The sequence below is a fragment of the Rhodococcus sp. NPDC006774 genome (genome assembly GCF_040636045.1).
GTDB lineage: Bacteria > Actinomycetota > Actinomycetes > Mycobacteriales > Mycobacteriaceae > Rhodococcoides.
Genome location: NZ_JBEYIW010000007.1, coordinates 55700 through 113370 on the forward strand (window position 1 = coordinate 55700; position 57671 = coordinate 113370).

At 65.6% G+C, this 57671-nt stretch carries 53 protein-coding genes and 1 tRNA gene (2 of these 54 running past the window's edge); 21 read left to right on the forward strand and 33 right to left on the reverse strand.

Going from position 1 to position 57671, the window contains the following annotated elements:
* From ABZ677_RS12815 to ABZ677_RS12835, 5 genes are all read right to left on the reverse strand, one after another.
* Positions 1-634 carry the 5' portion of an oxidoreductase gene (locus ABZ677_RS12815; protein WP_358369817.1) on the reverse strand. Its footprint begins 113 nt before the window's first position, so 634 of the gene's 747 nt are visible here — the first part of the coding sequence; the start codon lies at positions 632-634; the stop codon falls past the left edge of the window.
* A gap of 31 nt (positions 635-665) precedes the next feature.
* Positions 666-2339 (reverse strand): ABC transporter ATP-binding protein, encoded by a 1674-nt coding sequence (locus ABZ677_RS12820; RefSeq protein ID WP_358369820.1) that lies wholly within the window; start codon positions 2337-2339, stop codon positions 666-668.
* A gap of 1 nt (position 2340) precedes the next feature.
* Positions 2341-3279 carry an ABC transporter permease gene (locus ABZ677_RS12825; RefSeq protein ID WP_094637965.1) on the reverse strand — a complete coding sequence of 313 codons (939 nt, stop codon included), beginning with the start codon at positions 3277-3279 and terminating at the stop codon, positions 2341-2343.
* Complete coding sequence (locus ABZ677_RS12830; RefSeq protein ID WP_358369823.1) at positions 3272-4195, reverse strand: ABC transporter permease; 924 nt, start codon at positions 4193-4195, stop codon at positions 3272-3274. The genes ABZ677_RS12825 and ABZ677_RS12830 overlap by 8 nt, the downstream gene beginning before the upstream one ends.
* Before the next feature lie 147 nt (positions 4196-4342).
* Positions 4343-5965, reverse strand: a complete 1623-nt coding sequence (locus ABZ677_RS12835; RefSeq protein ID WP_358369826.1) for an ABC transporter substrate-binding protein — start codon at positions 5963-5965, stop codon at positions 4343-4345.
* 445 nt (positions 5966-6410) lie between these two features.
* Between ABZ677_RS12835 and acs the strand changes: the two genes are divergently transcribed.
* Positions 6411-8354, forward strand: a complete 1944-nt coding sequence (gene acs / locus ABZ677_RS12840; protein WP_358369829.1) for an acetate--CoA ligase — start codon at positions 6411-6413, stop codon at positions 8352-8354.
* Between the two features lie 52 nt (positions 8355-8406).
* On the opposite strand, the gene ABZ677_RS12845 is transcribed toward acs, so the two are convergent.
* Both ABZ677_RS12845 and ABZ677_RS12850 read right to left on the reverse strand, forming a co-directional pair.
* Complete coding sequence (locus ABZ677_RS12845) at positions 8407-10221, reverse strand: glycosyltransferase family 39 protein (RefSeq protein WP_358369831.1); 1815 nt, start codon at positions 10219-10221, stop codon at positions 8407-8409.
* A 183-nt stretch (positions 10222-10404) separates the two neighbouring features.
* Positions 10405-11775 carry an MFS transporter gene (locus tag ABZ677_RS12850; RefSeq protein ID WP_179274852.1) on the reverse strand — a complete coding sequence of 457 codons (1371 nt, stop codon included), beginning with the start codon at positions 11773-11775 and terminating at the stop codon, positions 10405-10407.
* 248 nt (positions 11776-12023) lie between these two features.
* On the opposite strand from ABZ677_RS12850, the gene ABZ677_RS12855 reads away from it, so the two are divergent.
* Both ABZ677_RS12855 and ABZ677_RS12860 read left to right on the forward strand, forming a co-directional pair.
* On the forward strand, positions 12024-12518 hold the full coding sequence (locus ABZ677_RS12855; RefSeq protein ID WP_032395253.1) for a phage holin family protein: 495 nt from the start codon (positions 12024-12026) through the stop codon (positions 12516-12518).
* Positions 12519-12539: 21 nt separating this feature from the next.
* Complete coding sequence (locus ABZ677_RS12860; RefSeq protein WP_358369836.1) at positions 12540-13472, forward strand: alpha/beta hydrolase; 933 nt, start codon at positions 12540-12542, stop codon at positions 13470-13472.
* On the opposite strand, the gene marP is transcribed toward ABZ677_RS12860, so the two are convergent.
* Genes marP through nth form a run of 4 tightly spaced genes read right to left on the reverse strand, consistent with a single transcriptional unit; the run spans position 13469 to position 16711 of the window.
* Positions 13469-14659 carry an acid resistance serine protease MarP gene (gene marP / locus ABZ677_RS12865; RefSeq protein ID WP_358369839.1) on the reverse strand — a complete coding sequence of 397 codons (1191 nt, stop codon included), beginning with the start codon at positions 14657-14659 and terminating at the stop codon, positions 13469-13471. The two genes, ABZ677_RS12860 and marP, sit on opposite strands and share 4 nt — an antisense overlap.
* Positions 14656-15342 carry a CoA pyrophosphatase gene (locus ABZ677_RS12870; protein ID WP_358370259.1) on the reverse strand — a complete coding sequence of 229 codons (687 nt, stop codon included), beginning with the start codon at positions 15340-15342 and terminating at the stop codon, positions 14656-14658. The genes marP and ABZ677_RS12870 overlap by 4 nt, the downstream gene beginning before the upstream one ends.
* A gap of 23 nt (positions 15343-15365) precedes the next feature.
* Positions 15366-15974, reverse strand: coding sequence for a TlpA disulfide reductase family protein (locus ABZ677_RS12875; protein WP_358370262.1), 609 nt, complete (start codon positions 15972-15974; stop codon positions 15366-15368).
* 50 nt (positions 15975-16024) lie between these two features.
* Complete coding sequence (nth, locus tag ABZ677_RS12880; protein WP_358370264.1) at positions 16025-16711, reverse strand: endonuclease III; 687 nt, start codon at positions 16709-16711, stop codon at positions 16025-16027.
* Between the two features lie 173 nt (positions 16712-16884).
* Here nth and ABZ677_RS12885 point away from each other — a divergent pair, with 173 nt between their 5' ends.
* Positions 16885-17154, forward strand: coding sequence for a hypothetical protein (locus tag ABZ677_RS12885; RefSeq protein WP_032395258.1), 270 nt, complete (start codon positions 16885-16887; stop codon positions 17152-17154).
* A gap of 267 nt (positions 17155-17421) precedes the next feature.
* Positions 17422-18096: a Crp/Fnr family transcriptional regulator gene (locus ABZ677_RS12890; protein WP_027494494.1), complete on the forward strand. Its 675-nt coding sequence runs from the start codon at positions 17422-17424 to the stop codon at positions 18094-18096.
* Here ABZ677_RS12890 and ABZ677_RS12895 read toward each other — a convergent pair.
* Entirely contained in the window at positions 18093-18884 is a 792-nt protein-coding gene (locus ABZ677_RS12895) for an MBL fold metallo-hydrolase (RefSeq protein WP_037188897.1), read from the reverse strand. The genes ABZ677_RS12890 and ABZ677_RS12895 overlap by 4 nt on opposite strands.
* 58 nt (positions 18885-18942) lie before the next feature.
* On the opposite strand from ABZ677_RS12895, the gene ABZ677_RS12900 reads away from it, so the two are divergent.
* Complete coding sequence (locus ABZ677_RS12900; protein WP_358369844.1) at positions 18943-19797, forward strand: Gfo/Idh/MocA family oxidoreductase; 855 nt, start codon at positions 18943-18945, stop codon at positions 19795-19797.
* 16 nt (positions 19798-19813) lie between these two features.
* Here ABZ677_RS12900 and ABZ677_RS12905 read toward each other — a convergent pair whose 3' ends face one another.
* Positions 19814-20272, reverse strand: a complete 459-nt coding sequence (locus ABZ677_RS12905; RefSeq protein ID WP_037187854.1) for a RidA family protein — start codon at positions 20270-20272, stop codon at positions 19814-19816.
* Positions 20273-20278: 6 nt separating this feature from the next.
* On the reverse strand, positions 20279-20446 hold the full coding sequence (locus ABZ677_RS12910) for a DUF4177 domain-containing protein (RefSeq protein ID WP_094609297.1): 168 nt from the start codon (positions 20444-20446) through the stop codon (positions 20279-20281).
* A 57-nt stretch (positions 20447-20503) separates the two neighbouring features.
* On the opposite strand from ABZ677_RS12910, the gene ABZ677_RS12915 reads away from it, so the two are divergent.
* From ABZ677_RS12915 to ABZ677_RS12925, 3 genes are read left to right on the forward strand one after another with little or no spacing between them, the layout of a single operon-like run.
* Complete coding sequence (locus tag ABZ677_RS12915; RefSeq protein ID WP_358369848.1) at positions 20504-21868, forward strand: wax ester/triacylglycerol synthase domain-containing protein; 1365 nt, start codon at positions 20504-20506, stop codon at positions 21866-21868.
* Between the two features lie 45 nt (positions 21869-21913).
* Positions 21914-22921: an ArsA-related P-loop ATPase gene (locus ABZ677_RS12920; protein ID WP_037187853.1), complete on the forward strand. Its 1008-nt coding sequence runs from the start codon at positions 21914-21916 to the stop codon at positions 22919-22921.
* Positions 22918-24048 carry an ArsA family ATPase gene (locus ABZ677_RS12925; RefSeq protein ID WP_037187851.1) on the forward strand — a complete coding sequence of 377 codons (1131 nt, stop codon included), beginning with the start codon at positions 22918-22920 and terminating at the stop codon, positions 24046-24048. Before ABZ677_RS12920 ends, ABZ677_RS12925 begins: the two co-directional genes overlap by 4 nt.
* A gap of 22 nt (positions 24049-24070) precedes the next feature.
* Here ABZ677_RS12925 and ABZ677_RS12930 read toward each other — a convergent pair whose 3' ends face one another.
* Entirely contained in the window at positions 24071-24394 is a 324-nt protein-coding gene (locus tag ABZ677_RS12930; protein WP_008712729.1) for a WhiB family transcriptional regulator, read from the reverse strand.
* Between the two features lie 293 nt (positions 24395-24687).
* On the opposite strand from ABZ677_RS12930, the gene ABZ677_RS12935 reads away from it, so the two are divergent.
* A complete protein-coding gene (locus ABZ677_RS12935; RefSeq protein ID WP_037187849.1) occupies positions 24688-27036 on the forward strand; it encodes a transglycosylase domain-containing protein in 2349 nt (782 codons plus the stop codon).
* Positions 27037-27102: 66 nt separating this feature from the next.
* Here the strand turns inward: ABZ677_RS12935 and ABZ677_RS12940 are convergent, their stop codons facing one another.
* The gene (locus tag ABZ677_RS12940) at positions 27103-27567 is read right to left on the reverse strand and encodes a GatB/YqeY domain-containing protein (protein WP_037187848.1); all 465 of its coding nucleotides are present in this window, start codon (positions 27565-27567) and stop codon (positions 27103-27105) included.
* A gap of 185 nt (positions 27568-27752) precedes the next feature.
* Between ABZ677_RS12940 and ABZ677_RS12945 the strand changes: the two genes are divergently transcribed.
* From ABZ677_RS12945 to ABZ677_RS12955, 3 genes are all read left to right on the forward strand, one after another.
* Entirely contained in the window at positions 27753-28691 is a 939-nt protein-coding gene (locus ABZ677_RS12945; RefSeq protein WP_358370266.1) for a metallophosphoesterase, read from the forward strand.
* Positions 28692-28708: 17 nt separating this feature from the next.
* A tRNA-Pro gene (locus tag ABZ677_RS12950) sits at positions 28709-28782 on the forward strand.
* A gap of 117 nt (positions 28783-28899) precedes the next feature.
* Entirely contained in the window at positions 28900-29325 is a 426-nt protein-coding gene (locus ABZ677_RS12955) for an SRPBCC family protein (RefSeq protein WP_141217012.1), read from the forward strand.
* A gap of 64 nt (positions 29326-29389) precedes the next feature.
* Here the strand turns inward: ABZ677_RS12955 and ABZ677_RS12960 are convergent, their stop codons facing one another.
* From ABZ677_RS12960 to ABZ677_RS13010, 11 genes are all read right to left on the reverse strand, one after another.
* A complete protein-coding gene (locus ABZ677_RS12960) occupies positions 29390-30361 on the reverse strand; it encodes an LLM class F420-dependent oxidoreductase (RefSeq protein WP_027494506.1) in 972 nt (323 codons plus the stop codon).
* A 9-nt stretch (positions 30362-30370) separates the two neighbouring features.
* Positions 30371-31171 (reverse strand): SDR family oxidoreductase, encoded by an 801-nt coding sequence (locus ABZ677_RS12965; RefSeq protein ID WP_358369855.1) that lies wholly within the window; start codon positions 31169-31171, stop codon positions 30371-30373.
* A gap of 29 nt (positions 31172-31200) precedes the next feature.
* Positions 31201-33000, reverse strand: a complete 1800-nt coding sequence (locus ABZ677_RS12970) for a glycoside hydrolase family 15 protein (RefSeq protein WP_358369858.1) — start codon at positions 32998-33000, stop codon at positions 31201-31203.
* Positions 32997-33686 (reverse strand): HAD family hydrolase, encoded by a 690-nt coding sequence (locus ABZ677_RS12975; protein WP_358369861.1) that lies wholly within the window; start codon positions 33684-33686, stop codon positions 32997-32999. Before ABZ677_RS12975 ends, ABZ677_RS12970 begins: the two co-directional genes overlap by 4 nt.
* A gap of 81 nt (positions 33687-33767) precedes the next feature.
* Complete coding sequence (locus ABZ677_RS12980) at positions 33768-34241, reverse strand: DNA starvation/stationary phase protection protein (RefSeq protein ID WP_037188889.1); 474 nt, start codon at positions 34239-34241, stop codon at positions 33768-33770.
* 144 nt (positions 34242-34385) lie between these two features.
* Positions 34386-35918, reverse strand: coding sequence for a catalase (locus ABZ677_RS12985; protein WP_358369864.1), 1533 nt, complete (start codon positions 35916-35918; stop codon positions 34386-34388).
* Between the two features lie 91 nt (positions 35919-36009).
* Entirely contained in the window at positions 36010-36444 is a 435-nt protein-coding gene (locus ABZ677_RS12990; protein WP_094740852.1) for a Fur family transcriptional regulator, read from the reverse strand.
* Positions 36445-36495: 51 nt separating this feature from the next.
* Positions 36496-37131 (reverse strand): acetoacetate decarboxylase family protein, encoded by a 636-nt coding sequence (locus tag ABZ677_RS12995; protein WP_094632300.1) that lies wholly within the window; start codon positions 37129-37131, stop codon positions 36496-36498.
* Complete coding sequence (locus ABZ677_RS13000; RefSeq protein ID WP_358369868.1) at positions 37131-38822, reverse strand: GMC family oxidoreductase; 1692 nt, start codon at positions 38820-38822, stop codon at positions 37131-37133. Before ABZ677_RS13000 ends, ABZ677_RS12995 begins: the two co-directional genes overlap by 1 nt.
* Positions 38819-40348, reverse strand: a complete 1530-nt coding sequence (locus tag ABZ677_RS13005; protein ID WP_358369871.1) for an NAD(P)/FAD-dependent oxidoreductase — start codon at positions 40346-40348, stop codon at positions 38819-38821. Before ABZ677_RS13005 ends, ABZ677_RS13000 begins: the two co-directional genes overlap by 4 nt.
* Complete coding sequence (locus ABZ677_RS13010) at positions 40345-40941, reverse strand: TetR/AcrR family transcriptional regulator (protein WP_037187841.1); 597 nt, start codon at positions 40939-40941, stop codon at positions 40345-40347. Before ABZ677_RS13010 ends, ABZ677_RS13005 begins: the two co-directional genes overlap by 4 nt.
* A gap of 198 nt (positions 40942-41139) precedes the next feature.
* On the opposite strand from ABZ677_RS13010, the gene ABZ677_RS13015 reads away from it, so the two are divergent.
* The gene (locus ABZ677_RS13015; RefSeq protein ID WP_358369875.1) at positions 41140-42054 is read left to right on the forward strand and encodes a polysaccharide deacetylase family protein; all 915 of its coding nucleotides are present in this window, start codon (positions 41140-41142) and stop codon (positions 42052-42054) included.
* 232 nt (positions 42055-42286) lie between these two features.
* Here the strand turns inward: ABZ677_RS13015 and ABZ677_RS13020 are convergent, their stop codons facing one another.
* From ABZ677_RS13020 to ABZ677_RS13030, 3 genes are all read right to left on the reverse strand, one after another.
* Positions 42287-43900, reverse strand: a complete 1614-nt coding sequence (locus tag ABZ677_RS13020; RefSeq protein ID WP_358369877.1) for a DUF222 domain-containing protein — start codon at positions 43898-43900, stop codon at positions 42287-42289.
* 47 nt (positions 43901-43947) lie between these two features.
* A complete protein-coding gene (locus tag ABZ677_RS13025; protein ID WP_358369880.1) occupies positions 43948-44349 on the reverse strand; it encodes a DUF6855 family protein in 402 nt (133 codons plus the stop codon).
* A 148-nt stretch (positions 44350-44497) separates the two neighbouring features.
* Complete coding sequence (locus tag ABZ677_RS13030; RefSeq protein WP_358369883.1) at positions 44498-46306, reverse strand: multicopper oxidase domain-containing protein; 1809 nt, start codon at positions 46304-46306, stop codon at positions 44498-44500.
* A gap of 117 nt (positions 46307-46423) precedes the next feature.
* Between ABZ677_RS13030 and ugpC the strand changes: the two genes are divergently transcribed.
* Positions 46424-47494, forward strand: coding sequence for a sn-glycerol-3-phosphate ABC transporter ATP-binding protein UgpC (gene ugpC, locus ABZ677_RS13035; protein ID WP_094740845.1), 1071 nt, complete (start codon positions 46424-46426; stop codon positions 47492-47494).
* Positions 47495-47544: 50 nt separating this feature from the next.
* On the opposite strand, the gene ABZ677_RS13040 is transcribed toward ugpC, so the two are convergent.
* A complete protein-coding gene (locus ABZ677_RS13040) occupies positions 47545-48567 on the reverse strand; it encodes an aspartate-semialdehyde dehydrogenase (RefSeq protein ID WP_037187825.1) in 1023 nt (340 codons plus the stop codon).
* Positions 48568-48570: 3 nt separating this feature from the next.
* On the reverse strand, positions 48571-49836 hold the full coding sequence (locus tag ABZ677_RS13045; protein WP_037187823.1) for an aspartate kinase: 1266 nt from the start codon (positions 49834-49836) through the stop codon (positions 48571-48573).
* Between the two features lie 149 nt (positions 49837-49985).
* Here ABZ677_RS13045 and ABZ677_RS13050 point away from each other — a divergent pair, with 149 nt between their 5' ends.
* The 3 genes from ABZ677_RS13050 to ABZ677_RS13060 all read left to right on the forward strand — a co-directional run bounded on the left by ABZ677_RS13050 (position 49986) and on the right by ABZ677_RS13060 (position 54136).
* A complete protein-coding gene (locus tag ABZ677_RS13050; protein WP_358369887.1) occupies positions 49986-51662 on the forward strand; it encodes an FUSC family protein in 1677 nt (558 codons plus the stop codon).
* A 151-nt stretch (positions 51663-51813) separates the two neighbouring features.
* Complete coding sequence (leuA, locus tag ABZ677_RS13055; protein ID WP_037187819.1) at positions 51814-53625, forward strand: 2-isopropylmalate synthase; 1812 nt, start codon at positions 51814-51816, stop codon at positions 53623-53625.
* 133 nt (positions 53626-53758) lie between these two features.
* Positions 53759-54136: an SHOCT domain-containing protein gene (locus tag ABZ677_RS13060; protein ID WP_037188881.1), complete on the forward strand. Its 378-nt coding sequence runs from the start codon at positions 53759-53761 to the stop codon at positions 54134-54136.
* Here ABZ677_RS13060 and ABZ677_RS13065 read toward each other — a convergent pair.
* Positions 54105-55016, reverse strand: a complete 912-nt coding sequence (locus ABZ677_RS13065) for a LysR family transcriptional regulator (protein ID WP_358369891.1) — start codon at positions 55014-55016, stop codon at positions 54105-54107. The two genes, ABZ677_RS13060 and ABZ677_RS13065, sit on opposite strands and share 32 nt — an antisense overlap.
* A gap of 72 nt (positions 55017-55088) precedes the next feature.
* Here ABZ677_RS13065 and ABZ677_RS13070 point away from each other — a divergent pair, with 72 nt between their 5' ends.
* The 3 genes from ABZ677_RS13070 to ABZ677_RS13080 all read left to right on the forward strand — a co-directional run.
* Positions 55089-55985, forward strand: a complete 897-nt coding sequence (locus tag ABZ677_RS13070) for an EamA family transporter (protein ID WP_358369894.1) — start codon at positions 55089-55091, stop codon at positions 55983-55985.
* Positions 55986-56070: 85 nt separating this feature from the next.
* Positions 56071-57333, forward strand: coding sequence for a Mur ligase family protein (locus ABZ677_RS13075; protein ID WP_358369896.1), 1263 nt, complete (start codon positions 56071-56073; stop codon positions 57331-57333).
* A protein-coding gene (locus ABZ677_RS13080) for a glutamine amidotransferase (RefSeq protein WP_037187811.1) crosses the window boundary here: on the forward strand, positions 57326-57671 show its beginning. 359 nt of this gene lie beyond the right edge of the window; the window shows 346 of its 705 coding nt (coding positions 1-346); it begins with the start codon at positions 57326-57328; the stop codon falls past the right edge of the window. The genes ABZ677_RS13075 and ABZ677_RS13080 overlap by 8 nt, the downstream gene beginning before the upstream one ends.

The following is a 57671-nucleotide window of genomic DNA, read 5'->3' on the forward strand; positions in this document are numbered from 1 at the left end:
TCGCGCCGTCTCGGTAGGCATTTGCCCGACGCATCCAGCTCACCTCCGGCACTCCGAGGTTGTGGGGGTCGAATCCCGACGACGCTGCGACCAGTCTCGATGCAGCCCGCGCAACGATGCCGTCGGCCGAGCCGAAAGCTTTGAGCGTCAACAACTCACCGTGTACCACCGCCGCGATCACCGGAGCAGGTGCGGAGGTTCCACCGGTCACCAACTGAGCGAGCAGGTCGAGTCGATCTCCGACACCGGCGTCGCTGCGGGGACGTCCGAGCTCGGAGGCGTCGTCGACGAGGTCTGCTGCGGCCAACAGGTGCAGTCGTGCGAGGGTCTGCAGCGGTGCGCGCTTCCACGTCGAGACCGTGTTCTGCAGCGCATCACCGTCGAGGGCGGCCGCGACTCGCAGCGCACCAGCCAGAATGGGGTCGCCGTCTTCGCCCGCGCGGGGGAAGTCCATCGAACCACCCTCGAGTGTCGACGACGAGCGGGCCGCACGCACCGCGGCCTCGGCGGCGGTGGCCGGCCAGCCACGACGGTTGGCCTTGTGCCGATGCACCGCGCCCAGAGCGTCGCGCGCACGTTCGGCGGAGTCGAGAACTCCGGGCAGTTCCAGTAGCGGGGCGAGGGGGTCCGTCACGACAGACGACGGTACCCCCTCCCCTCACTCCCTACTTCGCTCCGGCCGCCAACAGCTCGGCACGCGCCTGACGACGCTTGGCCTGTTCGGCCGGGTCCGGCACTGGAACGGCCGCGAGCAACCGCTTGGTGTACTCGTTGGTCGGACGACGCAGAATCTGATCCGTCGTACCGAACTCGGCCAGCTTGCCCTTGTTCAACACCGCGATGCGCTTGGCCAGCACCTCCACGACAGCGAGGTCGTGACTGATGAACAGGCACGCGAACCCGTACTCGTGCTGGAGTTCCTTGAACAGCTCGAGCACCTTGGCCTGCACCGACACGTCGAGTGCGGACGTCGGCTCGTCGGCCACCAGCAGCGTCGGCTCCAGGGCGAGTGCCCGAGCGATACCGACGCGCTGACGCTGCCCACCCGACAACTGGTGGGGGTAGCGGTTGCGCATGGTCCGCGACAGGTGGACCCGGTCGAGCAGTTCCTCGACCTTTCGATTTCGATCTGCAGCGCTGTGCTCGGTGTGCAGCAGCATCGGCTCGGCAATCGACTGCCCGATCGGCCAGCGTGGGTTCAGCGACGAACCCGGATCCTGGAACACGATGCCGACCTTGCTGCGCACCGACCGCAGTTCGCGATTCGACAGGTTGGTGATGTCGACCCCTGCGATCGACAACGACCCGCCGGTGAGCTTGTTCAGCCCCACAACGGCCTTGCCGATCGTGGACTTACCCGAGCCGGATTCACCGACGAGGCCGACGACCTCACCCATCTCGATATCGAGGCTGACCCCGTCGACGGCTCGGAACACGGTACGGCCCGGGTACTCGATGACACCGTCGACGATGCTCAGTGCTCGGGTCTCCTCGACGGCACTGGGCTCGGCGATCTTCCCGGCGGTCACGGCCTCGATGCTGCTGCCCAGGTGCGGAACCGAGGCGAGCAACTGCTGCGTGTACGGATGCGACGCGTTCTTGAATATGGTTCGCGCAGCGTCCGTTTCGACGATGACGCCGTCCTTCATCACCGCGATGCGGTCCGCCATGTCTGCCACCACACCCATGTCGTGGGTGATCAGCACGATCGAGGCGTCGATGCGGTTACGCAGATCGCGCATCAGGTCGAGAATCTCCGCCTGCACCGTCACGTCGAGGGCCGTGGTCGGCTCGTCCGCGATCAGCAGCGACGGATCCGAGGACAGCGCCTGGGCGATCATGGCGCGCTGACGCTGACCACCGGAGAGTTGGTGCGGGTAGAAGTTCACCCGCGTCTCCGGATCCGGCATCTCGACGAGCTTCAGGAGCTCGACGGCCCGCGCCTTCGCTTCCTTCTTGGACAGCGAGGTGTGCGCACGGATGGCCTCGGTGATCTGCCAGCCGATCGAGTACACCGGATTGAGCGCCGTCATGGGCTCCTGGAAAATCACTGCGACGTTCTTGCCGCGGATGGGTGCGAGCTGCTTCTCCGGCAGCCCGACCAGTTCTTTCTCGCCCAGCTTGATGCTGCCCGACACCCGCGAATTATCGGCCAGCAGGCCGGGGACGGCCATGGCCGTCGTCGATTTGCCGGATCCGGATTCACCGACGATGGCCAGCACCTCGCCCGAGGCGACCGTGAACGAGACCGTGTCGACGGCCTTGCGCCATACCTTCTCGACCTCGAACTCGACCGTCAGATCGGTGACGATCAGAACCGTGTCCTTCTGAATACTCATGTCAGTTCCGTTTCGGATCGAGTGCGTCACGGAGCGCGTCGCCGAGCATGATGAACGCCAGCACCGTGACGGAGAGGAACGCGGCCGGGAACAGCACCAGGTGCGGTGCCGTCAGGAACACGTTCTGACCGAGGTTGATCTGCAGGCCCCAGGAGATCTCGGGAGCCTGCAATCCGATTCCGAGGAAGGTCAGCGTCGCCTCGGCCGCGATGAACGTACCCACCGAGATGGTCGCGTAGATGATCACCGGAGCCAGAGCGTTGGGCAGGATGTGTCGCACCAATATGCGGTAGGTCGACGCCCCCAATGCCTGTGCAGCCTGGACGTATTCACTGTTCTTGATCGAGATCACCGATGATCGAACCAGTCGCATCGCCGTCATCCAGCCGAAGGCCACCAGGGCGAGCGAGACGGTGAAGATGGTGCGCTGGGCGGTGACGGTGAGCAGGATCAGGGCACCGAGCAGCAGCGGGATTCCGAAGAACACGTCGGTGAAGCGAGCCAGGATGCTGTCGGTGATTCCGCCGAAGTACCCGGCGAGAGCACCGATCAGGACGCCGATGATGAGCACACCGATGACCGAGAGCACACCGATCGACAGCGAGATCCGCGCACCGTAGATGACGTTGGCGTAGTAGTCGCAGCCCTGGACGTCGGTGCCGAACCAGTGTGCAGCGCTGGGACTCTGACGGGAATCGGACAGCGAGCACACGCGCGGATCGATGCCGCGGGCGAACAGCTGCGGGAACACCGCCATCACCAACAGCACCAACAGCAGGAACGTGCCGATGATGAAGAACGGGCTCTTCCGCAGGAACTTCCACGCATTGCCCCACAGGCTGGCCTGACCGACCAACTCGACGGCCTCGCCGGTGATGACGTTGCCGGGCAGGCCCTCGTCTGCGGCGTGCTGAGCTGCGCTCGAATCTTCTTTATTCATAGCGAATCCTTGGATCGAGAACCGCGTAGAGAACGTCCACCACGAGGTTGAAGAAGATGTAGAAGAACACGAAGAGCGTGACGATGCCGACGACGACGGCACCTTCCTGACGGGCGAGACCGTCGTAGATCGCGCGGCCGAGACCTGGCAGGTTGAACACCGTCTCGGTCACGATGGCACCGCCCAGCAGGCCACCGACGTCGGCACCGATGAAGGTGACGACGGGAATCAGCGAGTTGCGCAGGGCGTGCCGAAAGATGATGCGCCGGTTGCTGATTCCCTTCGACTTCGCGGTGCGGATGTAATCCGCGGCCATCGACTCGGCGACCGACGTCCGGGTCAACCGGGCGACGTAGGCCATCGACAGCGATGCGAGCACGAGGCCGGGGAGCAGGAAGCTCGACCAGCCGTCGTTGATGCCCGAGATCGGGAAGAGGCCCAACTTCAGACCGAGGGTGAACTGGGCGATGAAGCCGAGAACGAACACCGGCACCGACACCAGCAGCGTCGTCGAGATGAGCACCAGGTTGTCGAAGAACGATCCGCGCTTGAGGGCGGCGAGCACACCCGCGGCGATACCGATGACGGTTTCGATGACGACGGCCACGATGGTCAGCCGCACTGTGACCGGAAGTGCCCGCTCGATGGTGTCGAGGACGGGACGACCGGAGAAGTCGGTGCCGAAATCGCCCTGGAAGAATCCACTGATGTACTTGAAGTACTGGACGAACAGATTGTCGTCGAGGTTGAACTCGTCTCGCAGTTGGGCGACCACGCCCGGTGCGAGGGGGCGATCTCCAGCGAGGGCGCGAATGGGATCGCCCGGAAGCGCGTAGACCATCGCGAAGATCAAGAACGAGGAGCCGATCAGGACGGGAATCGTCAGCAGTAATCGGCGAGTGATGTAGCGACCCACTGTGTGTCTTCTCCTTGAACAAGGGACGAACCTGCGCCTCGGGTCTTGCCGGCGCAGGTCGGTGTGGGGCAGATGCGACCCACGGATGAACGAAACCCGGTGGGTGGCAACCGATCATGCTCGGCTGCCACCCACCTGGGTGCGTCGTCAGCTGACTACGACGTCCTCGAGAACGATGTTGCCACGGTTGTCGATCTTGACGTCGGAGACGCGATCGGACCACACAGCCTGGTTCAGGCCGTAGAACAGCGGGGTAGCGGGCATCTGGTCGATCAGGATGTCCTCTGCCTTCTGGTAGTCCGCCGTTGCCGCGTCGATATCTGCAGCGTTGTTGCCTTCGGCCAACGCGGCGTCGAATGCCGGGTCGTTGAAGAAGACGTAGTTGCTACCTGCCGGCGGGGTTGCGGCTGCCGAGTACAACGGGGAGAGGAAGTTGTAGATCGACGGGTAGTCCATGATCCAACCCGAGCGGAACGGGCCGGTCATTCCCTTGGCGTCCTGCAGCGGCAGGTACTGCGCGAACTGGAGGTCGCCGCGCAGTGCGTAGTTCACGCCCAGGTTGTCACGCAACTGGTTGCCCACGGCGGTCATCCACGAATCGTGGCCCGCACCGGCGTTGAACCACAGGTCCACCGGCTGGCTGCGGTCGAACCCGGCCTCGTCGAGCAGACGGTTGGCCTCGTCCGGGTTGAGCTCACAGTTCGCACCGCAGGCGTCCTCGCGGTATCCGTCGACGACGGGCGAGGCGAAAGATCCTGCCGGGGTACGGGTATCGGTGAAGATCGCGGTGGCGATGGCCTGACGATCGATGGCCATCGAGAATGCCTTGCGCACCCTCGGATCCTGGAAGCGCGGGTCGTAGGTGGGGAAACCGAGGGACGTGATGTCGGGACGCGCACGCTCGCCGTAGCGGTCACCGAACTGGTCACGAGCCGTGGCCCACGCATCCTCGGGCAGATCGAGCATGACGTCGAGTCCGCCGCCCTGAACATCGTTGTAGCCGGTGTTCAGCTCGGTGTAGACCTTGAAGTTGACGCCTGCGGACTGAGCCGGGTTGTCGCCCTTGTAGTCGTCGTACTTGGTGACGGTGAAGCCCTGTCCCGGAACGAAGTCCGAGTCGGCCTTGAACGGGCCGTTACCGATCGGGCGAGCGCCGTAGGCATCGGGGTCGGCGTAGAACGCCTCGGGCAGCGGGTCGAATGCCGTGTATCCCAGCGTGAGCGGGAAGATGGCGAACGGTCCGGTGAGCTTGACGGTGAAGGTCGTCTCGTCGACGACGTTCAGACCGCTCAGTTCGGTTGCGACGGGCTCGGCGGTGTCGCTACCCTGCAGATCCGCGTAGCCTTCGATGTTCTCGAAGAAGTACGAGGCACCGAATGCGTTGGTGCTCAACGCGTTGTAGCTCCACGCCTTGGTGTAGGACTCGGCCGTGACGGGGGTGCCGTCGTGGAAGGTCCAGCCGTCCTTGAGCTTGACGGTCCAGGTGGTGTTGTCCTCGGACTCGACGGACTCGGCAACGCCGTTGTACTCGACGCTGTTGTCCTCGTCGTTGAACGTGACCAGCGGAGTGAAGAGCGCCTCGAGAACCTGGCTGCCTTCGCTCTCGGTGGTGTTGCCGGGAATCAGCGGGTTCTCGGGCTCGCCGATGTAGATGCTGTAGACACCGTCGGCGCTACCGCCGGAGCCAGAGCCCCCGCCGCCACAGGCGGCGAGCAGGCTCGCACTCATCAGCACAGCCGTGGTGACTACCGCGGCACGTTTGATACGCAAGGAAATCCTCCATCCAGATGTGAACACGGGGTCGTCCGTGCTCAGTTCCTCGGGCGCGACGCCCGGGGGTTTCGTGGGCGACCGCATGGCACGGCAGGTGGGCCGTTCCAACGATCTGATGGGATGGACTTTAGACACATCCTGAAACGAACATGTGAACTCCCCCAGATTTTGCTGACCCGTGAGTAAGCCGGAAACATGATCGAAACGTTTCGGCAAGTCGATTTCTCACACTTCGGACTTCCGCGTCGTCGAGGCGGCTCGGCGAGAACCCCGATTACCGCCCACCGTGCAGAAACTACCGATCACCGCAGATCAGGGGGTTGCAGGCGATTGCAACGGTGCGATTGCCATCACATGTGACTACCCTCACAAGGGGCTCGAGACCGGCACGGAAGTGCAGTTTCATGAGCGAAATGCACCGGACGAAAGTGAGCAATTCGAGATGACGACCAGTACCTCCGGAACCGACGAGACCGCGGTTGCCTCCTACGCACCCTCGGCCGAGTTCTCGGCTCAGGCGAACGCCGGAACCGAGCTCTACGCCGCCGCCGAGGAGGATCGACTCGGCTTCTGGGCCGAACAGGCTCGCCGACTCCACTGGCACACCCCGTTCACCGAAGTTCTCGACTGGTCCGACGCCCCCGTCGCCAAGTGGTTCGCCGACGGCGAGCTCAACGTCGCATACAACTGCGTCGACCGCCACGTGATCGACGGACACGGCGACCAGGTGGCCATCCACTGGGAAGGCGAGCCCGGCGACAGCCGCGACGTCACCTACTCCGATCTGCTCGCCGACGTCAGCCAGGCCGCCAACACCCTGACCGAACTCGGCCTCGTGGCCGGCGATCGAGTCGCGATCTACATGCCCATGATCCCCGAGGCCATCGTCTCGATCCTCGCGTGCGCTCGCCTCGGCCTGACCCACTCGGTCGTCTTCGCCGGCTTCTCCGCCACCGCACTGCGCTCACGCGTCGACGACGCCGAGGCCAAGCTCGTCATCACCACCGACGGTCAGTGGCGACGCGGCAAGCCCGCTCCCATCAAGGACACCGTCGACGAGGCCGTCGACGGGGCGGCATCGATCGAACACGTGCTGGTCGTCAAACGCACCGACTCCGAGGTCTCCTGGACCGAGGGACGCGACCTGTGGTGGCACGAGACCGTCGCCAAGGCGTCGAAAGAGCATGAGGCACAGCCCTTTCCGTCCGAGCACCCACTCTTCATCCTCTACACCTCCGGTACGACGGGTAAGCCCAAGGGCATCATCCACACCTCCGGCGGCTACCTGACGCAGACCTCGTACACCCACCACAACGTCTTCGACCACAAGGCAGGCAAAGACGTCTACTGGTGCACCGCCGACATCGGCTGGGTCACCGGGCACTCCTACATCGTCTACGGTCCGCTCTCGAACCGGGCGACGCAGGTCGTCTACGAGGGAACGCCCAATTCGCCCGACGAGCACCGGCATTGGAACGTCATCGAGAAGTACAAGGTCTCGATCTACTACACCTCCCCCACCCTCGTTCGTACGTTCATGAAGTGGGGCAAGGAGATTCCCGAGGCCCACGACCTGAGCTCGATCCGCTTGCTCGGCAGCGTCGGCGAGCCGATCAACCCCGAGGCGTGGCGCTGGTTCCGCGACGTCGTCGGCGGCGGCACCGCACCGATCGTCGACACCTGGTGGCAGACCGAAACCGGCGCGATCATGATCTCCCCGCTGCCCGGCGTCACCGCCACCAAGCCCGGCTCCGCCATGGCCCCGTTGCCCGGCATCTCCGCCAAGATCGTCGACGACGACGCCAAGCCACTGGGCAACGGTGGCAACGGCTACCTCGTCCTCGACGAGCCGTGGCCGTCGATGCTGCGCGGCATCTGGGGCGACATGGACCGCTACAAGGAAACGTACTGGTCGCGGTACGCCGAGGAGGGTTGGTACTTCGCCGGTGACGGTGCCAAGTACGACGACGACGGCGCACTGTGGGTCCTCGGCCGCGTCGACGACGTCATGAACGTCTCGGGCCACCGCATCTCCACGTCCGAGGTGGAGTCGGCACTGGTCACCCATCACAGTGTCGCCGAAGCCGCGGTGGTCGGTGCCGCCGACGACACCACCGGTCAGGGCATCGTCGCGTTCGTCATCCTGCGGGCAGGCGAGGAGAACACCGGCGACGCGCTGATCGCCGAACTCAAGGCGCAGGTCTCCAAGGAGATTTCGCCGATCGCCAGGCCTCGGGAGATCTCCATCGTGCCGGAGCTGCCGAAGACGCGATCCGGCAAGATCATGCGTCGACTGCTACGCGACGTGGCCGAGGGCCGCGAACTCGGCGACGTCTCCACCCTCGTCGACCCGAAGGTGTTCGAGGCGATCAAGAAGGGCCGCTAGCGGCCAGTGGTGCGGTTGAGTGCCTCAGAGGACACTCAACCGCACCACTGCCTCAGGCACTCAGATCGAACACCGTGTACTCGCCGACGGTGCGCGGCGTGAAGGTCGCGGCCACCCAATCCCCGATCGCCGACGGCCTGGTCTTGCCCGTTCCCTCGATGAAGTAATGGATCTTTCCCGCGGCCACGTCGGCCTCGAATTGGTCGAGCGTGGGCGACGGGTCGGTTCCGGAGAATCCACCCACCGGCATCACCGGGTCGTCGGTCGCGAGCTGTATGCCCGCGGCCGCGTTGGATCCGACGGTCGCCGCCACCCATGTGTAGTTCTGGGCGTCGGATTCGAGTAGGCCGGTCAGCTCTGCGTCCGGTGCGGCTGCGGAGCCGAATTGCGCTGAGCGGCCGACACTTTCCTCATGCGATCCGGTTCCGTAGGCTGCGGTCTCGGACGCAACAGCGGGCCCGGCCGACGGACCTCCTCCACTGTGCGGGGTGACCACGGTATCGGCGACGTAAGCGACGGGGCCGGCCAGAGCGACCGCAATTGCCGCCGCTCCCAGCGTAATCGAGACCGCTCGAGACATCCGGACCACGAGGGCGAGAGCCACAACGATCCCGACTCCCAGCACCACCCATCGGAGCCACGGCACGAACTCGGGTGTACGAGCGAGAAAGACGAACGACGTGGCCGTGGTGACAGCCGAAGCAAGCGCGAGAATCGAACGGCACCAGACGTTCTCGCGTCGCACCCACAGTTCGCGCAGGGCAGCTCCGACGATGGCGGCGATCGCCGGTGCGATCACGATCGTGTAGTAGGAGTGGAAGGTGCCCGACATGAAGCTGAACACCAGCGAGCACCCGACGAGCCACAATCCCCACATCACGTACCAGGCGCGCCGAAAGTCCTGTCGAGGCGCTCTGCCGCGCAACACGATTCCCGCCACCACGAACACGAGCGCAGCCGGTATCAGCCACGAGATCTGACCACCCTGCGCGGCAGCGAACATGCGGGTGATGCCCGTCTGCACCGCATCTCCGGCATGGGATGCCGCACTGCTTCCGTGTTCGTTGCCCGTCAGTCGACCCAGACCGTTGTAGCCGAACGTCAGGTCCAGAATGCTGTCGGTCTTCGACCCGCCGACCCACGGCCGGTCGGCAGCCGGAACCAACTGCACGATCGCCACCCACCACCCGGCCGTCACGAGTACCGCGGCACCGGCCGCCGGCAACTGCAGCATTCGGGTTCCGAACCTCGGTGGACCGAACGCCGCGTACGCCACGGCGAGAGCAGGAACGACGAGGAACGCCTGCAGTTGCTTCGTCAGAAACCCCAGGCCGACAACAGCTCCGGTGACCACCAGCCACCGAGTTCGCCCGTCCTCGAGCGCGCGAAGCATCGCCCACGCTGCTCCCAACAGGGTGAGGGTGAGCAAGGCGTCGGGATTGTCGTAGCGGAACATCAGCGCGAAGGTCGGCGTGGTGGCCAAGACCGCACCCGCGATCAACGCTGCCCCGTAGCCGAATCGACGGGCGACGATCGCGTACATGATTCCCACGCTCAGCACGGCCATCAGCACCTGCGGCAGGAGCAGCGACCAGGAGTTGAGGCCGAAGATTCGTACCGAGAGTTCCATGACCCACAGCGACGCAGGCGGCTTGTCCACCGTGATCGAGTTCGCGGCGTCGGACGAACCGAACAGGAAGGCCTTCCAACTGATCGAGCCGGCCTGAACGGCTGCTGCGTAGAAGGAGTTACCCCAGTGCTCCCGATTCAGGTCCAGGGCGTAGGCCCCGGCTGTTCCGGCGAGAAGGGCGGCGAGAGTGGGCATTGCCCAGCGTGGGCGGGCAATGTCGTGTTCGAGGACGGTCACAGTCGATCACTGTTGCCCTCGATCCTGAGGATGTGCGATCAACTTCCTGACAATCGCCTGTCTATCCAGGGATCACGGAAATGAGCAGACGCAGGTGAGCGGAAACTCGACCCCTGCTACGAAGCTCGGGGGTGGAGCCTGCGGAACGACCGCAGGCTCCACGCTCACGTGCGGCGCAGCCGCTCAGACGCTGTCGAGCGACTGGTCCCGTGTTTCCTTCATGATCAGCAGAGCGATCAGCGTCAACGTTGCAGCGATGGCGAGGTACACGCCCACCCAGCCGACGCCGTAGCTGCTCACCAGCCAGGTCGCGATGAACGGTGCCACTGCGGCACCGAGGATCGACGCGGTGTTGTACGAGATTCCCGATCCGGTGTAGCGCACGTTGGTCGGAAACAGTTCCGGCAGAACGGCACTCATCGGTCCGAAGGTCAGGCCCATGAGGCCGAGGCCGACGCACATGAACACCAGCATCCGCGAGGCGGACGCGGTCTCGGGGTTCGCGAACCAGTGGAAGGAGAGCCCGAACAGCACGATCGCCGACGTGATGACGATGAGCGTGGGACGACGGCCGTACTTGTCGGCCAGCAGCCCGGCCACCGGAATCAGCGCCGCGAAGAACAGCACGGCGATGAGCTGCAGCTCCAGGAAGTCGGTGTAGGAGATCGCCAGCTTCGGACCGTTGACGTCGGACACCTTGCCCGTTCCGTAGCTGACCACCCACGTGGTCATGATGTAGAACAGCGTGTAGGTGGCGAGCATGACGAACGTTCCGATGATCAGCTGACGCCAACTGGTCTTGAACACCTGAGCGAGCGGAGTCTTGACCTTCTGGCCGCGCTCGACGGCGAGCTTGAACACCGGCGTTTCCTCGAGCTTGAGCCGGACGTACAGGCCGATGATGACCATGACGGCGCTGAGCAGGAACGGGATTCGCCAGCCCCACGTCAGAAACGCGTGGTCGGTGCCCGAGTTGACCGAGTCGTAGCCCGTCGCGATGACGATGAGCAGGAAGATGCCGTTGGCGAAGAAGAACCCGATGGGCGCGCCCAGCTGCGGGTACATCGCCGCCCAGGCTCGCTTGCCCGGCTTGGCGGTTTCGGTGGCGAGCAACGCTGCACCGCTCCACTCGCCGCCGAGACCGACGCCCTGGGTGAAGCGCATGATCGCCAGCAGAGCCGGAGCCCACAGCCCCACCGCGGCGTACGTGGGCAACAGTCCGATCGCGAACGTCGCGACACCCATCGTGAGCAGGGACCCGACGAGGGTCGCCTTGCGTCCGATGCGGTCGCCGAAGTGGCCGAACAGAATCGACCCGATGGGTCGCGCGACGAAAGCGAGGCCGAAGGTAGCGAAGGACGCCAGCAGTGCGGTGGTGTCGTTGCCCGCGGGGAAGAACAGACGCGGGAAGACGAGCACTGCGGCGGTGGCATAGATGTAGAAGTCGAAGAACTCGATGGACGTGCCGACCATCGAGGCGATCACGATGCGCGATCGCGGCACCTGAGGTGCGGGAATTGCACCGTCGGCGGCGACGGTGTGTGCTGAACTCACGAATGCTCCTGAAGGGGGAAGTTCCCTGCAAATTACCTGATGAACACCTGAGAATTTCACGACCCGGGCGTGTCCGTTGCCCGATCGCGTAAGTTCCTCGAGTTTGCGGCAGGTGGTACCGAGGTACGCGTCCAAACAAGGGCGAGCGTCGCCCGCCCTCCGCGGAACAGTTAACCTGCTACCGAGGCACTACTGTCGATACGATCTTCCGCACAACACCGAGCAGAGCAATTACAAGGGGTCGAGAGTTGAGCGTCAGCAATGACAAGGGATACGGCAACGGCGTCCCGAACACGATTTCGTCGATACCTCTGACCGATGTCGATGCCCGCACCCCTGGTAGCGCCAGCATCGGAAATCTCGTCAAGGACGCCACCACTCAGGTCTCGACGCTCGTGCGCGCCGAAGTCGCCCTCGCCAAGGCCGAGGTCACCGGCGAGGTCAAGAAGGGTCTGCAGGGCAGCGTCTTCTTCATCATCGCGTTGACGGTGTTGCTGTTCAGCTCGTTCTTCTTTTTCTTCTTCGCCGCTGAACTGCTCGATGTGTGGCTCTACCGCTGGGCCGCATTCCTCATCGTGTTCGCCGTCATGGTGTTGGCCGCGGCGCTGTTCGGTTTCCTCGGCTACCGCCGGGTCAAGAAGCTGCGCAAGCCCGAGAAGACCATCGACTCGCTCAAGCAGGCGTCGACGGTGCTGCCGAACCAGCACGATTCCATCCCCGGAGTTCCCGGCTACAAGAAGTAGTAGCCCGGCGAATCGAGCAGTATGAATCAGCCCGATCCGTCCACGGTCCGGTATCCGGGACAGTGGATCCATCGCGACATCCACGCCAACGGAATTCGGTTCCATATCGTCGAGGTCGGCGAACACGCACCGGACGCACCGCTGGTGGTTCTGCTGCACGGCTTCGCCGACTTCTGGTACTCGTGGCGACACCAACTCGAGGCGCTCGCGCGATCGGGTGTTCGTGCCATCGCCGTCGACCTGCGCGGCTACGGTGATTCCGACAAGCCTCCACGCGGATACGACGGGTGGACTCTGGCCGGCGACATCGTCGGACTCGTTCGCGCTCTGGGCTATCCGAACGCCACGTTCGTCGGCCACGCCGACGGCGGTCTCGTCTGCTGGGCCAGCGTTGCGCTCCACCCCCGCTCGGTGCGTTCGATGGTGCTGATCAACGCCCCGCACCCCATCTCTCTGCGGCGGGCCGTGTTGAAGGACTCGGCACAGCGCGCCGCGCTGCTCCCGCACTTCGTTCGCTACCAGGTTCCGCTCCGCCCCGAGAGACTGCTGACGCGCCGAGGAGGTGCCGCGGTCACCGAGTTGATGAGCAACCGCGCCGGGCCCGAGTGGAAGACCACCGAGGACTACGCGGACACCACGGCCAAGATGAGCTCGGCCATCAGAATTCCCGGTGCTGCACACTGCGCACTCGAATATCAGCGCTGGGCGTTCCGCAGCCAGTTCCGCGCCGAGGGCCGCCGCTTCATGGACGCCGTCGACGTACGGACCTCGATTCCCGTCGCGCAGATCAGCGGCGACCTCGACCCGTACGTGCTGCCCACCACCCTCGACAGAGACCGGCACTGGGCCCCCGGGCTGACGCGTCGAACAGTGCGGGACGTGGGCCACTACGTGCACCAGGAAGCGCCCGACGTGGTGTCCGAGGAGATCCTGCGGGTCGTACGCGAGAGCTAGACGATGCAGTCGCCCGTACCCACCGGCACCGGGGCATCGAAGCTCTGCGTGAGCTCGTCCGCGATCTCCGACGCGGTCAGCACGAATCCGGTGTCGGGATCGTCGACGGCCGCACCGAACACGACGCCGAGTACCTCACCGGACGAGTTGACCAGCGGTCCACCGGAGTTGCCCTGCCGAACCGATCCGCGGACGGTGTACACCTCACGTTGGACGGTTCCGGTGCGGTAGATGTCCGGGCCGCTGAGGTTGATGATCTCGCGGATGCGCGCCGGGCTCGCCGTGTACGGTCCACCGCCGGGGTAGCCGAGCACGATGGCGTCGGTTCCGGATTCGGCCGGCGTCGGCGCAAACGTCAGCACCGGTGCCTCCAGCTGCGGAACACGAAGCACCGCAACGTCTTCTTCCGGATCGAACAGTACGACGTCGGCGTCGAGCGGTCCGTTCGGCGAATCGACCGTCACCTCGGACGTGCCTGCGACGACGTGTGCGTTGGTCATCACCAGATCCGATCCGACGACGAATCCCGAACCCTCGAGCGCCTTCTGGCAACTCGGTGCGATGCCGTTGATCTTGATGACGCTCGATTGCAGTTGCACCGGAATCGGTCCCGCTGCGATACCGGAATCGGGAGCGGCGACCTCGGCGACCGGGGTGCGACCGAACGGGCCGATGACATCCGGTAGACCGGAGGTGTCGAGCAACGCCGAGAATTCCTTGGGTACCTGACGCAGCCAGTCCGGTGCCACTTCGTCGACCTTGCCGAGGACCGTCGATCCACGGACCGCGCTGGCGACCTCGGGCTGAGAGGACGACGTCAGCGGGATGGCGAGCAGCCACGCGGCAGCGAGCACCGCGACGGCCTGCAGCCCGGCACCGATGGTGCTGTCGACCGAACGTGCTGCGCGGGAATGGATTCCGCTACGCAGCGCCCGCCCGAGGACCATGCCGGCAACCTCACCGACGATCACCAGCACCACGATCAACGCGATGCCGACGAACACCCGCATCCGCGAACCGTCGACGTGCTCGAGCACGTGCGGTGCCACGAGAATGCCGGCAACGGCACCGAGCACAACACCGAGAAACGCCAGCGCCGACGCCACCGCCCCCTGCCGCCATCCCGACGTCGCCGCCAGCAGTGCGATGGCAACCACCGCGATATCGACCCACCCTGAACCTGTCACCGATCGAGCCTCGCTCCTACCGCAGTCAAGCTGGCCTCCAGATCGCGTATGTCCCCCGTGTCCCACTCGGGCTCCCAGCCCGATACAGCCAGCAGACCCGCCAGGATACCGCCCGTGAAGCCCCACACCAGCATTCCCTGCACAGCGAACGCGGGGCCCTGGTAACCCGCAGGGTGGCGCACCTGGAATCGGTTGTTCGGATCGAGCAACTCGCGCAACGGAACTCGCACCACTCGCTCGGTCTCGCCGGGATCGACGACGCGCACCGGCGTCGGTCGCTCCCAGTACGAGAGCACCGGAACCACGTCGAAGCGCGACGGCGGAACGTAGATGCCGGGCATCGTCGCCAGCGGCACGACGCCGGCCGGGTCGAGACCGGTCTCTTCCTGAGCCTCCCGCAGCGCAGTTCCGATGGGCCCGTCGTCACCCGGGTCGGTGGCACCGCCGGGGAAGGCGATCTGCCCACTGTGTTCGCGCAAGGTCGACGCGCGCTGGGTCAGCAGTACGTCGGCCTCGGCGGGCAGTCCACCGGGCGCGGTCGGGTCGGCGGCAGCGGGGCCGCCGAACAGCACCAACACGGCCGCCGAACGAATTCGATCGGCGGGCTGCGCCTGTCGTTGCAGAACCGGGTTGATTCCGGTGGTGTCGGTCAGACCGCCCGCCCTGCCTGCGACGTCGAGCATGCGCCCGAGCCACTCGGGTGCGCTCACGACGAGACCCCGAGGTTCTCACGGACTGCGTCGGCGATGTCGTCGACGCTACGAAAGGGTTGAGGTAGCACCTTGGCGACAGTGCCATCCGCAGATATCAAAACGGATACGGGCAGCACGTTCGGCGCTCCCACGGCCGCGGCGACGCGTCCGGCACCGTCCTGAACGCCGGGCAGTGTGACACCGTACTCGGCCAGACGGGTCAGCCCGTTGGACTCGTTGGCGTCGTTGTGGACGGTCAACACGGTGACGGCATCACCCGCCCGCTGCGCGTATTGCTGCATATACGGCAATTCCTCCGCGCACGGTCCGCACCAGTAGGCCCAGATGTTCAGCAGTGCGGGTCGCCCGGCCAGAGCCTGGCCGAGGTCGACGGACGAGCCGTCGCCGATGCATTCGAGGGTGATGCCCGTCAACGGACCCGTCGATGTGCCAGACGGCGTCGGACATGCGGCGAGACCGGCATCCCGACGCAGTGGCGCGAGGGCCTCGGGGGTGTCTGCCGCGCGGCGCTCGTCGGTGGCGGGTGCTCGCTGCCCGAGGCCGGGTGAGTTCGTGGGCTGCGCGGTCTGCACGTCGTCGCGGGGCCACAGCGCGTAGACCATCCCGACCACCAGGATCAGAGCGACGAGAGACCAGCGCAGAGCAGCTTTGTTCACGACAGGATTCCGGCGAGGGCGAGGAGGTGATCGGTTTCCGGGCCCTTCACCAACGCAGCCGCGGCGGCGGGATCGGTCGGACCGGTCCCGAAGGAGGGGCAGTCCTTGGCGAGGACGCACACCCCACATGCGGGGGTACGAGCGTGGCAGACGCGTCGGCCGTGAAAGATGACTCGATGCGAGAGCAGCGTCCACTCCTTGCGTTCGATGAGTGCGCCGACGGCGTGCTCGACCTTGACCGGGTCCTCCTCCTCGGTCCACTGCCAGCGTCGTACGAGCCGTCCGAAGTGGGTGTCGACGGTGATTCCCGGAACATCGAAGGCATTGCCGAGAACCACATTGGCCGTCTTGCGGCCGATCCCGGGAAGCGTGACGAGATCCTTCAACGTCGCGGGCACCTCGCCGTCGAAGTTCTCCAGCAGTTTCTGCCCGAGTCCGATCAGCGAGTTCGCCTTGTTGCGATAGAAGCCCGTGGTGCGGATGTACTCCTCGAGCTCGACACGGTCGGCCTCGGCGTAGTCGCGGGCTGTGCGGTATTTCACGAACAGTGCGGGAGTGACCATGTTGACGCGCTTGTCGGTGCACTGCGCGGACAGGATGGTCGCAACGGCGAGTTCGAGGGGCGTGGTGAAGTCCAGTTCGCAGTACACGTGCGGAAAGGCAGTGTTCAACGTCCGGTTCATCCGCCGAGCTCGGCGGACGAGCCCGAGGTGAGTCTCCTCGCGTTTGCGCACGTCGGGGCGTTTCGGGGCTGTCGAATCCACTCCACAACTGTACGGACAAGAATGCGTAACGTTCCTCGCGGCAGGAGTGGGCTGTGTTTGTATCGAGACCTTTTCGGTGTTAACTGGCCGGTATGCAAGGACTCGCCGTGGTGCTCTTTCCGGTACTACTCATGCTCTTCGCACTCGCGATGGAACGCGTCGAGTTCCGGCTCAGCAAGCTCGGCGTCCGGGAGCAGGAAGTCCAGGAGTTCCTCGATCAGGCGAGCACGTCCGAGGTCGCCACTCTGGCGAACGAGGGCTTCCCACACGCATTGGCCCGATTCAACACCCGCAAGCGCCGCCAGACCCCTCCGCGGACCGTCGACACGCGCGACGGCATGGTCGACCAACGGGCCAGCTGAGCGCACGTTTTGTCCCATTGGTCGTAATTTCGATGAATTTCGGGTGAACGGGAACACACGCCCGAGTCCTCTGGCAACCTGTGGTGGCGTCGATCACTCGGTTTCCACCGACTCGAAGTAGACTCCCCTGAGGTAATTGTTGTGTTTGATCATCGGATCGGCGTCGACGCCTGAACTGCACCGCAGTTCGGTGCATGGCACGAACTGTGTACAAACGCTTTCGGTGGTGCGGGTTGCCGCGTCACCGACATCCCAAAAGGAGCGCAAGTGGACGACGTCCTGGCACGGGCCGGCATCTTCCAAGGAGTCGAGCCCTCAGCGGTTGCGGCACTGACGAAGCAGCTGCAGCCTGTCGATTTCCCCCGGGGACACGTGGTGTTCAACGAGGGTGAGCCCGGAGACCGGCTCTACATCATCGTTTCCGGCAAGATCAAGCTCGGGCGACGCTCCCCCGACGGCCGCGAGAACCTGCTGACGATCATGGGACCGTCGGACATGTTCGGTGAGCTGTCGATCTTCGATCCCGGTCCCCGTACGTCCTCGGCCACCACGGTCACCGAGGTGCGCGCGGTCAGCATGGACCGAGCTGCACTCAAGGACTGGATCGACCAGCGCCCGGAGATCGCCGAGCAGCTGCTGCGCGTACTGGCCCGCCGGTTGCGTCGCACCAACAACAACCTGGCCGACCTCATCTTCACCGACGTTCCCGGACGTGTCGCGAAGGCGCTGCTCCAGCTGGCACAGCGATTCGGCACCCAGGAAGCGGGCTCGCTGCGCGTCACCCACGACCTGACGCAGGAAGAGATCGCTCAGCTCGTCGGTGCCTCTCGCGAAACCGTCAACAAGGCTCTGGCCGACTTCGCACACCGCGGATGGCTGCGCCTCGAAGGCAAGTCCGTACTGATCTCGGACTCCGAGCGTCTGGCACGCCGAGCTCGCTAGCTCTCCCGGAGGTAGGCCAGCTGCGTTTTGACCGACATCCGCGCAGCCGGCCACAACTTCTTGTCCACGTCCGAATAGACGTGGCGAACCACCTGCATCGGTTTCGCGTCCTCGCCGAGCTCCGCGAGCGCCGAACGAACCTGATCCAGCCGCTGCCGACGGTGGGCGCGATACGCTCGCGCCACCTCGGCGGTGTCCGGTAGCTCCGGCCCGTGACCGGGAAGCACGCTCTTCCCCGCACCGGCCGCTTCGAGCCGATCCAACGACTGCAGATAATCCGCGAGCGAGCCGTCCTTCGGGTCCAGCACCGTGGTGCCGCGGCCCAAGACGGTATCTCCCGTCAGGATCGCGTCGTCCAGCACGAAACTCACCGAATCCGCAGTGTGACCGGGCGTGTGCAGAACCTCGATCCGAAGCCCCGCCGCCTCGATGATCTCGCCGTCGACCAGGCTCACGCCGTCCCCGTGCAGGAACTTCTCCCCGACCGCGCGCACCGGAGCCGCCGTCTTTCGATGAAAACGCTTCAGCCCACCGGTGTGATCGGCGTGGCGATGGGTCACCAGGGTCAGAACCACCGTGCCCGACGCGGCGACGGCGTCGAGATGGGCCCGGTCCTTCGGCCCCGGATCGACCACGATGCACTCGTCCGACCCCGGTCCCTGCAGAATCCAGGTGTTCGTCCCGTCGAGCGTCATCTTGCCCGGGTTGTCGGCGAGCAGAACCGACGCGGTTGGCGTCACCTGCCGGAGTAGTCCGTACGCGGGATGCTGGGGGTTCGAGACGGCCATGAAAGTACTGTAGGTCGCCTGCTCCGGGAGATGTCCACGAGGACTACCGTCGACACTCATGAAGATCGGACTCGTCGGAGCGGGCCCCTGGGCTCGCAAGACTCAAGCCCCCTCGCTGCTCGCTCATCCGGGCGTCGACTTCACCGGAGTATGGGCACGCAGACCCGAAGCGGCGGCCGAGCTGGGTGCACCGGTATTCGAGTCGTTCGAGGCCCTGCTCGACGCCGTCGACACGGTGGCGTTCGCGGTACCACCGGCCGTGCAAGCCGGATACGCACTGCGCGCGGTGCAGGCAGGCAAACATGTGTTGTTGGACAAGCCGATTGCCGCAACGGTGGCCGAGGCGGAGGAACTGGCCTCGGCGGTGACGACCGCAGGCGTGCGCTCGATGGTGACGCTGACTCTCCGGTTCGCCCCGGAGACAAGGCAATTCCTCGACGCGGCCGCCGGACGACCGTGGGCGGCGGGCTCGGGAACCTGGTTCTCCGGTGCCGTCCTCGGTGGGGCGTACGCGAACTCGCGGTGGCGACACGACGACGGGGCGATCCTCGACATCGGCCCACACGTGTTCGATCTGCTCGACGCCGCACTGGGAACCATTTCACGCGTTGCCTATTCGCACCGCGAGGTGGCGTCGGACAGTTGGACCGTGGTTCTCGAACACGAGGGCGGCGCAACGAGCACCGTTCAACTCTCGCTGCGGACGCCGATCATGCCGTCCCTGATGCGCATCGAGCTGAGCGGCACCGACGGCATCGCAACTCTCACCGACCGATCGACCTCGTCGACCGACTGCTTCGCCGTCCTGCTGGACGAATTCCTCGAGTCGGTCGACAAGGGTGTCGATCACGAATGCTCGGTACACCGAGGCCTGCACCTACAGAAAGTGATCAGTGCGGCTGCGCCCCAGTGACATGTGCGGCTGCGCGTCAGCGCAGTTCGACGATGAGCTCCACTTCCACCGAAGCACCGAGGGGCAGTTCGGCGACACCCACGGCCGAGCGCGCATGCTTGCCCGCATCGCCGAAGATCTCACCGATGACGTTCGACGCCCCGTTGATCACCCCGGGCTGACCGGTGAATCCCGGTGCGGAGGCAACGAAGCCGACCGCCTTGATCACCCGGGCCACCGAATCGATGCCGACGAGCGCGTGCACGGCGGCGAGCGCGTTCAGGGCGCAGATGCGCGCCGCGGCGGTCGCGTCCTCAGCGGTGACGTCGGCACCGACCTTGCCCACGGACGTCAGGTTTCCGTCCACGATCGGCAGCTGGCCGGAGGTGTGGACGAGAGAGCCCACCTGCACCGCCGGGACGTAGGCCGCCAGCGGCGGAACGACATCGGGTAGCTCGATGCCCAGCTCGGACAGTCGTTCGCTCCACTTCGTCACGTGCGCTCAGGCCTTCGGGCGCTTGAAGTACGCGACCAACGTGTCGCCGCCGTTGGGTCCCGCCATGATCGTGACGAGCTCCCAGCCCTCGGAGCCGTAGTTGTCCAGAATCTGCTTGGTGGCGTGAATCAGAACCGGCGCGGTGAAGTACTCCCAGATGATCTTTTCGCTCATGACTGGTGAGCCTATCGTTCGGGTCCGCCGGCGCGGAGCCGGAACTACAGTCGTCGCATGGATCGGCTCGATATCAAGGACGCCATCTACCACTTCGCGCGCGACCGCGGTGATTCTCGAGACCAGTTCTCCCTGACGGCGTTCGACTCGGTCGATCGCGCTGCGCCCTCGTTCGAGGAGATCGTCGCGCACATCGAGGCCCGTGCACCTCTCGTTCCCGGACTGGGACTGCGGCTGAAAGAGGCACCGCTGAATCTGGACTACCCACGATGGGTACCCGACACGTCCCCGCTGTCCGAACGGATGTCCGACCACGATCTCGGCGGTGCGCCCTGGGCCGATTTCGAGACCTTGATGGGCGACCTGCTCCGCACTCGGCTCGACCTGCGAGAACACACCTGGCACCTGCACGTGGTGCGTGGAATCGGCAGTGCTCCGCTGATGCAGGGTGCCGTCACGGTGGTGATACTGCAGGTCGGGCACGCCCTGACCGATGGGCTCGGCGTATCGAGGATGGTTCGCGCACTGTTCGATCCGCAGTCCGCGCCAGGTGCGGCACCGTCGCCGGAGACCACGCCCGAGCGGGCGAATCCAGTTCTCGACGTTCTCGACGTTCTCGGCGCTGTGGCCAAGGCACCGGTGAATCTCGTTCGATCACGGTGGGAGGCCCGTCGAGCGATTCGCGCCTACCAGGGGACGCCGCCCGGCCCGCCGTCGGTGCCGGCCACGTCGCTGAACCGGGCCGTGGGGCCGTACCGAGTCGTCCGCGTCGTGCCGATGCAGGCGAGAGAGGTCCGCGCGGGTGCCGCGTCGGTGACGGTGTCCGCTCTCTGCGCCGTCGGCTCGTGCCTCGATCGGTATCTCGGCGACGGTCACAGGACACTGTCCGAGACCGGAGGCAGCGTCACGGCGTTCGTGCCGATGGCCCTCCCTGGTGACGTGGAGTGGCCGGCAGCGAATCGAGCGGTGGTCGGAACGGTCGATCTCCATGTCGGCGAACCCGATGTCGCGAAGCGGGCCGAGCTGATCACCCGTTCGCTCGCAGTCGAACGAGCCCGAGTGACGGCCGCGCCACTGCTTCGCATCGCGCGTGCGGACGAGCGGGTGCCCGCGCCGATCGTCCGATTCGTGCAAGGCCGTCGATTCCGAAAACATGACCGCTCTCCGTCGCGCGTCGGTGCACAGACAACCGTCGTCAGTGTCGATCGTGGCCGCGCGGACCTCGAGCTGTGTGGTGCCGTGGCGCGTTTCTCGGCCGGTTTTCCGTTCTTGGAAGACGGCCGGTGTCTCAATCACGGAATCTTCGGATTCGTCGACGTGGTGACGATCGCGATGGTCGCCTGTCCTGACGCAGTTCCGGATCTCGACGCATACACACAGGGGTTGGTCGACCACCTCCGCCGACACGCGGGGCAGAGTTAGAGAGTTCGGTCGGACGCCCGCAGACGACGTCTATATGGTCGGGGTGTGGGTATAGCGAACGAAGAGGGATGGCCGGCGAAGGCAGATGCCGCGCGGCTGCATTTCGTGTCCGGTAAGGGCGGGACCGGCAAGACGACGGTTGCCGCCGCATTGGCGCTTGCGCTCGCGGCAGGCGGTCGACGGGTGTTGCTGGTCGAGGTCGAAGGCCGACAGGGCATCGCGCAGCTCTTCGATGTTCCGCAGCTTCCGCCGCAGGAGACCCGCGTCGCCTCGGCGGACGGCGGCGGCGAGGTCTATGCGCTGGCCATCGACATCGAGACCGCCTTCCTCGAATACCTCGAGATGTTCTACAACCTCGGCTTCGCAGGCCGCGCCATGCGCAAGATCGGTGCGATCGAGTTCGCGACGACCATCGCACCCGGTCTGCGCGATGTGCTGCTGACCGGCAAGGTCAAGGAATGTGTGGTGCGGACCGACAAGAAGGGCAACCGCATCTACGACGAGATCGTCGTCGACTCGCCGCCGACCGGCCGCATCGGAAACTTCCTGGACGTCACCAAGGCCATGGCCGACCTGGCCAAGGGCGGACCGGTTCGTTCGCAGAGCGAGGGCGTGGTGCGGTTGCTGCACTCGGCCGACACCGTCGTGCATCTGGTGACTCTGCTCGAGGCTCTGCCGGTCCAGGAGACGGCCGACGCGGTGCGTGAGCTCGAGGCGGCAGATCTGAGACTCGGCACGGTCATCGTCAATCGCACCGAACCGACGTACCTTCCTGCCGGGTCCCTCGAGGCCATCGCCGAGGGCGAGATCGATGCCGTCGCCATTCAGGACGGTCTCGCCAAGACCGGAATCACGCTGTCCGAGGCGGACTTCGCGGGGCTGCTCACCGAATCGATCGAGCACGCGGCGACGCTCTCGGCTCAGGTGGAGAGCGCAACCACGCTCGACGAACTCGACGTCGCGCGTATGTCGTTGCCGATGTTGGCGGACGGTGTCGATCTCGGCGGCTTGTACGAGCTCGCCGCCAAGCTGGCAGAACAGGGTGTCCGATGACTCGACCAGTAGCAACCGAACTCGATGTCGACCGCATTCTCACCGATCCCACCTCGCGGATCGTCGTCGTCTGCGGGGCCGGCGGCGTCGGTAAGACGACCACCGCGGCTGCGATGGCACTGCGCGCTGCCGAGCAGGGCAGGCGCGTGGTGGTGCTGACGATCGATCCGGCCCGACGACTGGCTCAGGCTCTCGGTCTCGGCGATCTCGACAACAGCCCGCAGCCGGTGAAGTTGGGTGCCGGTGCCAAGGGCGAACTGCACGCGATGATGCTGAACATGCGACGCACGTTCGACGAGATGGTCATCGAGCACTCGACGCCGGAGAAGGCCGAGCAGGTGTTGGCCAATCCGTTCTATCAGACTGTGGCGTCGTCGTTTTCGGGCACGCAGGAGTACATGGCGATGGAGAAGTTGGGGCAGTTGTCCTTGGACTCGTCGTGGGATCTGATCGTGGTGGACACTCCGCCGTCGCGCAATGCACTGGACTTCCTCGATGCGCCGCAGCGACTCGGCTCGTTCCTCGACGGCCGGTTCATCCGGCTGCTCACCGCTCCCGGTCGCGGCATCACTCGCGTGGTCACCAGCGCAATGAGTCTGGCCATGCGCGGCGTCTCCACGGTCATCGGCAGCCAAATGCTCTCCGACGCTTCAGCTTTCGTTCAGTCACTGGATTCGATGTTCGGCGGCTTCCGCGAGCGGGCGACGCGTACCTACCAGTTGCTGCGCGAGGACGGCACCAGCTTCCTGGTAGTCGCTGCCGCGGAACCCGACGCACTGCGCGAGGCGGCGTTCTTCGTGGAGAGATTGTCCGCGGAGAAGATGCCGCTGGCCGGTTTGGTGGTGAACCGAACGCACCCGACGTTGTCGACGGTGCAGGCGGATCACGCCGCGACGGCAGCCGATCTGCTCGATCGAATCGATGACCCCGGCGCGGATCTGACCGCCGCCGTCCTCCGGATCCACGCCCAGCGTGCCGTCACGGCAGCGCGTGAGGTGCGGTTGCTCAAGCGCTTCACCGGTGCGCACCCCCGCGTGCCCATCGTCGGTGTTCCGTCTCTGCCGTTCGAGGTCTCAGACCTCGCCGCGCTGCGGGCAGTGGCCGATCAGCTGACCCGCAAAGCCTGAATCGGCCGTGCCCGGCAGGCGGCTAGATAGCTGCTTGCTGCTGGCGCTGGGTCTCGAAGAACTCGGACCAGGAGTCGACCTCGGGGTGCTGCTTGAGCAGTGCCCTGCGCTGGCGTTCCGTCATGCCGCCCCAGACACCGAACTCGACACGGTTGTCGAGCGCATCCGCACCGCACTGCATCAGCACCGGGCAGTGCCTGCAGATGGTTGCAGCCTTGCGCTGTGCTGCACCCCGGACGAAGAGCTGGTCCGGGTCAGTGCCCTTGCAACGGGCGTGCGACACCCAGGCGATGCGTGCTTCTGCTTCTTCTACATCGAGTCGCGTCGGCGCGGTTGTCGTGTGCATGCGGATACCCCTTTGCGTTGCGGACGTCCTCGCTGGACGTCCCGGAGGCTCGAAGCGGTTTGTACCTCTGTGTCGAAGCACAAATTCTAGGAGCTGCCCCACATTCATTATCAAGTGTTATGCGAATCACACCGTGCTCATAATTTAGGTAAAGCGAGCCCCGAATGCAAGACGGCGGGGTCACATTTCTGGTACGGCCGTCCCGAGCAGGGGCGCAGCACACAGTGCGTGCAGGCCTCTGCCGGTCCGAGCGGCGCCCACGTACGCTGTGCTCTGTGTCAGTTGGAAAAACCGTGGCGAAGCTCGCCGGATGTTCAGCACTCGCCGGTGCATTGCTCGCCGGCGTGATGTTCCCCTTGGCCGGTGGGTTCGGGTACGCCTCCAACCGCGCCGCCGATACCGTCGACAACGTCTCGGCCGAGTTGGTCGAAGGCGCGGTGCCTGCCGTCTCGACGATGACGGACGTCAACGGCAACCCCATCGCCTGGCTGTACGAGCAGCGTCGATTCGAAGTGCCGAGCGACCAGATCTCCAACGAGATGAAGCTCGCCATCGTCTCGATCGAGGACCGCCGCTTCGCCGAGCACCAGGGTGTGGACTGGCAGGGCACGCTCCGAGCGTTCCTGACCAACACCACGAGCGGGCAGGTGGAGCAGGGCGCATCCACCATCGATCAGCAGTACGTGAAGAACTATCAGCTGCTCGTGGTGGCCAAGACCGACGCCGAGCGCCGCGCGGCCATCGAGACGACGCCCGCTCGCAAGATCCGCGAGATCCGGATGGCGTTGACGCTCGACAAGGAACTGACCAAGGACGAGATCCTCACCCGGTACCTCAACCTGGTGCCGTTCGGTAACGCGTCCTTCGGCATCCAGGACGCGGCCCAGACCTACTTCGGCATCGACGCCAGCCAGCTCAGCGCCGTCCAGGCCGCAATGCTCGCGGGCATGGTGCAGTCCAGCTCGGCGCTCAACCCGTACACCAACGAGGAGGGCGTGCTCGAGCGCCGGAACACCGTGCTCGACACGATGATCCAGAACCTCCCCGAACGCGCGTCGGAGCTCGAGGCACTCAAGTCCGAGCCACTCGGTGTGCTGCCCGTGCCCCAGACCCTGCCCCGCGGCTGCATCGCGGCAGGTGACCGCGGATTCTTCTGCGACTACGCACTGCAGTACCTCGCCGACGCCGGCATCAGCCAGGAGCAGATCGACAAGGGCGGGTACCTCATCCGTACGACGCTCGACCCCGCGGTGCAGAACTCCACCAAGGCGGCGTTGGTCGAGAACACCAGCCCGACCCTCGACGGCGTCGCCACTGTCATGAACGTCGTCGCACCCGGGCAGGACCAGCACCGAGTTCTCGCGATGGGCAGCAGCCGCACCTACGGCCTCAACGCCGACGACGACGAGACCGTGCAACCGCAACCGCACTCCCTCGTGGGCAACGGAGCGGGATCGATCTTCAAGATCTTCACCACGGCCGCGGCCATGGAGCGCGGACTGGGTACCAGCGCGACGCTGCAGGTTCCTCGTCGCGTCGAGGTCAAGGGCGTCGGCGACGGCGGAGCCAGGAACTGCCCGGCAGCGACCTACTGCGTCGAGAACGCGGGCAACTACCCACCTGCGCTGTCCATCACCGACGCGCTGGCGCAGTCTCCCAACACCGCGTTCGTCAAGCTGATCGAATCGGTCGGCGTCACGCCGACCGTCGACATGGCCGTGCGCCTCGGTCTGCGCTCCTACAACGACCCGGGTTCGTCGGGGACCGAACAGTCCATGGCCGACTTCCAGAAGGACCAGAACCTCGGCTCGTTCACGCTCGGGCCCACCTGGGTCAACCCACTGGAACTGTCCAACGTGGCTGCCACGCTCGCCTCCGGTGGCAAATGGTGCCCGCCCACCCCGATCGACTCGATCTTCGACCGCGACGGCAAGCCCGTTCCGGTCGCGCACCAGGCCTGCGAGCAGGTCGTCGAGCCCGGATTGGCGAACACCCTTGCGAACGCGATGAGCAAGGACGACCAGGCAGGCGGCACGTCCGCGTCCGCCGCCGGTTCCGCCGGCTGGACCCTGCCGATGTCCGGCAAGACCGGAACCACCGAGTCGAACCGATCCTCGGGCTTCCTCGGGTTCACCAACAACTACGCCGCCGCCGTCTACACCTACGGCGACTCCCCGACGCCGAGCGAGATCTGCTCGTTCCCGCTGCGGCCCTGCAGCTCGGGCAACCTGTACGGCGGTAACGAGCCGGCGCGGACGTGGTTCGACGCCATGACTCCGATCGCCAACAACTTCGGCCCTGTCGCGTTGCCACCGGTCGACCAGAAGTACGTCCGCGGCTCGGCCAACGGCCAGGTTCCCGACGTCACCGGCCAGAGCCAGTCGTCGGCAACCTCGACCCTGCAGGGTGCGGGCTTCCAGGTGACGGTGGCCACCACGGCCGACCAGGCTGCGCGCGGCACCGTGGTGTCGACGTCGCCGTCGGGCTCGGCGGTCCCCGGATCGAACATCACGATCTACGTCAGTGACGGTTCGGTTCGACCCGCTCCGGCTCCGGCACCCGCGCTGCCGAACATCCAGATCCCGGACCTACCGCCGGGCATCCAGATTCCGGCGATCCCCGGGTTGACGGCACCTCGCTAGTGCCTGCGGCAGTGGTGCGGTTGAGTGCCCTGGAGGGGACATGACCGCACCACTGCGCGGAGCGCACTACAGGCGGTCCTTGACTGCCTTCGACAGTCGCGATCCGTCGGCCTTGCCCGCTGCGAGTCCCGACGCGATCTTCATGACCTGACCCATCTGCTTCATCGCCGGTCGCTCTCCGAGGTCCTCGGCGACCTGCGCGATCGCGGTGTCGACGATGGTGGCCAGTTCCTCGTCGGTGAGCGGAGTGGGCAGGTACTCGTTGATGATCTGCGCTTCGGCATGCTCGTTCGCCGCAAGTTCGCCGCGGCCGTTCTGGGTGTAGATCTCGGCCGATTCGCCGCGCTTCTTCGCTTCCTTGGCAAGCACTTTGAGAACGTCGTCGTCGGTCAGATCATGGGCCTCCTTGCCGGAGACCTCCTCGGTCTGGATAGCGGCGAGAATCATGCGCAGCGTTGCCAGGCGGAGTTTGTCCTTCGCCTTCATCGCTGCGGTGAGGTCGGTACGGAGGCGAGCCTTGAGTTCGGACATGGCGGAAACGCTACGCGGCGCAGTCGTCGGCTCGCACGTCCATATCCGGTTGCTGCCGTATCGTGGATGAGGTGTCCGCACAATTCAGTCCCTCGTTTCTCAGCACCTCGACGCAGCTGCGCAGTGCCTCCACACAACTTCGCAGTGCCGCAGAACAGGCTCGCGATGCAGTCCGAGCAGCTCCGCTGAAGAGTTCCGTGATCGGGACTGCAGGCGCGGCGGCGTTGGGGCTCGGATACGCCACCCTCATCGAGCGCAATGCCTTCACTCTGCGCGAGACGTCCATGGCCGTGTTAGAGCCGGGTTCGGCGACCCTGCGCGTGCTGCACATCAGCGACCTGCACATGATGCCCGGCCAGCGGATGAAACAGAACTGGCTGCGTGAACTGGACCGCCTCGACCCCGATCTGGTCGTCAACACCGGGGACAATCTCTCGCATCAGCGCGCCGTTCCCAGCGTCGTGCAGGCGCTGGGACCACTGCTGGCCCGCCCTGGCCTGTTCGTGTTCGGTAGCAACGACTACTTCGCGCCCAAGCCGAAGAACCCGTTCAAGTACTTCGACAAGAACCACAAGCGCACGACGGGCGAGTCGCTGCCGTGGCGCGATCTGCGGGCCGCGTTCTCCGAGCGCGGCTGGCTCGACGTGACGCACGTGCGTCGCGAACTCGAGGTGGCCGGGGTGCGGATCGCGTCGGCAGGCGTCGACGATCCCCACCTGAAGCGCGATCGGTACGACACCATCGCCGGCCAGCCGAATCCGTTGGCCGACCTGCGCCTGGGCATCACGCATTCGCCGGAGCCGCGCGTCTTGGACAAGTTCGCCCAGGACGGTTACGACCTCGTGCTCGCCGGTCACACGCACGGTGGGCAGCTGTGCCTGCCGTTCTACGGTGCCCTGGTGACGAACTGCGAGATCGACCGTTCACGGGTAAAGGGTCCGTCCAAGTGGGGCGCACACACCCAGCTGCACGTCTCCGCGGGCGTCGGAACGTCGCCGTACGCGCCTGCACGGTTCTGCTGCCGGCCCGAGGCAACTCTGATCACGCTGACTCCGGCCCCGAGAATGGGTCCGAAAAACGTCTCCGACGAGGGCGTTTCGCGTTCCGAGGCAGTCGTGAGTTAGACTTCTCCAGCGGTACACGGGGTGTGGCGCAGCTTGGTAGCGCGCTTCGTTCGGGACGAAGAGGTCGTGGGTTCGAATCCCGCCACCCCGACAGTTGGACCACGAAGAGGGACCCATTCGATTCGATCGAGTGGGTCCCTTTTTTTGCGCGGTGGACGGCTACTGTGAGTCGACTCTGTCGACCCCCAGCGAACGGATCTCACGACCCATGCCGACACCGACCCGCGTCCACGTCACCCACCGGTTCGTCTCTCCCCCCGAGGTCGTGTTCGCGGCACTGTCCGAGCACGAGAACCTCGGCCCGCTGTTCTTGGCGAAGATCGGCCGTGTGCGCGACGGCGATACATCGCGCAACGGCGTCGGCTCCACCCGCAGCCTCAAGCTCGGGCCGCTGCCCGCGTTCGAGGAAACCACGATCACGTCCGAGCCCAACTCGCTGATCGAGTACCGCATCACCAAGGGCGGCCCGCTACGCGGCCACTGGGGCGTGCAGAAGTTCACCCCCACCACCGACGGCGGCACCGAACTCGACTACACGATCGGATTCGACGCGCCCGTCCCCGGACTCGCAGCGATCGTCGGCAAGGCACTGACGTCGAGCATCTCGAAGAATCTGTCGTCTCTCGCACCGTAGGACCACCGCACGACGACGAGACCCCGATCGATGTCATCGATCGGGGTCTCTTAGCAGTCGGGGGTCAGCTGGACGCAGCGCGCAGTTTCTCCAACAGCGGGCCTGCAGCCTCGGCGAGGAACCGCTCTTGGGTTTCGTCGCCCACCTGTACGAGGGCGATGTCGGTGTAACCGGCCTCCCAGTACGGCTTCACGGCCTCGACGATCGCGTCCAGGTCCGGTCCGCACGGGATCGTGTCGGCCACATCCTCTTTCCGCACGAACTTGGTCGCTCCGGCGAAGCCGGCCGTCGTCGGCAGATCGGCGTTGACTGCCCAGCCGCCGGCGAACCAACGGAAGCGATCGTGCGCGCGATCGATGGCCGCGTCCTTGTCCGGGTCCCAGGAAATGGGGATCTGGCCGATGGACCGCGCCGGGCCCTCGTGGTTGTCCGACCATGCCTTGACGAGATCGGCGTCCGGCTCGGTGGCGATGAGGTGATCGCCGTACTCCGCGAACCGAGCGACGGCCTTCTCGCCGCCGGCGGCGATACCGATCGGCACACCGCCCTCGGGCAGATCCCAGATCCGCGCGGAGTCGACGCGAAAGTGCTTGCCCTCGTATGTGACCAAGCCACCGGCGTGCAGTGCCCTGATGATCTCGAGCGCCTCGACGAACATGTCCTGCCGCTTGTCGATGGACGGCCAGCCTTCGCCCACGACGTGCTCGTTGAGGTTCTCCCCGCTGCCGAGGCCGAGGGTGAAGCGTCCGTCGGCCAGAATCTGCAGCGTGGCGGCCTTCTGCGCGACGACGGCCGGGTGGTACCGGATGATCGGGCACGTCACGTACGTCATCAACTCGACGCGTTCGGTGGCCTGAGCCACCGCACCCAGCGTCGTCCATGCGTAGGGCGAGTGACCCATCGACGAGAGCCACGGCGAGTAGTGGTCACTGCTGACCTCGAAGTCGAAGCCGACCTTCTCGGCTCCGACGGCGTACTTCACCAGCTCCTTCGGGCCGCTCTGCTCGGTCATCAACGTGTATCCGAAATTGGTCATGCTGTTCTCCTAAATGGTTGCGACGGAACCGGCGTCGACTCGGTAGTTGGATCCGTTGACGAAGGACGCGCGATCCGAACACAGGAACGTGATCACCGAGGCCACTTCCTCGGGTTCGCCTCGGCGGCCGAGCTCCATGTACGGACGCTCCTCGTCGAGGAAGCTCTCGACGGCACCGTCGCGGTCGGTGCCCTTCTCCTCGGCGCGCTTGTCCATCATCGCGTCGGTCATCGGGGTATGGATGAACGCGGGAGAGACCGCATTGACCAGCAATCCCTCCGACGCATAACTGCGCGAAAGCCCCTTGGCGAGAGCCAGAACGCCCGCTTTGGCCGAGCAGTACGGCAATTCGTCGTCGTACGGCTGCACGGCGTCCTCGGAGGTCAGCAACACGATGCGCCCCCAGCCGCCTCGTCGGAGTGCAGGAAGAAATGCCCGCAGCAGCCGAACCGGTCCCATCAGGTCGATGTCGAGGGTGGAACGCCACCCTTCCTCGTCGATCTCGTGGAACAGGCCCTGGGCACCCGTCACCCCCGAGGACTGGACGAGAATGTCGATGTCGCCCACGGCCTGCTGCGTGCGTGCGGCCAGATTCTCGACGGCCTCGGTGTCGGTCACGTCCGCAGCGAATGCGAACAATTGCCCCTCCGGTGCTGCGAGTTGCGCCGCAGCCTCGTCGAGGGAGCTCTGATCCTTGTCGCTGATGACGACCCGAACGCCCTCGGCCAACAGCATTTTCGCGGTGTGCCAGCCGATGCCGGAGTCTGCCCCGGTCACCAGCGCGGTTCTACCGTCGATTCCCAGATCCATACGATCCCACTTTGCGCTAGAGGTTGATGTCAGGCTGTGGCGTCGTGCGAGCGCGCGATGGTCAGCGCCGCATTCACCAGGGCCAGGTGGCTCAAGCCCTGCGGGAAGTTACCCAGAAACGATCCATCCGAAGCATCGATCATTTCGCTGTACAGCCCGACGTCGTTGGACAGCTCCACCAACTGGTCCATCAGGGCGGTGGCTTCGTCGTCTCGGCCTACGCAGGACAGCGCCGACACCCGCCAGAACGCGCAGGCGACGAAGGTCACCTCTTCCTTCGATACCCCGCTGTAGCGGTACATCAGCGGTCCGGCACCGAGTTCTTCGCCGAGCGCATCGATCGTGGACGAAAGACGTTCTCCACGATCGAAATCCATCTCGGCGGCCAACAGCACGGATGCGTCGAGCCCGTCGGCACCCGGGTACGCGAGGTAGGCCTGCCGCTCGTCCGACCAACACTCGGTTTCGATGTAGTGCCGGATGCGTTCCTTCTCGGCCTTCCATCGATCCGCTATGCCCGGGATCTCCCCCGCCTCGGCGAGGTGCACCGCGCAGTCGAGCGCCTGCCAACAGCCCAATTTGGAGCTGGTGTAATGCTGTTCGTCCTCGAGCTCCCAGATGCCGGCGTCCTTGCGCTGCCACGAATCACAGGCCTCGTCTGCGATGGTGGCCAACAGTCGACCGGTCTGCGCGTCCAGGATGTTTCCGGCGTCGACGTACTGCCGGATGATCGAGAACAGGTCGCCGAAGATCATCAACTGCAGTTGATCCGCCGCAGCGTTGCCGTTCACCACCGGCCCGATGCCTCGCCAGCCGGGAACGTCGGGTTGTTCCGTGCCACCGGGCAATTCACCGCCGAGGGTGTAGAAGACGTTGACCAACGGGTCGTTGGCACGGATCACCTTCAGCAACCACGCCACCGCAGCATGGATCTCCTCACGAAGGCCGAACCGTTGCAACGCACGGATGGTGTACGCGGCGTCGCGCACCCACGCGTAGCGGTAGTCCCAGTTCTTGCCACCGGTCCGGTTCTCGGGCAGCGAGGTCGTCGCGGCGGCGGCAATGGCACCGGACGGGCTGTGCAGCAACAGTTTCAGCGCCAGCGCGCTGCGAGCCACATGCTCCGCCCACGGACCCTCGTACGAGAACTCGTCGGACCAGACGCGCCAGTTGTCGATGGTCCGGTCGATACCCTCGTCGAGGTGCTGCGGATCGGGCAACGGCAGCGGCTCGTTCTCCGTCCCCACGACGCCCAGCACGTGCCGCGAGCCCGGTTGCGTGGAGACCACCCCACCGATGTCGCGGTCCGCCACGCGCACGTTCTCGATGCCCAGAGTCCGCACCGCCAAGGTCAATCCGTCGACCCGCAGAACGGTGCCGTGCTCGGTGTCGTACGCCCACGGCGACGCGATGCCGAGCATCGTGCCCGGTGCCACGGACCATGACAACTCGACGGTGCCGTCGAGCCCCTCGACGCGGCGGGCCAACTCCACCCACGGAAGACGCCCGGCGACCCCGGTGTTCAACGAGTCGGTGATCCGAACGGAGCCGGTATCGGTGCGGAACGTAGTACTCAGAACGTTTGTCCCGGGGACGAATTCACGCCGGACGGTGAACTCTGCCAACGGCATCAGTTCGATGTACCCGCCGTTCCCGGCGTCCAGCAACGCCGCGAACGGCGGCGGCGAGTCCAGGTTGGGCACCGGAAACCAGTCGATCCGGCCGTCGTCGGCGATCATCGCCACAGTCCGGCCGTCGCCGATGGCTCCGTAACTCTCGATGGGGACGTAACCGTCGACCCTGGGGCACGGCTTACGGAACTCGTTCAAGCACTTACCTTTCCAGCAAAGATCGGGCTGGTCTCGACGTGTTCCAGCAGATCCGCCGGGTCGTCGAACACCGCTGCCGCGCCTGCGTCGAGCAACTCACCACGCGAGATACCGCCACTGCGTACACCGATGGCGCGTACGCCCGCGCGACCGGCCGACTCGATATCCCAGACACTGTCGCCGACCATGACGGCGTCGTCGGCGCCGACGCCGGACCGTTCGAGGGCAACCGCGATGATGTCGGGCTCCGGCTTGGCGACCTCGGCATCCTCACCGCTCGTCACCACCGCGACGGAATCCTCGACGTCGAGCAGGTCGCGCAACGTCGACAGCTCGCTTTCGGGAGCCGAGGTGGCCAGCACCACGGTGACTCCACGAGAGTTCAACTCCGCCAACAATTCACGGGCACCCGGGAGCACTTCGAGATCCGCCGAAGCGGCCGCGTAGTACTCGCCGTGCAGCTTCTTCGCCTCGCCGGCCAGCGCGCTGTCCGACGATCCTACGAGCGTCTCTAGCAACTTGGAGCCGTCCATCCCGATGCAGCGGTGAATGCGCCAGGAAGGCACTTCGCGGCCGGCATCACGGAAGGCCCGCGACCAGGCGTCGACGTGCACGTAATTGGAATCGACGAGGGTGCCGTCGATGTCGAGCAGAACTGCGTCGACTTTCGGCTCGGTAACAGGCATGAGCATCGGATACCCGGGGGTGGTGCAGGCAAACAACAGGCCCCCCGCTGCGTGCGAGGGGCCTGTCGAAGTGAAGAAAGGTCAGCTGGCCTGGGCCTGCCACATCCAGTGCAACTGCTCGAGTCGCGCTGTGATGCCGATGAGCAGGTCCTGGGTCACCGGATCGGCTTCGCCGGTGTCGGCGATGCGTCCGCGAAGACGCTCGACGACCGCGGCGAGGTTGTCGACGACGGCCGGCACGACCTCACTGTCCTGGGTCCATCCGGCACCGAAGCCCTTGGTGCCTGCCGTCGAGGAGACGGTGGCTGCGCGGCCGTCGGGGCTGACCCCGATAGCGGTGGCGCGCTCGGCTGCCTGATCGGTGAATTCACGTGCGGCCGTGACCAACTCGTCGAGCTCGAGGTGCACCGACCGGAAGTTCTTGCCGATCACGTTCCAGTGCGCCTGCTTGGCGATGAGCGAGAGGTCGATGAGATCGACCACGGTTCCCTGAAGCGCATCGCCGGCGATCTTCTGCTGACCTGCGTCGAGGGTGCTGGTGATGGGGTTCGTCATGATGTGGCCTCCCTGCCGTTGGACGACGGTATGCATCGCACACCATTATTGTTCTTTCGTCTGTACTACACAACGGCATGTGGCCACGCGTTGTTCCGGATCGACGCCATCATCGCTGTGACGCCGATCCCAGGATCGATCGGATCAGACCTTGGCGGCCTCGTCGGAAGGATCGTCGATCGCGCCTGCACCCGTGGTCGGTGCGGTCTCGTTCTGCTGCGACCGAACACCTTCCTCGACCTTCTTGCCGAGCTCTGCATCGACGTTGGTCCAGTACTCGAACACCCGGCTCAGGACGGGCTCGCTGACGCCGTTGAGCACGTGTCCGACGATGTTCCCGACGAGACGCTCGCGCTGCGCGTCGTCCATGACCTCGCGGACCAGGGCTCCTGCTTGTACGAAGTCACCGTCCTCGGGGTGCTCGATGTAACCGGTGCGCACGAAACGGGGCTCGAAGTCCCACGCGCCGTCGTCGCCGTACTTGTTCGTGTCCGCCGACGGGCCACCGAACGAGTTCGGTGCGTAGACGGGCGTCTCCGGGGAGTTGAACGAGTACCGCATGTTGCCGTCCTTGGAGTACGAGTTGACCTCGGACTTCGGGGCGTTGACCGGCAGCTGCGCGTAGTTCGCTCCGATGCGGTACCGGTGCGCGTCGGCGTAGGAGAAGACGCGTCCGAGCAGCATCTTGTCGGGGCTGAAGCCGATGCCGGGCACGGTGTTGGACGGCTCGAACGAGCTCTGCTCGATCTGCGCGAAGAAGTTCTCCGGGTTGCGGTTCAAGGTCATCTTGCCGACCTCGATCAACGGGTAGTCCTTCTGCGACCAGACCTTGGTGAGGTCGAACGGGTTGTACTTGTAGTTCTCGGCCTCGTCGTACGGCATGAGCTGGACCTTCAGCGTCCAGCTGGGGAAGTCACCGTTCTTGATGGATCCGAAGAGGTCCTGACGGTGGTGGTCGGGAGACGTACCGGCAACCTCGTCCGCCTTGTCCTGCGTCAGGAAGTCGATGCCCTGGTCGGTCTTGAAGTGGAACTTGACCCAGGTCTTCGTGCCGTCCTCGGCGATGAGCTGGTAGGTGTGCGAACCGAATCCGTCCATGTGGCGGAACGACTTGGGGATACCGCGGTCACCCATGAGCCACGTCACCTGGTGTGCCGACTCGGGCGAGAGGGTCCAGAAGTCCCACTGCATGTTGTTGTCGCGCAGACCGGAGTCGGGCATGCGCTTCTGGCTGCGGATGAAGTCCTGGAACTTGATCGGGTCCTTGACGAAGAAGATCGGGGTGTTGTTGCCGACGAGGTCCCAGTTGCCTTCCTCGGTGTAGAACTTCAGCGAGAAGCCACGCGGGTCACGCCAGGTATCGGGGCTGCCCTGCTCGCCCGCGACGGTGGAGAAGCGCGCCAGCATCTCGGTCTTGGCACCGGGCTGCAACGCCTTCGCCTTGGTGTACTTGCTGATGTCCCCGGTGATCTCGAGTTCACCGAACGCGCCTGCGCCCTTGGCGTGCACGACGCGCTCCGGGACCCGCTCACGGTTGAACTGCGCCATCTTCTCGATGAGGTAGTGGTCGTGCAGAAGAATCGGTCCCTGCGTTCCGGCGGTCAGCGACTGATCGTCGCTGGGGACGGGGATTCCCGAGTTGCTGGTGGTCGGTTTGTTGGTGATCGGCTTGGTCATACGAAGCCTCCTGAAGGGCTGAATCGAATCCGAAGAGGGCTGTTCTTCGAAAGATCTGTGAAACCGAGCGGCCGTACGCTGGACCGCAGTGTCAGACGGAATGCCTCGTGCAGTCGCCGCACAAACCCCAGAAGACGATCTCGGCTTCGTCGACGACAAATCCATGGGTGTTCTCGGGGACGAGACACGGCGGAGCACCGACGACACAGTCGACGTCGACTACGCCGTGGCACTCTCGGCACACGAGGTGATGGTGGTTGTCCGCCGTCCTGCTCTCGTACAGCGCGGCCGAACCGGCAGGCTCGATGCGACGTAGCAGACCTGCGTCGACGCAGGCCCTGAGCACGTCGTAGACGGCTTGAGTCGACACCGAACCACCGTCCGCACGGACGGCGGCAGCGATGTCGTCTGCGTCCGAATGCGGTCGGGCTGTGACCGCATTCAGGACTGCAACTCGGGGTCCGGTGACGCGGAGACCGACCGAGCGCAACTGCGCTGCGGGGTCGACGCGTTCGGTGAGCTGCATGTACTCCAGTATGCCCCTAATCTGGACTAAGTCAAGAAAAGCGGATCTCGTCTATCCGACCAGGCGAGCTTCACCCGTCCGCATCGAACCCGACACGATCTGCAACCCGAAATACGTGCCCGACGGCATCCAGCGACTGAGCGTCGGGCCTTTCGCGTCCACCTCGACGCGGGCCACCCTGGCTCTGCCCTTCAGACTTGCGGTGGCGATGGCCGAGCCGCCGGACACCGGCTGCGCGAAACCGAGGGAGCCGAGCATCGGGAACTGCGGTCCCACGGCGCGGGACGTCGTCCGCACCGACCATTCGTCGCCACTCGCCCCGGCCTCGCCCAGCACGTCGCCCTCGAATTCGGCCAGCACCTTGGGCAGATGCCAGTTGGTCCGGCCGCCGTGCACCGACGTCGCGGAATCGACGGCGATGAACGGCACCGCCATCCGAGGAACGCGTCCGACGTCCCGGCGCAGCGCCGGGCTCGCCAGGATCTCGCGGTACGGACCGACCGGCGACGTGGTGTAGTCGACGACCATGCACATCGTGATCGGCAGCGTCTTGGCACCGCTCGGTGCGAAATCCGACGACCGGGCCCGATGCCACCAGATCGTGGCGCGTACGTTCGCCGGCCACGGCGCTGCCGGACTGACCGGCCAGTCGGTGCGCTCGGTTTCGGATTCGGTGACACTCCACATCAGGAATCCCTCCCCACAACGGTCAGGGGGAGCCGCAAGGCACCCGGGGCCGACACCGGGACAACCGGATGCACCGGCTGGGTGGGTGTGACCTCCTGATACTCCGTGCCCACCGCGGGTCGCCGATCGGGCTCACCTTTGTTGGGCCACAACGCCATTGCACGCTCGGCCTGGGCCGTGATCGTCAGGGACGGATTGACGCCGAGGTTGGCGCTGACGGCAGAACCGTCGAGCACGTGCAGTCCCTCGTAGCCGTAGACCCGCTGGTAACCGTCGATCACGCCGGTCTGCGGCGAGTCGCCGATCGCGCAGCCACCGAGGAAGTGCGCGGTCATCGGAATGTTGACGATCTCGGCGATCGATCCGCCCGGGTCACCGCCGATCTTGTCCGCGAGCAGACGAATGGCCTCGTGCCCCTGCGGAATCCACTGCGGCGGTGGATCACCTGCGCCGGGCCTGCTGGTGAGGCGGCGCCCGAACGGTCCCTTCTTCGATCCGAGCTCGAGCGAGTTGTCGTCGGTCTGCATCACCAGCGCGATGACGGTTCGCTCCGACCAACGATGCACCGACAGGCTCCGTACCGCAGCGCCGGGGTGACGCAGTGCGACACCGAGAGTCTTGAGTACGCGCGGCATCTTGCCGCCGCCGTCGCTGAGCACGGTCTGCAGCAGGCCGATGGCGTTGCTGCCCTTGCCGTATCGCACCGGCTCGATGTGCGTGTGATCGTCCGGATGGAACGACGACGTGATCGCCACGCCCTCGTGGTAGTCGACCTCACGGCCGCGGGCGGTCGCCGCGAGCACGGCCTCGGAGTTGGTGCGCACGAGCGAACCGATCCGCTCCGAGAGGCGCGGCAGCGAGCCCTTCTCCTTGGCCGCGAGCATCAGCTTCTGGGTGCCGTAGGTGCCGGCCGAGAAGATCACCTGATCCGCAGTGATCGTCTTCTCCTTGCGACGCAGCTTTCCACCGGTCCGACGCGTCACCACGTCGTAGCCACCGCCGTTCGGGCGCACGTCCACGACTGTGGTCAACGGAAGAACATGCGCGCCTGCGTGTTCGGCGAGGTACAGGTAGTTCTTGACGAGTGTGTTCTTCGCACCGACGCGGCAGCCGGTCATGCACGCTCCGCATTCGGTGCAGCCGGTGCGCTCGGGTCCGGCACCGCCGAAGAACGGGTCGGGTGCAGTCATGCCGCGATCGCCGAAGTAGACGCCCACCGGGGTCGAGGTGAACGTGTCCCCCACACCCATGTCCTCGGCCACCTCTTTCATCACCTTGTCGGAGGCGGTGATGGTCGGGTTGGTCTCGACGCCGAGCATCCGGCGGGCCTGGTCGTAGTACGGATTCAGCTCGCGCTGCCAATCGGTGATCGAACCCCACTGCGGGTCCTCGAAGAACTTGGCCGGGGGTTGGTACAGCGTGTTCGCGTAGTTCAGCGAACCTCCGCCAACGCCGGCTCCCGCCATCACCAGTACATCGGGCAGCAGGTGAATACGCTGCACCCCATAGCAACCCAGCGCCGGAGCCCACAGGTACTTGCGCAGACGCCAGCTGGTCTTCGGCAGCTCGTCGTCCTCGAATCGGCGGCCGGACTCGAGAACCGCCACCCGGTAGCCCTTCTCGACTGCCCGCAACGCGGCGACACTGCCGCCGAAACCGGAGCCGATGATCAATACGTCGTAGTCGCTCATGCGGATACCACCTCGTTGTCTGAGTCGAGAGCGTCGGAGACGAGCCGATAGTTCGACACGTCGAACTCGCGCGTCTTGTTGCGGAACCGGAATGTGTAGGTGGGCCACATCGTGGAGTTGCGACCGTTGGAGTCGAGGTACCAGCTCGAGCAGCCGCCGGCATTCCAGACGGTGCCGTCGAGCGCGGAATCGACCCACGAATTGTGCTGCCGCTGAGCGGATTCGTTGACCTCGACGGCCGCGATCCTGCGATCCTTCATTTCGTTCAGCGCGGAGACCACGTAGTTGGCCTGCGACTCGAGCATGTAGACGATGGAACTGTGCCCGAGGTTGGTGTTGGGGCCGTACATCAGGAACAGGTTCGGGAAGCCGGCGACGGTGGTCCCGAGATGCGCCTGCGGACTACCGCCCCAGTGTTCCGCCAGCGTCCGACCGTCGTTGCCGCGCAACAGATGCGACACCGGCGGCTCGGTGGGGGTGAACCCCGTCGCGAAGATGATGGTGTCCACCTCGTGGTTGCGGCCCGAGGCGTCGACGACGCCGTTCTCGGTCACGGACGTCAGCCCCGACGTCACGAGATCGACGTCCGACCGGTCGAGCGTGGGCAGCCAATCGTTCGACAGCAGAAGCCTCTTGCAGCCGGGTGCGTAGTCGGGAGTCAGGGCCGCACGTGTCACGGGATTCTTGACCTGACGCTTCAGATTCGACTTCGCGAACACCTTCACAGCGGGCAGCAGCCACGGATTGTCCGCCAACACGGTCACGTAGGCCTCGCGGTAGCCGTAGATGACACCACGAACTGCACGGTGCGCCAACGGGATTCGCTCGTAGAGCGTGCGCTCGAGCCGGCCGATGGTGCGGTCGAGGCGCGGAATGACCCATGCGGGGGTGCGCTGGAAGACGGTGAGCCGCTCGGCGCGGTCGACGATCTCGGGGACGAACTGCACCGCCGACGCCCCGGTGCCGATGACGGCAACCCGCTCACCGGTCAGGTCGTGCTCGTGATTCCAGGTGGCCGAATGGAACACGGTGCCGGTGAACGTGTCGATGCCGGGGACGTCCGGGATCTTCGGAGTGGACAGCGCCCCGGTGGCGGCGACCAACACCCTGGCGCTCGCGGACCCCTGCGACGTCTGCACCGACCACCGCTTGTTCACCTCGTCCCAGGTCGCGGACTGCAGTTCACAGTTCGTGACGATGCGATCGTTCAGATTCAGGCGATCCACCACCGAACGCAGGTAGTCGAACAGCTCCGGCTGGCGAGCGAAGGTATGACTCCACTTGGGGCTCGGTGCGAACGAGAACGAGTACAGCGAGGTCGGCACGTCGCAAGCGCACCCCGGGTAGGTGTTGTCGCGCCACGTGCCACCGACGTCGGAGGCGCGTTCGATCACCGTCACGTCGGCGCTCGGATCATCGGCGAGGATCTTCGACACCGCGGCCAGACCCGCGAAACCGGCTCCGACCACCAGTACATCGAGCTGTTCGGGCAGTGTTGCGTTGTGTGCGGGCAGCGTTGCGTTCACGAATCCATCACCTTTTCGGACCAGACGGGGAGGAGCCGCCCGCGCAGTTGCGCGTCGGCTTCGGGAGTACGGAACAGCGCCGAGACAGCCAGTCCGCGGGCGAGTTCGACACTGAGCTCGATGGACTCGGGGGACATCCGGCTACCCATGACGATCTGGGCACCGCCCTGAATGGCCTCGGCGACGCGTCGCTCCAGCGGGATCATCGCCTCGTGCAGCGCCGGGTCGGTACGGGCCGCCACCCAGAGCTCGAGCGCGGCGTGGAACAGGGGGCCGGAGAACGCGTCGGCGAGGATCTCGGGCCCTCGCTCGGGGTCCGGTTCGGCTTCGAGGATCTCCGAGAGACGCCGATCGACGAGGTGCTCGACGGCCGCGATCAGCAGGGATTCCTTGGTCGGGAAGTGGTGCAGCTGCGCGCCCCGCGAGACACCGGCGCGCCGGGCGATCTCCTGGGTGCTGGTCTTGGCGAAGCCGAGTTCGACCAGGCAATCGATCGCGGCGTCGAGCAGCTTCGCCCGAGTGCCCGCGGTGCGTTCGGCCTGCGTCCGGCGCTCGGTGGGAGCTGCATCGTCGAGCCCTGTGTCGGTAGTCACACTTTGCACAGTAGCGCGAAAACAACAAACAGTCCAGCCTGACTTTAAGTTCGTTCACCTCTTCGATTGCGCTGGCGATCTGCCGCCAGGACGGCCGACAGGCCACACGGGACCCGCAGATCGTGGACCTTGTCGCCGCCGTGACGCAGTCCCAGTGACCACCGTTTGTCTCGGCTCGCCGCGGGCAATACCGCTGCAATGCCCCTCGCCTCCCACGGACGCTTCGACTACTCCCCCATCGTCGATCGGCCACAGTTCGACTGGCCGGGTGGCGCGCGCCTCGCGGTGTACGTCGCGGTCAACTGCGAGCACTTTCCGTACGACGACGGCAAACCCGGCCTGGGCTACACGCCCGCGATGGATCAGCCCGATACCTACAACTGGGGCTGGCGCGAATACGGCAACCGAGTGGGCGGGTTCCGGATTGCGGAGACGTTGCAGCAGAGCGGAGTTCGACCGACCTTGCTGGTCAACACCGAGGTGTACGAGCATGCCCCGCAGCTGATCGACGCCTTCCGCGCCCTCGATGCCGAAGTGGTCGCGCACGGACGAACGAACGCCGTCCAACCGAACGCTCTGGACGAGGATGCCGAGCGACGCTCCATCGAGGAGGTGACGACCGCCATCGAGCGTCACGAAGGAGCCCCACCTCGGGGTTGGATGAGCCCCGGCGCCAACCCCAGCCGCATGACCGAGGACCTGCTCGCCGAACGCGGCTACGAGTACACCTTGGACTGGCCCATCGACGATCAGCCGGTGTGGCTCGAGACCCGGGGCGGCCCATTGCTGAGCATCCCGTACCCGCACGAGGTCAACGATCTCCCTGTGTTCGTTCACCACCACCAGACCGCAGAAACGTTCGAGCGCAACATCATCGACAGCTTCGACGAGCTGAAGGAGAACTCGACCCGCCAACCCGTAGTGCTCGCGATCTCGCTGCACACCTTCCTCACCGGACAGCCCTATCGTCTCCGACGGTTCCGCGCGGCGCTGCAGCATATGACCGACAACAGTGACGGCGTTTGGTTCACCACCCCGGGCGAGATCGCGGCGCACTATCGCAGTCTCGTAGGCCCCACAGACACCGGCCGTCGACCACCGCGCGACGGGTAGTTCACCGCTGGTGCCGCCAGCGACCTAGTTCATTTGGGCGGCTACCGAATGATGAAAGCCGGCCCGGCGATGGCGAGGGATCGGGCGAGAGAGCCGCTGGTGCAGGGGAGGCCGGCGCGCGTCAGTTCTGATCGACAGCACCGTGCACACGGGGAGGCCGCGCGCCGAAGCATGTCCGATGGGCGCAGGGCTCCGAGGGGCAAATGGCTAGGGCGGCGCGACTGATGCGCGGTCAGGCTGCGCGACGTTTTCGGCGGTGGTAGCTGGGGATGGGTTGGCGTGTGGGGTCGATGGATTCGGGTGGGATGGCGTAGGGGTGTCCGTCGTCGCCCATGAACAGTTGCCAGTCTCCGTGGTGGACGAGGCGGTGGCATTCTCCGCAGACCAGAGCGAGGTTGTTCAGGTCGGTGTGGCCGCCGTGTTCCCAGAATTTCACGTGGTGGGCTTGGCACCACTGTGCGGGGCGGCCGCACATCACGCAGCAGGTGTCGCGGATGGTCAGGGCGATGCGTTGGTCGTCGCTGGCGAGTCGGGTGGTGCGGCCGAGGGCGAGCGGGACGCCGTGGTGGTCGACGATGACGGGGGTCAGGTCGGCGTCGCAGGTGAGAAGTTGGGCGAGGGAGCGACTGATCGGCCCGGTCCAGTCGAAGTGGAACGGCCACTCGGCATCGCCCGGCTCGGGCGCAGACCTCTGCCCGGCATCGCTGCTGGAATCGTCGGTTCGTGAATTGTCGCCGGCACCAGCACTGCTCCCGCTGACACGGTGACCGCCGCCAGCACCGTTGGGACTCGTGTCGGCATCACCGGTTCGGGCAGTGCCATCGGCCGCGGGTGGCCTCGAACCCGTTGATGCGCATGCGGATCGGCCTCTACCACTATCGGTGAGCAACTCCCGCAGCGGGACGATCAGGTGCACCGACGCCCGCGACCCGCCCGCCGATCCGCGGCTGCTGCCGCGGAGGTGCCGGTCGAGGATCTGATCGAGCGCGTCGGCCCGCCGCTTCGACGGACCACGTAGGTCGCGTTCACCACCGGGACCCGGCCGCGGGGCGGTCAACGGCGACAACGCCGTGAGCAGCTTCTCGGCCAGCAACCGGTCGACGTTGCCGCCGAGTTGAAAACGACCATTGGCAAGCGGATGAACATCGAACCGGTTCAGCTCCGGATTCTCCGACACCGGTACCGGCGGCGGCCCCGGCGGAACAGGTTCGGGCCCAGCAGGTTCGGGCTCGCCTGACCCACCTGCATCGCTCGAGGTTCCTGCATTACCGGAGTTTCCTGCGTCGTCGGTGTCGCTGGACCCGGTATCAGCTCGGCTCGCCTGTTCCCGTTCTTGTTCCTGTTCTTGTCGTTGCTTCTCGGCCTGCTTGTGTCGGGCTCTGGCGTCGTCCGCCGCGGAATGCGCCAGAGCCTGCGCACGGGAGGTGACCTGGCCGGCGGTGCTGCGCATTGCGGTCTCGAGCAGTTCGGCGACGACAGCGTCACGGCGCTGCTCGTCGAGGGTGGGGTCGGCGACCACCACGGTGGCGTAGCCGTCGGCGATCGCCGAGGTATGCGCGGCGTGGATGTCACCACCTGCGAGGGCGTTCGACACGCTCGGCCACTCGGTGAGCCATTGCCCCAGCTCCATCTGACGGGCAGCGGACCCGTCGGTGATCCGCACCGATCGCGCGTACCACCGGGTCACCGACGAGTGCCCGAGTTTCATCGCCAAACCGCGTCGGTCCATCTCGGCGAGAAGTGTCAATCTGGTTGCAGCGAGCGCATTTTCGAGGGAGGCAACGTCGGCCAGCTCGGAGACCAATTCCTGGTCCCCGAGCTCGAACACATCCCCCCATGTCTTCACCCCACGAAAGCTATACCCACCCACCGACACGTTTTTCGATGACTCGTCTACAACGCCCGCATGCTGTTGTTCCGGGCATGGTGGGTGAGCTCGGCCAGGCCGAGCTCTTCGAGTAGCGGCGGCAGGTACATCCCGAACCGGCCGCGGTATCCGTTCCTCAGCCCGTACCAACCGCCGACTGGATTGTCGGGCGAGCGCCCCCACGCTTCGACCGTGCCAGGAGCGGCCGGCTTCTTCTCGTCCGCGGCACCGAGCAGTACCCACTCGGCCTGCTCGGTGAGCCACGCGTGCAAGTCCTCGACTGCCTCGATGCGGTAGCGCAGGGTCGTCGTCCCCACCTGGCATACGAGGGCAGGTGGCTCGTGGTCGGGATCGCGGTACATGGTGTACGCCGAGGTGCCGGGGGCGGTGATGAGAGCCCAAGGGTCGGATGTGGTTCCGCTGCTCATGTGCGAGGTCCGTTCCGTTGTCGCAGTCAGCCGATGGGCAGAAAGGTCGACCGAGCGCGGTGATTGCCTGACGCGGCAGGGCCAGTGTGGGCCGACCGGACGGTGAACGCAAGCAACTCCCGGCCCAGGACAGGTTCGGGTGCGTGCGTCACGGAGCGACGGTGCGGTACCGCAACATCATTTCGTGGTCCTCGTGGTCGAGCATGTGGCAGTGCCACATATACCCCTGCAACTCGCCACCTCCACCCATGTCATGGCCACCGTGCTCGCCGCCGTGGTGCGCGGCCGGACCGGCGAAGGTGGCGTCGGGGTCGAACCCGAGCTCGTCGGCCGTCGGGAATCGAACGAGGATCTGTGTGACGGTGCCCGGGTAGGTGTTGACGGTGTCCTTCCACCCGGCTTCCCACGAAGCAGGCGGCACCGATGGACCGGTGAGAAACTTCTCCACCGGCGGAGCCCATCTGGTACCGAATGTGGGCCGGGGGAAGTCTCGTTGGTACGCCGCGAGGTCGATGGGAATACGGCCCAACGTCCGAAAGTGCGCCAGGTGCAGGTGAATCGGGTGCGGCTCCACCGTCGTGTTGACGATGTTCCACATCTCCACGGTCCCCTGCTTCGGCATCTCGATGTCCGGGTCCGAGTACCGCAGGTTGTTCAGGTTCATCAGCGTCATGTCCAGGTTCAGCCCACCGGACGGCTGGTTCACGGTGACCGTTCGAGTGAAAGTCGCAGCCGGCAACGGCGGCAACACATCCGGCTGACCCTTTCCACCGCGTAGCAACGACGGCATGCCGCCTCGGAAACCTGCGGCGGACGCGACACGGAACTGACAGAACAGTGGCATCGGCACCGCACCGAGTGATGCCGCCTGAGCAGGTGGTGGCTCGTCGTTGAGCAGCTCGATCAGTGCGCCCGGCTCCACGGCACCGAAGTCGACGAGGATGTCGGCGCGCTCGGCAGGTGCGAGCCGAATGCTGGTGGTCTCCACCGGGGCGTCGAGCAATCCACCGTCGTTCCCGATGACCCAGAAGCGAAGTCTGTTGGTGAAGAACAAGTTCCACACGCTGTACGACCCGGCGTTGACCACGCGCAGCCGATACATCCCGCGTGCCACTTCCATCGTCGGCCAGATCTTGCCGTTGACGACGCCCACGTCTCCGGTGCCGCCGCCTTCCCATTTGCCCTGCGGCACGGTGATGTTGGAGCGGATGCTCATACTGCCGTCGGGGTTCATGATCTTTTCCTGCAGCACCAGCGGCAGCTCGAACTCTCCCGACGGCAGACCCAGTGCGTTGTCGGGTGTGCCGGTGTCCCAACGATCTCGGACCAGGTTGATGCCGAGCAGACCTGCGTAGACGTTGATGCGCGTCATCGACATGGCGTGGTCGTGGTACCAGAGTCCCGCGGCGTCGTTGAGTCCCGGGAAGTTGTGCGTCATCGACTCGCCCGGGCGCACCAGCATCTCGGAGTGCCCGTCGCTCGCCGGTTCGGTGATGCTGCCGTGCAGGTGCAGTGACGTCGGCGTCATCGTGCGGTCCATCTCGCTCATGCCGTGCAGCGAGGTGTCGATGTCCGCGGCGAGCGGGTTACCTGCGGTGGTGTTGGAGTACTTCAGCGTCCAGGGTTGGCCTTGCTGCGATTCGATGGTGGGCCCGAGGTAGTCGCACTGCCCGTATCCGAAGGTGGGCCCGGGGCGCAGGTCGGCGTGGAAGGAATGCATGGAACTGTGCGCGTCCAACGTCACTTCCGTACCGCTGATCAGCGGCAATCTCGGCAGCTCGTCCCGGAAGGGCGTCAGGGGCGGTGAGTGGAACAGCAGGGGGCTCTGGCCGCGGAGGAAGTCGTCCGCCAGTGCTCGACGCGTCGTCGACGCCACCGGAAGAGCAGCGGCTCCGGCGGCGACGGCGGCCACGGCCAGCCCTCGCAGCGCGGTTCGTCGGGACACAGCTCCGCTCACCCGGCCACCTCTCTACTGGTTGTGATGGGGGCCATACTATGTGCTCGTCGGCTCCCGCCGTCACCCCACACTCGGATCGTCCGGCACGTTCCTGCCGGTGGAGGGATCTATTTCGTCATGGCAACAATCTCGTTCGAGCGCACCACCAGGCTGTTTCCGGGCTCCGACACTCCCGCGGTGAACGAGCTCGACCTGCACATCGAGGACGGCGAATTTCTCGTGCTGGTCGGCCCATCCGGTTGCGGAAAGTCCACCTCGCTCCGCATGCTCGCGGGTCTCGAAGAGGTCAACTCGGGCCGCATCCTGATCGGCGGCAAGGACGTCACCCATTCCGAACCCAAGGATCGCGACATCGCGATGGTGTTCCAGAACTACGCGCTGTACCCGCACATGACCGTCGCCGAGAACATGGGGTTCGCGCTGAAGCTGGCGAAGGCGAACAAGGAGGACATTCGCACTCGCGTCGAGGAGGCCGCGAAGCTGCTCGACCTCGAGCCGTACCTCGACCGCAAGCCCAAGGCCCTCTCGGGCGGCCAACGTCAGCGGGTTGCCATGGGGCGCGCCATCGTTCGTCAGCCCCAGGTGTTTCTGATGGACGAGCCACTGTCCAACCTGGACGCGAAACTTCGGGTCCAGACGCGCACGCAGATCGCGCAGCTGCAGCGCAGGCTCGGGACGACGACGGTGTACGTCACTCACGATCAGGTAGAGGCCATGACGATGGGCGATCGCGTCGCGGTGCTCAAAGGTGGTGTGCTGCAGCAGTGCGCGACTCCGCGCGAGCTGTACCGGAAGCCGGTCAATGCGTTCGTCGCCGGGTTCATGGGCTCACCGTCGATGAATCTGTTCCGTGCCCCGGTCACCGACGGCGGTGTTCGCCTGGCCGATCAGGTGATTCCCGTACCGCGGCAGACTCTCGGGTCCGCCACGGAGGTGATGTTCGGTATCAGGCCCGAGCACATCGAGATTGCAAGCAGCGGAATCGCTCTGGAGATCGACGTGGTCGAGGAACTCGGTTCCGAGGCCTTCGTGTTCGGCCGCGCAGACATCAACGGCCGCACGGAAACCATCGTCGCCCGGGCAGATTGGCGCAGCCCGCCCGAGAAGGGCGACCGCGTCCATGTGCGCATCGACGACGCGCACGCGCACATCTTCGACGCTTCCGCCGAAGGTCACCGCCTGAACTGACCGTCGTGCGCGTTGTGCGTACCCCTGGGGACGCACAACGCGCCACGAGGTCAGACCAGCAGCTCGGCGATCTGAATCGTGTTGAGCGCCGCGCCCTTACGCAGGTTGTCGCCCGAGACGAACAGGGCCAATCCGCGGCCCTCGGGAACACCCGGGTCCTGGCGGATGCGGCCGACCAAGGAATCGTCCGCGCCTGCCGCCTGCAGAGGCGTCGGCACGTCGACCAGCGAGACACCGGGTGCCGAGGCCAGCAGTTCGCGGGCACGTTCCACCGAGAGCGGGCGATCGAACTCGGCGTTGATCGACAGCGAGTGGCCGGTGAACACCGGCACGCGGACGCAGGTACCGCTGACCAGCAGGTCGGGCAGGCCGAGGATCTTGCGCGATTCGTTGCGCAGCTTCTGGTCCTCGTCGGTTTCGCCGGATCCGTCGTCCACCAACGCGCCGGCCAGCGGCAGGACGTTGAAGGCGATGGGCGCGACGTACTTGTTCGGGGCCGGGAAATCCACCGACGAACCGTCGTGCACCAGCTTTTCGACGTCGCCGATGACGGCGCGCGCCTGGGTGGCGAGTTCCTCGACACCGGCGAGTCCGCTACCGGAGACGGCCTGGTAGCTCGAGACGATCAGACGCTGCAGGCCTGCTTCGTCGTGCAGCACCTTGAGCACCGGCATCGCGGCCATGGTGGTGCAGTTGGGGTTGGCGATGATGCCGCGCGGCGGGTTCTTCGCTGCCTCGGGGTTGACCTCGCTGACCACCAACGGCACGTCCGAGTCCTTGCGGAACGCCGACGAGTTGTCGATGACGGTGGCACCTGCAGCGGCGAAGCGCGGTGCCTGCTCACGGGAGAGCGTGGCTCCTGCCGAGAACAGCGCGATATCGATTCCGGTCAGGTCCGCGGTGGACGCATCCTCGACGACGATCTCCTCGCCGCGGAACGGCAGCTTCTTGCCCGCCGACCTGGCGGAGGCGAAGAATCGAACGGTGTCGGCGGGAAAGTTACGCTCCTCCAACAGTGTTCGCATGACAGCACCGACCTGGCCGGTAGCTCCTACGACTGCAACTGTGGTCATCTTCTATCGTCCTGTCCCTGCGTGTACGACGGCTTCTTCGTCGCCGCCGAGATCGAAGGCGGCGTGCAAAACACGCACGGCCTCGTCCAGCTCGGTGTCGTTGACCAGCACCGAGATACGGATCTCGGAGGTGCTGATGAGGTCGATGTTGACGCCTGCCTCGGCCAGCGCCTCGCAGAAAGTCGCCGTGACGCCGGGGTGGGTCTTCATTCCTGCGCCGACGAGCGAGACCTTGCCGATGTGGTCGTCGTAGAGCACCTGCGCGAAGCCGATCTCGGACTGCAGCTTGGTCAGCTTCTCCACGGCCGTCGGACCGTCCGACTTGGGGCAAGTGAAGGTGATGTCGGTCTTCCCGGTGTCGATCTTGGAGACGTTCTGCAGCACCATGTCGATGTTGATCTCCGCGTCGGCGACGGCGCGGAAGATCTTGCCCGCGTAACCCGGCGAATCGGGGATGCCGACGACGGTGACCTTCGCCTCGCTGCGATCGTGTGCGACGCCGGTGAGAATTGCTTCTTCCACTGGAATGTCCTCCATAGATCCGGAGACGATCGTTCCGGGTTTCGTGGTGTACGACGAGCGCACGTGAACAGGAACGTTGTAGCGACGCGCGTATTCGACGCAGCGCAGCATGAGCACCTTCGCGCCGCAGGCAGCCATCTCGAGCATCTCCTCGAACGAGACGGTGTCGAGGTGCCGGGCGTTGGGCACGATGCGCGGGTCGGCGGTGAAGATGCCGTCGACGTCGGTGTAGATCTCGCAGACGTCGGCGTTCAGTGCTGCGGCGAGCGCAACGGCGGTGGTGTCCGACCCACCACGACCGAGCGTCGTGACGTCCTTGCTGTCCTGGCTGACGCCCTGGAATCCGGCGACGAGCACGATCGAACCCTCGTCGAGGGCACTGCGCACGCGGCCGGGGGTGACGTCGATGATCTTGGCGTTGCCGTGCACGCTGGTGGTGACGACGCCTGCCTGGGAGCCGGTGAACGACCGGGCCTCGGCACCGAGCGAGTGGATGGCCATCGCGACCAGCGCGTTGGAGATGCGTTCACCCGAGGTGAGCAGCATGTCCATCTCGCGGGCCGGCGGGGCCGGGCACACCTGCTGGGCCAGGTCGAGTAGTTCGTCGGTGGTGTCGCCCATGGCCGACACGACCACGACGACGTCGTTGCCTGCCTTCTTGGTCTCGACGATTCGTTCAGCGACGCGTCGGATACGTTCGGCGGTTCCCACCGACGATCCACCGTACTTCTGGACGATGAGAGCCACGCCTGTTTACCTCCGCTGGATAGCCGACAATCGGGCGATTGTTCCGGGGTAACCCTACCGAGCGAATGCCCCGAGCAGTGGCCCGGGTAGCTCCGAGCTGGGACTTTAGGGTGGCTCGCCTGCGGATACGCCTGTCCTAACATGGTCGGGTGACCCTTCCCGAGCACCGCCCACCCCCACCCCCGCGAGGTCTGCGGGTGCTCTTCGGGCTCCCCGCCGTCGGCCGTCGCTGGCCGGGTGGACTGCGCTCGGCTCTGGCGTTCGGTGTCCCCGCGATCGCGGCGTGGGTTCTCGGGTTCCACACCGAGGCCCTGCTGGTGGTTTCGGGCAGTTTTGCCGTCATCTACGGCGAGGGCCGTCCGTATCGTTCGCGTTGGTGGGTGGTCCTGACCGCGGGCGGCGCACTGGTGGCCTCGGTGTGGCTCGGGGCGACGGCCGGGCAGATGTCGCTCGATCTCGGGAGCACCGGCGTGGCGCGGATGGTCCCGGTGACCCTGCTCTCGCTCCTCGCTCTCGTCTCGGTCTACGTCATCGCTGCGCTGCGACTGGGACCGCCGGGAGCGTTCTTCTTCGTGTTGGTGTGCGCGGTGTCGTCGTACATCCCCGGAGCCGGCATCAGCGCCGCTCACGGAGCGGTCTGTGCGGCAATCGGCGTCGCGTCGGCGCTGGTGGTGTCGATGTCCGGGGTGCTCTGGGATCCGCGAGGACCGGAGCGCGAGGCCGTCGGAGCCGCGGTGGGTGCCATCGAGAAATACACGAGCTCGCCGACGGCGTCTGCCGCCGATCGTCATGCTGCGGCCGCGCGTCTGCACGCGGCGTGGGCTGCGGTGTACGACGCGGGTGCCGTGCGGCGGTCATCGAGGCCGGTGCTGGTTCAGAAATTGTTCGACGCGCATCGGGCCTTTGCGGCGACGACCACTGCGCGGGCCGATCCGGATCGGGCGGTTGATTCCGTGTCCGATCAGCTGCCGCTGGCCAGGCCGAGCGTCGGGTATCGGTTGCGGCGCTCGCTGCACCGTGATTCCCATGCGATGTCGACCGCCGTTCGGGTGTTCTGCGCGGCAGCGGCGGCGGGCGGGATCAGCGTCGCGCTGGATCTGAGCCGACCGGACTGGGCGATCCTCGGTGCCGTCCTGGTGTTGCAACAGGGTCCCGATCGGGTGCACGGCACCTACCGTGGCCTGCAGCGGCTCGGCGGAACTCTCGCCGGCGTGGCGTTGTTCTCGGCCATCTTTCTCTCGCCGTTGACCGGTCTGGCCGTCATCGTGGTGTTGATGGTGCTGCAGTTCGCGATCGAGGTGTCGGTGGCACGCAACTATGGGTTGGCCGTCACGTTCATCACTCCGCTCGCCCTGCTGATGGGCACCCTGACCCATCCTGGGTCCGTGCTGGAGGACATCGTCGTCGACCGGATCGTGGAGACGACGGTGGGAGTAGCTTTCGCTTTCGCAGCGCTGTGGCTGCTGCTGCCCGGGGCATTTCGTCGCACGTTGCTGTGGTCCGACGGCCGAGTCCTGACGCTCGGCGCGCATCTGCTGACGGTGCTGCGGACCGAGGACGTGGCCGCGCCGACGGCTCTCGCCGTGCGGCGCGACGTCCAGTTCGAGCTCGTCGGGTCCGCTCTCGCAGGTGCCGAGGCCGCGCACAACGATCGAGGGTGGACGCATCGGGTCTGGTCGCAGCATGTCGAGGTCGATCGCCTCGGGTACGAACTCCTCGCGCACTGTTGGACGATGACCGACGTCGGACGAATGGATGACATCGAACGTTGGCAACGTCGGCTCGACGCGGTGGTCACAGAATTCGACGCGTCAACCCTGGGGTAGGCCGTCGGTCGGCGGTAGTACACTCAGCCCATGCTGCGAGCTCTCCTTCTTAACAGCCGCGACGGGGTCTGAGACCAGACTGGCTTCCCGTCGCGGGGTTCGTTGCGCCGGTCGAACACATTGCTCTGATCTGTACGGAGAGACGAAGACCATGTCACCAGCCGACGCATTCACCTCGGGATCCCGCACCATCACCCCGCCCTCGCGGCCCGCTCCCAGCGACCAGCCCGCCTGGAACACCCAGAAGAACTCCTCGATGCCCACGTTCCGTTATCGGCCGTTCGCCGAGGAAGTGGAGCCCATCACCCTCCCCGACCGCACGTGGCCGGACAAGATCATCGACCGGACGCCGCAGTGGTGTGCCGTTGATCTGCGCGACGGCAACCAGGCGCTGATCGATCCGATGAGCCCGGCCCGCAAGCGCCGGATGTTCGACCTGCTGGTCCGCATGGGCTACAAGCAGATCGAGGTCGGCTTCCCGTCGGCCAGTCAGACCGACTTCGATTTCGTCCGCGAGATCATCGAGGACGGCGCGATCCCCGACGACGTCACCATCCAGGTGCTGACGCAGTGCCGTCCCGAGCTGATCGAGCGCACCTTCGTCGCGTGCGAGGGTGCCCGCAGCGTCATCGTGCACTTCTACAACTCGACGTCCATCCTGCAGCGCCGGGTGGTGTTCCGGGCCGAGCGTGACGTCATCAAGAAGATCGCCACCGACGGTGCCCGCAAGGTCCTCGAAGAAGCAGCCAAGTTCCCCGATACCGACTGGCGCTACGAGTACTCCCCCGAGTCCTACACCGGCACCGAACTCGCCTACGCCAAAGAGGTGTGCGACGCGGTCACCGCGATCATCGATCCGACTCCCGCCAAGCCGCTGATTCTGAACCTGCCCGCCACCGTCGAGATGGCGACGCCCAACGTCTACGCCGACTCGATCGAGTGGATGAGCCGCAACCTCGACCGCCGCGACAGCATCGTGCTGTCACTGCACCCGCACAACGACCGCGGAACCGGTGTTGCCGCAGCCGAACTCGGCTATCAGGCGGGTGCAGATCGCATCGAGGGTTGCCTGTTCGGCAACGGCGAGCGCACCGGCAACGTCTGCCTCGTCACGCTCGGGTTGAACCTGTTCACCCGCGGTGTCGATCCGCAGATCGACTTCTCCAACATCGACGAGGTCCGTCGAACGGTGGAGTACTGCAATCAACTTCCCGTCGCCGAGCGTCACCCCTACGGCGGCGATCTGGTCTACACCGCCTTCTCCGGTAGCCACCAGGACGCCATCAACAAGGGCCTGGACGCGATGAAAGTCACTGCGGACGAGCAGGGTTCGGACATCGGGGACGTCACCTGGCAGGTTCCGTATCTGCCCGTCGACCCGAAAGACGTCGGTCGCACCTACGAGGCCGTCATTCGCGTCAACTCGCAGTCCGGCAAGGGCGGCGTCGCCTACATCATGAAGTCCGATCACGGACTGAACCTGCCGCGTCGACTCCAGATCGAGTTCTCCCAGGCCGTCCAGCGCATCACCGACGGTGAGGGCGGCGAGGTCTCGCCCAAGGAGATGTGGGACGTCTTCGCCGAGGAGTACCTGACCCCGATCCGCCCGCTCGAGCGCATCAAGCAGTCGGTCATCGCGGCCGAGCACGACGGCGGCACCGACACGATCACCGCGACGGTCAAGGTCGACGGCGTGGAGCAGGAGATCTCCGGCTCCGGCAACGGCCCGCTCGCCTCGTTCGTCGACGCACTGTCCACCATCGGCTACGACGTCAGCGTCCTCGACTACTCCGAGCACGCCATGTCCGCAGGCGACGACGCACAGGCCGCCGCCTACGTCGAAGCCTCGGTCACCTCGCCTGCCGGTGTCGCCACCACCGTCTGGGGCGTCGGCATCGCGACGTCGATCACCACTGCGTCACTGCGCGCTGTGGTCTCGGCCGTGAACCGCGCGCTGAAATAGATCCTCTGCTCGACGAAAAAGCCGCCCGTTCATCACGAACGGGCGGCTTTTCGCTGTTTATCGACGCTCAGCTGGTACGCCGCGTGCGACAATGAACCTGCCGTCGGGGCACCTTAGGGAATGGAAGTTCGCCATGGATTCTTTCTGGGATTTTCTCTGGCTACTCATCGTCGGATTCGCCTTCGTGGCCTATCTCATGGTGATGTTCTCGATCATCGGAGACCTCTTCCGAGACCACAAGACATCCGGAGTCATCAAGGCCGTGTGGGTGTTCTTTCTGATCGTCGCGCCGTTCCTGACCGCGCTGGTCTACCTCATCGTGAACGGCAGCAACATGGCCAAGCGTCAAGTCGCCGCCCTGCAGCACGCCAAGGACCAGCAGGAGAACTACATCAAGGAAGTGGCCGGTCGGTCGGCATCGGAGGAGATCGCACACGCAAAGGCGTTGCTGGACAACGGCACCATCGATCAGGACGAGTTCAGGACGTTGAAGGCCAAAGCCCTGTCCTGAACGTCGCTTCCGCCCTGAACGCGTCGAGCACTGCGGCGATCGAGGGTAGTCGTCCCGCGTCGGGTCGCGTCGCGAGTTCGTAGATTCGCCCTGCCCGCACCCCGGACAGTTCTCGCCGCACCAAGCCAGGATGAACGACGGCGTAGCGCGGCATCAATGCCACTCCGTGACCTGCGGCCACCAAGACCTCGGTGACGCGGAAGTCGTTCACTCGCTGCATCACTCGCGGTTCGACGCCGGTCGCCGCGGCCACCGAGAGCAGCACGTCGTCGACCGGGAATCCGCCGCGGACACTGATCCATCGTTCGTCGACCAGGTCCCGAAGGTCTATCGATTCATGTTGCGCCAGAGTATGTCCGGGCGGTAACACCAGATCGATGGGCTCACGCATCAGGGTCGTCACCTCGATGCGCGGGCCTGCCGTCGACGGTGCCCGCTCGTCGCGGTGCGTGAGGACGACGTCGTAGTCCGCCAGAAGTTCCGGCACCGAGGATGCGGGCAGATCCTCGTCGCGGGCGTCGATGTCGACGTCCGAGTTCGCCAACCGCGTCAGTAGCCCGGGCAACAGGAGCGCAGCACCGGACGGGAACAGCGCGACTCGAACGCGTCCCCGCGGGGACGCCCGGTATCGATCCATCTCCGCCGTGGCGCGGGCGAGGGCGGCGAACACATCGTCCGTCCTGACCACCAACGCACGCCCGGCGTCGGTGAGCCGAAGTCGGCGGCCGTCGGGTTCGAGCAGCGTCACCCCCGCTTCCTTGGCGAGCAGCTTGAGCTGCTGAGATACCGCCGACGGCGTCATGGACAGCGCGTCGGCGACGGCAGCGACGGTCCCACGGTCGGCGAGTTCACGAAGGATCCTCAGCCGCTCCACGTTCATGTAGACGATCTTAACTGTTCCTGCGAATATATTCGATTGTGCTGATCATTCGCTGCCGTCACGATTGGGGCCATGAGCACTCGCGACCGCCTCCTCGGACTGACCGTCGTCGTGCTGTGGGGACTGAACTTCCTTGCCATCCGTGTGGGGCTCGATCACTTCCCGCCCTTCTTCTTCGCCGCACTGAGATTCCTGGTCATCGCCGTCCCCGTCGTGCTGTTCGTCCCGCGACCCAAGGTGCCGCTGAAGTGGCTGCTGCTGTACGGCTTCGGGTTCGGATTCCTGCAATTCGCGTTCCTGTTCGCAGCGATGGCGGCGGGCATGCCCACCGGATTGGCGTCGCTCGTGCTGCAGTCGTCGGCACCGTTCACCGTCGTTCTCGGCGCGGTTCTGCTCCGCGAACACGTCTCCCGCAGGCAGGCCATCGGCATTGCGATCGCCGTGCTCGGCATGGTGCTGATCGGGTGGGACCGCGCCCAGAACGCCACCTTGCTCCCGGTGATCCTCACCCTGCTCGCCGGACTCGGTTGGGCGTTCGGCAACCTGGGGAATCGACTCGCGAAGTCCGAATCGCCGATGACGCTGATGCTGTGGATGACCGTCGTGCCGCCGGTGCCGATGCTGGCGCTGTCGGCGATCGTCGAGGGTCCGAGCACCGGCTGGCACGCACTGACGGCCTCGTTCGGTCCGCAGGGCTGGCCCGGCTTGGTCGCGTTGGCTTACATCGTGATTCCGGCCACGATCGTCGGGAGCGGCCTGTGGAGCATCCTGATGAGTCGCAACCCCGCCGGTCTCGTCGCGCCGTTCTCGCTGCTGGTTCCCGTCGTCGGCATCGCCGGGGCCTGGATCTTCCTGGGCGAGAACCCCTCGGTGCTCGCACTGATCGGTGGCGTCGTCGTCATCGGCGGGTGTCTGGGCGGCATGACCGTCCGGCGGCCCACCGAAGTGCTGGAGAAAGCGCCGGTGTGAGGGGCGGGAGTGGAGCCCGCGGAACGACCGAGTGGTCGAAACCGCCGACGTGAAACTGCACCCTCTTCTGTGCCAGACTCGGCGGATGGTTGAAGTGGGTGAGCGCAGACGTATCGGCGCACGTGGCCGCGTGGCACTGCGCGCGGCGGAGCTGGCGACCTGGGCGTCCCGCAAAGCAGGCCGCGGCAAGGGATCGATGATCGGCGGCCTCGTCGCACTCAAGATAGACCCGAACATTCTCGGCGGGCTCGGCCGCGGTCGGCGCACCGTCATCGTCACCGGCACCAACGGCAAGTCCACCACCACCAGGATGACGGCTGCGGCGCTGGCCACCCTCGGTGACGTCGCCACCCAAGCCGACGGCGCGAACATGGACGCCGGCATCGTCGCCGCACTGCACGCTCACTTCGATGCCGAGCTGGCTGCCCTCGAAGTCGACGAACTGCACGTCCCCCATGTGTCCGACGCCGTCGACCCCGCAGCGATCGTGTTGCTCAACCTCAGTCGCGATCAGCTCGACCGCGTGGGCGAGATCAACATGATCGAACGCAAACTGCGCGCCGGACTGGCCCGGCATCCCGAGACCGTCGTCATCGCCAACTGCGACGACGTTCTCGTCACGTCCGCCGCGTTCGACGCACCGAACGTCGTCTGGGTCGCGGCGGGCGGTGGGTGGGCAGGAGACTCCGTCAGCTGTCCGCGTACGGGCGAGCCCATCGTGTGGGACGGCGAGCATTGGTACAGCACCGGCAGCGACTTCAAGCGTCCGACGCCGGACTGGTGGCTCGACGACGAGAATCTCTACGGGCCCGACGGTCTCGTCCTGCCGATGACGCTGTCGCTGCCAGGAAAGGCCAACCGCGGCAACGCAGCTCAGGCCGTCGCCGCCGCAGTGACGCTCGGCGCGACACCGACCGATGCCGTCGCGGCCGCGTCGAGCGTCGACGAGGTGGCCGGTCGCTACTCCACCATCCAGTACGGATCTCATTCCGTCCGAATGCTTCTCGCCAAGAATCCCGCCGGCTGGCAGGAAGCACTGTCGATGATCGACCCCACCTGCGACGGACTCGTCATCGCCGTCAACGGTCAGGTTCCCGACGGCGAAGACCTGTCGTGGCTGTGGGACGTGCGCTTCGAGCACTTCGAGAACGTCGCCGTCGTGGCCGCCGGTGAACGCGCGACCGACCTCGGAGTGCGGCTGCTCTATGCGGGTTCGCAGCACACCAACATCGCAGATCCGTTGCAGGCCATTGCTTCCTGCCCGCCGGGACGCGTCGAAGTGCTCGCAAACTACACCGCGTTCCGCGATCTCGGTCGCGCGCTGGCTCGTGAGGTGAAAGATGTCTGAGTCCACCGTACGCATCGGCCTCGTCCTGCCCGACGTGATGGGCACTTACGGCGACAACGGAAATGCGCTCATTCTGCGGCAGCGGCTGCGGATGCGCGACATCGATGCCGAGGTCGTCCAGATCACTCTCAGCGACCCGGTCCCCGATTCACTGGACGTGTACACCCTTGGTGGAGCAGAGGATTCGGCTCAACGCCTGGCGACTCGTCACCTCACCCGCTATCCCGGATTGCAGAACGCCGCGGCTCGCGGTGCGCCCGTGCTCGCGATCTGCGCCGCGATCCAGGTACTCGGCCACTGGTACGAAACCTCCGCGGGCGAACGCGTCGACGGCATCT

Bases quoted from the DNA above. Each gene is read 5' to 3' on its own strand.
- ABZ677_RS13025 (WP_358369880.1), bottom strand. From the start codon at position 44,349: ATGAGCAGCGGAACCACATCCGACCCTTGGGCTCTCATCACCGCCCCC.
- ABZ677_RS13070 (WP_358369894.1), top strand. From the start codon at position 55,089: ATGAGCACTCGCGACCGCCTCCTCGGACTGACCGTCGTCGTGCTGTGG.
- ABZ677_RS13015 (WP_358369875.1), top strand. From the start codon at position 41,140: ATGCCCCTCGCCTCCCACGGACGCTTCGACTACTCCCCCATCGTCGAT.
- ABZ677_RS12930 (WP_008712729.1), bottom strand. From the start codon at position 24,394: ATGCACACGACAACCGCGCCGACGCGACTCGATGTAGAAGAAGCAGAA.
- acs (WP_358369829.1), top strand. From the start codon at position 6,411: ATGACGACCAGTACCTCCGGAACCGACGAGACCGCGGTTGCCTCCTAC.
- ABZ677_RS13040 (WP_037187825.1), bottom strand. From the start codon at position 48,567: ATGACCACAGTTGCAGTCGTAGGAGCTACCGGCCAGGTCGGTGCTGTC.
- nth (WP_358370264.1), bottom strand. From the start codon at position 16,711: ATGAACCGGACGTTGAACACTGCCTTTCCGCACGTGTACTGCGAACTG.
- ABZ677_RS12910 (WP_094609297.1), bottom strand. From the start codon at position 20,446: ATGAGCGAAAAGATCATCTGGGAGTACTTCACCGCGCCGGTTCTGATT.
- ABZ677_RS12885 (WP_032395258.1), top strand. From the start codon at position 16,885: ATGCAAGGACTCGCCGTGGTGCTCTTTCCGGTACTACTCATGCTCTTC.
- ABZ677_RS13075 (WP_358369896.1), top strand. From the start codon at position 56,071: ATGGTTGAAGTGGGTGAGCGCAGACGTATCGGCGCACGTGGCCGCGTG.
- ABZ677_RS12860 (WP_358369836.1), top strand. From the start codon at position 12,540: ATGAATCAGCCCGATCCGTCCACGGTCCGGTATCCGGGACAGTGGATC.
- ABZ677_RS12990 (WP_094740852.1), bottom strand. From the start codon at position 36,444: ATGCAGCTCACCGAACGCGTCGACCCCGCAGCGCAGTTGCGCTCGGTC.
- ABZ677_RS12925 (WP_037187851.1), top strand. From the start codon at position 22,918: ATGACTCGACCAGTAGCAACCGAACTCGATGTCGACCGCATTCTCACC.
- ABZ677_RS12995 (WP_094632300.1), bottom strand. From the start codon at position 37,131: ATGTGGAGTGTCACCGAATCCGAAACCGAGCGCACCGACTGGCCGGTC.
- ABZ677_RS12960 (WP_027494506.1), bottom strand. From the start codon at position 30,361: ATGACCAATTTCGGATACACGTTGATGACCGAGCAGAGCGGCCCGAAG.
- ABZ677_RS12825 (WP_094637965.1), bottom strand. From the start codon at position 3,279: ATGAATAAAGAAGATTCGAGCGCAGCTCAGCACGCCGCAGACGAGGGC.
- leuA (WP_037187819.1), top strand. From the start codon at position 51,814: ATGTCACCAGCCGACGCATTCACCTCGGGATCCCGCACCATCACCCCG.
- ABZ677_RS12965 (WP_358369855.1), bottom strand. From the start codon at position 31,171: ATGGATCTGGGAATCGACGGTAGAACCGCGCTGGTGACCGGGGCAGAC.
- ABZ677_RS12875 (WP_358370262.1), bottom strand. From the start codon at position 15,974: ATGGTCTACGCGCTGTGGCCCCGCGACGACGTGCAGACCGCGCAGCCC.
- ABZ677_RS12980 (WP_037188889.1), bottom strand. From the start codon at position 34,241: ATGACGAACCCCATCACCAGCACCCTCGACGCAGGTCAGCAGAAGATC.
- ABZ677_RS12985 (WP_358369864.1), bottom strand. From the start codon at position 35,918: ATGACCAAGCCGATCACCAACAAACCGACCACCAGCAACTCGGGAATC.
- ABZ677_RS12955 (WP_141217012.1), top strand. From the start codon at position 28,900: ATGCCGACACCGACCCGCGTCCACGTCACCCACCGGTTCGTCTCTCCC.
- ABZ677_RS13000 (WP_358369868.1), bottom strand. From the start codon at position 38,822: ATGAGCGACTACGACGTATTGATCATCGGCTCCGGTTTCGGCGGCAGT.
- ABZ677_RS13060 (WP_037188881.1), top strand. From the start codon at position 53,759: ATGGATTCTTTCTGGGATTTTCTCTGGCTACTCATCGTCGGATTCGCC.
- ugpC (WP_094740845.1), top strand. From the start codon at position 46,424: ATGGCAACAATCTCGTTCGAGCGCACCACCAGGCTGTTTCCGGGCTCC.
- ABZ677_RS12915 (WP_358369848.1), top strand. From the start codon at position 20,504: ATGGATCGGCTCGATATCAAGGACGCCATCTACCACTTCGCGCGCGAC.
- ABZ677_RS12870 (WP_358370259.1), bottom strand. From the start codon at position 15,342: ATGCTCGACGTCGCAGGCAGGGCGGGCGGTCTGACCGACACCACCGGA.
- ABZ677_RS12975 (WP_358369861.1), bottom strand. From the start codon at position 33,686: ATGCCTGTTACCGAGCCGAAAGTCGACGCAGTTCTGCTCGACATCGAC.
- ABZ677_RS12895 (WP_037188897.1), bottom strand. From the start codon at position 18,884: ATGGCCGTCTCGAACCCCCAGCATCCCGCGTACGGACTACTCCGGCAG.
- ABZ677_RS12900 (WP_358369844.1), top strand. From the start codon at position 18,943: ATGAAGATCGGACTCGTCGGAGCGGGCCCCTGGGCTCGCAAGACTCAA.
- ABZ677_RS12820 (WP_358369820.1), bottom strand. From the start codon at position 2,339: ATGAGTATTCAGAAGGACACGGTTCTGATCGTCACCGATCTGACGGTC.
- ABZ677_RS13065 (WP_358369891.1), bottom strand. From the start codon at position 55,016: ATGAACGTGGAGCGGCTGAGGATCCTTCGTGAACTCGCCGACCGTGGG.
- ABZ677_RS12940 (WP_037187848.1), bottom strand. From the start codon at position 27,567: ATGTCCGAACTCAAGGCTCGCCTCCGTACCGACCTCACCGCAGCGATG.